This window comes from Intestinimonas butyriciproducens (assembly GCF_016901775.1).
Lineage (GTDB): Bacteria > Bacillota > Clostridia > Oscillospirales > Butyricicoccaceae > Pseudobutyricicoccus.
Genome location: NZ_JACJKW010000011.1, coordinates 57672 through 99266, shown reverse-complemented (window position 1 = coordinate 99266; position 41595 = coordinate 57672). Strand labels below are relative to the sequence as shown.

General features: G+C 54.8%; 39 protein-coding genes (1 of these 39 cut by a window edge). 3 read left to right on the top strand and 36 right to left on the bottom strand.

The annotated features are described in order from the left end of the window. The 15 genes from tnpA to H6A25_RS07440 all read right to left on the bottom strand — a co-directional run. A partial coding sequence (gene tnpA, locus H6A25_RS07510) for an IS200/IS605 family transposase (protein WP_204751349.1) occupies nucleotides 1-259 on the bottom strand: 259 nt, incomplete at its 3' end. A 395-nt stretch (nucleotides 260-654) separates the two neighbouring features. Continuing rightward, nucleotides 655-882: a hypothetical protein gene (locus H6A25_RS07505; RefSeq protein ID WP_204751348.1), complete on the bottom strand. Its 228-nt coding sequence runs from the start codon at nucleotides 880-882 to the stop codon at nucleotides 655-657. Between the two features lie 13 nt (nucleotides 883-895). Then, nucleotides 896-1285, bottom strand: a complete 390-nt coding sequence (locus H6A25_RS07500; protein WP_204751347.1) for a hypothetical protein — start codon at nucleotides 1283-1285, stop codon at nucleotides 896-898. A 114-nt stretch (nucleotides 1286-1399) separates the two neighbouring features. Continuing rightward, a complete protein-coding gene (locus tag H6A25_RS07495; protein WP_204751346.1) occupies nucleotides 1400-3124 on the bottom strand; it encodes an S-layer homology domain-containing protein in 1725 nt (574 codons plus the stop codon). A 242-nt stretch (nucleotides 3125-3366) separates the two neighbouring features. After that, nucleotides 3367-3798 carry a DUF2577 domain-containing protein gene (locus H6A25_RS07490; protein WP_204751345.1) on the bottom strand — a complete coding sequence of 144 codons (432 nt, stop codon included), beginning with the start codon at nucleotides 3796-3798 and terminating at the stop codon, nucleotides 3367-3369. Further along, nucleotides 3798-5942 (bottom strand): tape measure protein, encoded by a 2145-nt coding sequence (locus tag H6A25_RS07485; protein ID WP_204751344.1) that lies wholly within the window; start codon nucleotides 5940-5942, stop codon nucleotides 3798-3800. The genes H6A25_RS07490 and H6A25_RS07485 overlap by 1 nt, the downstream gene beginning before the upstream one ends. Next, nucleotides 5929-6297, bottom strand: coding sequence for a hypothetical protein (locus H6A25_RS07480; RefSeq protein WP_204751343.1), 369 nt, complete (start codon nucleotides 6295-6297; stop codon nucleotides 5929-5931). Before H6A25_RS07480 ends, H6A25_RS07485 begins: the two co-directional genes overlap by 14 nt. Before the next feature lie 5 nt (nucleotides 6298-6302). After that, a complete protein-coding gene (locus H6A25_RS07475) occupies nucleotides 6303-7346 on the bottom strand; it encodes a sigma-70 family RNA polymerase sigma factor (protein WP_204751342.1) in 1044 nt (347 codons plus the stop codon). Between the two features lie 81 nt (nucleotides 7347-7427). Beyond that, nucleotides 7428-8237, bottom strand: coding sequence for a hypothetical protein (locus H6A25_RS07470; protein ID WP_204751341.1), 810 nt, complete (start codon nucleotides 8235-8237; stop codon nucleotides 7428-7430). 141 nt (nucleotides 8238-8378) lie between these two features. Then, a complete protein-coding gene (locus H6A25_RS07465) occupies nucleotides 8379-8801 on the bottom strand; it encodes a terminase small subunit (protein ID WP_204751340.1) in 423 nt (140 codons plus the stop codon). Between the two features lie 177 nt (nucleotides 8802-8978). Continuing rightward, nucleotides 8979-9227 carry a hypothetical protein gene (locus H6A25_RS07460; protein WP_204751339.1) on the bottom strand — a complete coding sequence of 83 codons (249 nt, stop codon included), beginning with the start codon at nucleotides 9225-9227 and terminating at the stop codon, nucleotides 8979-8981. A 4-nt stretch (nucleotides 9228-9231) separates the two neighbouring features. Further along, entirely contained in the window at nucleotides 9232-9549 is a 318-nt protein-coding gene (locus H6A25_RS07455; RefSeq protein WP_204751338.1) for a hypothetical protein, read from the bottom strand. Between the two features lie 219 nt (nucleotides 9550-9768). Further along, nucleotides 9769-11679 (bottom strand): phage/plasmid primase, P4 family, encoded by a 1911-nt coding sequence (locus H6A25_RS07450; protein WP_345941592.1) that lies wholly within the window; start codon nucleotides 11677-11679, stop codon nucleotides 9769-9771. A gap of 49 nt (nucleotides 11680-11728) precedes the next feature. Beyond that, entirely contained in the window at nucleotides 11729-12055 is a 327-nt protein-coding gene (locus H6A25_RS07445; RefSeq protein WP_204751337.1) for a LexA family protein, read from the bottom strand. A gap of 16 nt (nucleotides 12056-12071) precedes the next feature. After that, entirely contained in the window at nucleotides 12072-12266 is a 195-nt protein-coding gene (locus H6A25_RS07440; RefSeq protein WP_204751336.1) for a helix-turn-helix domain-containing protein, read from the bottom strand. Between the two features lie 159 nt (nucleotides 12267-12425). Here H6A25_RS07440 and H6A25_RS07435 point away from each other — a divergent pair, with 159 nt between their 5' ends. Together H6A25_RS07435 and H6A25_RS07430 are read left to right on the top strand one after the other, a co-directional pair. Beyond that, nucleotides 12426-12935, top strand: a complete 510-nt coding sequence (locus H6A25_RS07435) for a helix-turn-helix domain-containing protein (RefSeq protein WP_204751335.1) — start codon at nucleotides 12426-12428, stop codon at nucleotides 12933-12935. A gap of 147 nt (nucleotides 12936-13082) precedes the next feature. Further along, entirely contained in the window at nucleotides 13083-14168 is a 1086-nt protein-coding gene (locus H6A25_RS07430) for a site-specific integrase (RefSeq protein WP_204751334.1), read from the top strand. 152 nt (nucleotides 14169-14320) lie between these two features. On the opposite strand, the gene guaA (H6A25_RS07425) is transcribed toward H6A25_RS07430, so the two are convergent. The 5 genes from guaA (H6A25_RS07425) to guaA (H6A25_RS07405) form a co-directional block, all read right to left on the bottom strand. Further along, nucleotides 14321-15352: a glutamine-hydrolyzing GMP synthase gene (gene guaA / locus H6A25_RS07425; RefSeq protein ID WP_275951890.1), complete on the bottom strand. Its 1032-nt coding sequence runs from the start codon at nucleotides 15350-15352 to the stop codon at nucleotides 14321-14323. 43 nt (nucleotides 15353-15395) lie between these two features. Then, nucleotides 15396-17870, bottom strand: coding sequence for an S-layer homology domain-containing protein (locus H6A25_RS07420; RefSeq protein WP_204751332.1), 2475 nt, complete (start codon nucleotides 17868-17870; stop codon nucleotides 15396-15398). 85 nt (nucleotides 17871-17955) lie between these two features. Next, on the bottom strand, nucleotides 17956-19533 hold the full coding sequence (locus tag H6A25_RS07415; RefSeq protein WP_204751331.1) for an RNA polymerase sigma factor: 1578 nt from the start codon (nucleotides 19531-19533) through the stop codon (nucleotides 17956-17958). Between the two features lie 210 nt (nucleotides 19534-19743). Next, entirely contained in the window at nucleotides 19744-21204 is a 1461-nt protein-coding gene (locus tag H6A25_RS07410; RefSeq protein WP_204751330.1) for a leucine-rich repeat protein, read from the bottom strand. A gap of 358 nt (nucleotides 21205-21562) precedes the next feature. Then, nucleotides 21563-23101, bottom strand: coding sequence for a glutamine-hydrolyzing GMP synthase (gene guaA / locus H6A25_RS07405; protein ID WP_204751329.1), 1539 nt, complete (start codon nucleotides 23099-23101; stop codon nucleotides 21563-21565). A 210-nt stretch (nucleotides 23102-23311) separates the two neighbouring features. Between guaA (H6A25_RS07405) and H6A25_RS07400 the strand changes: the two genes are divergently transcribed. Beyond that, a complete protein-coding gene (locus H6A25_RS07400) occupies nucleotides 23312-24634 on the top strand; it encodes an S-layer homology domain-containing protein (protein ID WP_204751328.1) in 1323 nt (440 codons plus the stop codon). Nucleotides 24635-25104: 470 nt separating this feature from the next. On the opposite strand, the gene H6A25_RS07395 is transcribed toward H6A25_RS07400, so the two are convergent. The 16 genes from H6A25_RS07395 to H6A25_RS07320 all read right to left on the bottom strand — a co-directional run. Further along, on the bottom strand, nucleotides 25105-26808 hold the full coding sequence (locus tag H6A25_RS07395) for an Rqc2 family fibronectin-binding protein (protein ID WP_204751327.1): 1704 nt from the start codon (nucleotides 26806-26808) through the stop codon (nucleotides 25105-25107). A gap of 30 nt (nucleotides 26809-26838) precedes the next feature. Continuing rightward, entirely contained in the window at nucleotides 26839-27498 is a 660-nt protein-coding gene (locus H6A25_RS07390) for a class I SAM-dependent methyltransferase (protein ID WP_204751326.1), read from the bottom strand. Between the two features lie 75 nt (nucleotides 27499-27573). After that, on the bottom strand, nucleotides 27574-27774 hold the full coding sequence (locus H6A25_RS07385) for a DUF1858 domain-containing protein (RefSeq protein ID WP_204751325.1): 201 nt from the start codon (nucleotides 27772-27774) through the stop codon (nucleotides 27574-27576). A 574-nt stretch (nucleotides 27775-28348) separates the two neighbouring features. Beyond that, on the bottom strand, nucleotides 28349-28633 hold the full coding sequence (locus H6A25_RS07380) for a zinc-ribbon domain containing protein (protein ID WP_118428809.1): 285 nt from the start codon (nucleotides 28631-28633) through the stop codon (nucleotides 28349-28351). Between the two features lie 63 nt (nucleotides 28634-28696). Further along, nucleotides 28697-29272 (bottom strand): sigma-70 family RNA polymerase sigma factor, encoded by a 576-nt coding sequence (locus H6A25_RS07375; protein ID WP_204751324.1) that lies wholly within the window; start codon nucleotides 29270-29272, stop codon nucleotides 28697-28699. A gap of 105 nt (nucleotides 29273-29377) precedes the next feature. Further along, nucleotides 29378-29836, bottom strand: coding sequence for an Lrp/AsnC family transcriptional regulator (locus H6A25_RS07370; RefSeq protein ID WP_204751323.1), 459 nt, complete (start codon nucleotides 29834-29836; stop codon nucleotides 29378-29380). Nucleotides 29837-30585: 749 nt separating this feature from the next. Further along, complete coding sequence (gene glmS, locus H6A25_RS07365) at nucleotides 30586-32412, bottom strand: glutamine--fructose-6-phosphate transaminase (isomerizing) (RefSeq protein ID WP_204751322.1); 1827 nt, start codon at nucleotides 32410-32412, stop codon at nucleotides 30586-30588. Nucleotides 32413-32719: 307 nt separating this feature from the next. Continuing rightward, on the bottom strand, nucleotides 32720-34066 hold the full coding sequence (gene glmM, locus H6A25_RS07360) for a phosphoglucosamine mutase (RefSeq protein ID WP_204751321.1): 1347 nt from the start codon (nucleotides 34064-34066) through the stop codon (nucleotides 32720-32722). 25 nt (nucleotides 34067-34091) lie between these two features. Beyond that, a complete protein-coding gene (gene ruvB, locus H6A25_RS07355; RefSeq protein ID WP_204751320.1) occupies nucleotides 34092-35132 on the bottom strand; it encodes a Holliday junction branch migration DNA helicase RuvB in 1041 nt (346 codons plus the stop codon). A 12-nt stretch (nucleotides 35133-35144) separates the two neighbouring features. After that, a complete protein-coding gene (gene ruvA / locus H6A25_RS07350; RefSeq protein ID WP_204751319.1) occupies nucleotides 35145-35744 on the bottom strand; it encodes a Holliday junction branch migration protein RuvA in 600 nt (199 codons plus the stop codon). A 2-nt stretch (nucleotides 35745-35746) separates the two neighbouring features. Beyond that, nucleotides 35747-36244, bottom strand: a complete 498-nt coding sequence (gene ruvC, locus H6A25_RS07345) for a crossover junction endodeoxyribonuclease RuvC (protein WP_204751318.1) — start codon at nucleotides 36242-36244, stop codon at nucleotides 35747-35749. A 485-nt stretch (nucleotides 36245-36729) separates the two neighbouring features. Beyond that, entirely contained in the window at nucleotides 36730-37986 is a 1257-nt protein-coding gene (locus H6A25_RS07340) for an aminotransferase class I/II-fold pyridoxal phosphate-dependent enzyme (RefSeq protein WP_204751317.1), read from the bottom strand. Continuing rightward, a complete protein-coding gene (locus H6A25_RS07335) occupies nucleotides 37983-38990 on the bottom strand; it encodes a M20/M25/M40 family metallo-hydrolase (RefSeq protein ID WP_204751316.1) in 1008 nt (335 codons plus the stop codon). The genes H6A25_RS07340 and H6A25_RS07335 overlap by 4 nt, the downstream gene beginning before the upstream one ends. Nucleotides 38991-39007: 17 nt before the next feature. Then, entirely contained in the window at nucleotides 39008-40015 is a 1008-nt protein-coding gene (locus tag H6A25_RS07330) for a M20/M25/M40 family metallo-hydrolase (protein WP_207750834.1), read from the bottom strand. Continuing rightward, entirely contained in the window at nucleotides 40008-41033 is a 1026-nt protein-coding gene (locus tag H6A25_RS07325) for a M42 family metallopeptidase (RefSeq protein WP_204751315.1), read from the bottom strand. The genes H6A25_RS07330 and H6A25_RS07325 overlap by 8 nt, the downstream gene beginning before the upstream one ends. A 14-nt stretch (nucleotides 41034-41047) precedes the next feature. Then, nucleotides 41048-41595, bottom strand: partial view of a M42 family peptidase gene (locus H6A25_RS07320; protein ID WP_204751314.1) — the 3' portion only. The gene runs 487 nt beyond the window's last position; the window shows 548 of its 1035 coding nt (coding positions 488-1035); its start codon lies beyond the right edge, outside the window; its stop codon occupies nucleotides 41048-41050.

Here is a 41595-nt window from a genome sequence, read left to right as displayed (position 1 = left end):
CGCTCTTGCTCTTGAGCGTTCCCACAAATTGTGCTACACTTTTGTAAGGCGGTATACTGACCAGCATATGAATGTGATCGACACATGCTTCTGCCTCTATGATTTCTACCTTCATCTCTTTGCAAAGTTTGCGGAATATCTCTCCTATATCCTTTCGCAGCTCTTTGTAAATGACTCGACGGCGATATTTGGGGGCAAATACTATGTGATACTCACACCGATAACTGGAATGTGCTGTATGTTTTATCTCGTTCTTCATTTTATTTAAAACCTCCATGTTCTTTCTGTGATGCGGTCGCCAAACCATTCACAGCGTAACATGGAGGTTTCATTTTACCAAGGTATTTTGTTTACCCCTGGTAGAACCAGGGGTTTTATTAAGCCTAAAAGCACCAAGAAAAACCCGGAAAGCCTTGGTGTCCAAGGCTTTCCGGGTTTTGTGCTGCTACTCCCACTCTGTTTCGGCTTACGCTGAACAAGGCTGAAAAGTGCTTCTTTTCTGCTGAATATGTGGCGAATTTGAACATTTTTTCAGCAATATTCAGTGTAAAATGAACTATTCAAGCGTACTCTGAACCGCTATTAGTACGATTTTAGTACGCCCGTTTTTTCAATCCCTTGAACTGCCTTTCTTTTGAAAATCAACTTTCAAAGTCAGTAATCACAGTTCGGATCAGGGTACAAGTCAACCACGGGGAAAGTTGTGATCAGAAGGTTTTTCCCACGCTCCAAACTATCCCGCATTATTGCTTCAGGATCGGCCATAGCACCTTCCAACAAATAATCCCGGCCCCTATATTCATAAACACAGCGGCCATCAGGCATGGCATAAAACACCTGTCCACCGAAACGGGCGGTGAAGGCTTCTTCAGTCTTGGTCATAGCACACCGCCTTTCAATCCCACCTGACAACGGCCACAACATCTGTTTTCTTCAGGGGTTCCCGGCAAGCTGGGCAAAGTATATCTTTCCCACTCCTGATCCGGTGCATGGTGGCCCCACAATCACACCGCTGAAGGATTGGAACTGGGACAGGGGCCTTCATAGTAACCGCCAGACGGCCTTCCAGCTTGCCGCAGGCCCCGCATTGGTACATAGCCCTTTCAACGCTCACATGGGCTTCAGGATGGGCTACAAGGGCCGCTTGTGCCTTGGGGCCATAGATACCAGCCAGAATGCTTTCCCGCTCCACATCGGCTTCCACAGGGGACATAAAGCCCACACCGGAAAGAAGTTCTTCTTCATGGCCGCATTTGTGGCATCTATACACAAACCCTTTACCCATACCGCTTCACCCCCTCTGAACTAAATTCAGTATAGCATACCCCACCAAAAGAAGAAACCCCGGATCACGAATGATCCGGGGTTCTGACTTATGCCTGCCCGTCAAACAGAGGCATCATGATTGAATTTCAGCCCATTGAAATACCCCTTGAACAAAGGTTATTATCTCTGAACAGGTCACAATTTCCCCCGGATCAAAATCTTCACTGTATTCCAGCCAATCGAGGGAAATCGCTATATTTATGGCATCTTTGGCCCAATGCCCACCTGTATAAACTTCAGGCGGTGTATCATCACCGGCAAACCTTGAAAAAACGGTTATCAATTCGCCCCATGTCAATTCCCGGTCAGGCTTAAAGGCCCCAGCCCCACAGCCAACCATAACACCGGCATTGTTGGCCGTTGCTATGGCCGGGGCGCTTCCTGATCCCGGTTGCACATCCCCGAAGGGGGCGGCGGTTGTGCTGAATTCCATTAGGCTTTCTTCATCCATCATGGACACCATCAGGGCGGCGAATTCCGCCCGTGTGACAGCTTCAGCGCCCCCATGACCAACTTCATACCCCATCCAAAACAGGGCTTCAGGGGCCGTCAGAATGGCTTTCCCATTCGTCAATGTAATCTCTTGGGATTTCTCCGGTTCCTGTTCAGCAGGGCGGGAAGAAGGGCGGGAACCGCTGTTTGAAGGGGTAGACGGTTGTACCGTGTCAGGGGTAGGATCAGGCGTGGGTTCCGGTGTAGGCTCCGGGGTAGGTTCGGGGGTAGGTTCTGGATCAGGTTCAGGCTCCGGGGAAGGCTCCGGTTCTGAATCTTCAACAAAGGTCATACTAAAAACCATATTGGGCTTTGCTTCAGGGTCGCTTAGATCATCAATAAATGTGTCAACTGCCCATTTATTGGGGGTCTGCCCGGAAGATTGATACATCCTAATTAAAGCATCATGATCATCCATTAAGGCCAACTGTCCATTATACTCATTCACAATATCATCGGGTTGATCACCAGCGGTATTATTGAAGATTCTGCTTTGGGAAACAATCAGTTCTCCACGATTCCATATTCCTCCGCCCCGCTGGGCCGCAGTATTATCATATATCCGGCAATTATAAAGGGTTACAGTCTGCGTGGTATAGCAAGCAATCGCACCCGCTTGAATGGTTGCTGTTCCACCGGTGAAGGTACAGGTATAAAAAGTTCCGGTTCCATTGTCAACTCGAATATGCGCCCCTTGTTGGGCTGAATTATTTTCAAAAGTGCATTGAAAAAACATGAAATCTTCGCCATCTGCTGTTATTGCACCGGCAGTGCAATTTGTAAAAACGCAATTTGAAAAAAAGCTTACAAGGCTTACACTTACAAAAGTTCTGGTTGATTCTATGCCTGATCCGTCAAAGGTAATGTTTTCTATGTTGACATTTCCTGTTCCATCAGAAGAAAAGAAGCTGATATGCCCTTCCGGTGCTGTTCTTTGAAGGGTGATGGGTTTGCCCGAATCCCCAAGGGTGGTTCCGGCTGGGCATACAATTTCACAGCCAATCCCGATGGTGGCCCCGGCTTCCGCCTGTTCGATTACCTGAATAAGTTCTTCAACGGTAGTGGCCGTGTAGTCTGTTTCCGGGCCTTCTGATGGGCTTTCTTCTACGGGGGTATCTATTCCTTCCCCGCCATCATCAGGGGGCGTGGGCGCAGGCTCTGAGTTGTCCTCTGGTAGTTCTGCCGGTTCGGTGGTTATCGTGGGTTCTGTCACACTTTCCAATGTTGCATCCACGGCAAGGGCCGGGACAGATTGCACGATCAGCGCAACCACAAGCATAATGACAGCAATCAGTTTTTTGTTCATCGTGTGAACCTCCTAAAATGAATTTTACGGCCAAAGCCGCAGAAATCATTATAAAAGGTCGAAGCAAATATCAAAACAGAGTAAGAAGCCATTTTGGTTTTTTGTAGAAAGTAGCACATTATATCTTCAGCCAATGAATAAGCGTGGGCGAAAAGCCTTGATACATGGGAAAAAGCCCCGGATCACATTCGATCCGGGGCCTTAAAGTGAATTTAATGGTGGCCTACTGGACTAAATCAGAATCATAGCCATTCCCCCTTCAAGGCCGGGTTCGCTTTGATACGATCCAGCACTACAAATTTTTTGCCCTTCTGCATCCGGGCCAGAAGCACCCAATCACCAACCACAAGGGCATTGTGAACTTTGAATTTCTTTCGCCCCTGAATGGGGTGGTTGTGGTCTATGGGGGTTGCTTCACCGCCCCCGGTATAGGTATCAACAACCGGGTGGCCGTGGCTGATCACCACAGTTTGGTGGGAAACCGTCATATCCACTTCATAATCAGTGACATTCCGGGTCAGTACCAACATTTTTTCTGTGTAGATTGCTTTCTGATCCACTTGGATTTTCAACGGTGAAGCGGAAATCACTTCACCAAACAACAGGTTCACTGGTTTTCCAGCTTCCACGGCTTCCACAGCCGCCTTTTTTACCACTTCCACGGCATTGGGCATTACTCATGCACCCCTTCTTCAGAAACATCCAGCTTTTCAGCAAAATCATTGGCCCAAGCATCCATGATCCCGTCAAGATCGGTGTCACTGGAAATGTGGTTTTCATTGTGCTGTTCAACATGAATTTCAGCCGTGGTGAACCGGTTGATTGCTTCACGCTCGGCAATATCCCGCAAATAGGCCAAATCTTCTTCCGCAATGTCAAGGGCATCACTCATAGCGGCGGTGTTCCCCGCCGTGTCCCCGGTGTTGCCATAGATACCATCAAGGGTGTTGCCAAGATTGAAGGCATCCAGCCCATCAGCGGCCCCCAAGCTGTCCATTGCGGAAAAGTCGAACAAGCCGCCCACGGTATCTTCCACACCTTGGCCGAACTCATAGCCCATATCAAAAGCGGCCCCATATTCAAACCGGCCCAACTTCATATCATCGGCATTCAGCTTTTCCATGACTTCTTCACCCTTGCCGAAGGTGGAATCCACCCAACCGCCCAAGCTGTCACGCCAGCCTTGGACGGAACCAGCAAGATTAGAACCGAAGATGGTATCAATGGCCGAAGCCAACGCTTGAAGCACGGAAAGAACAGTGTCCGCCAAATCGAAGAACAGGCGGCAAACTGCCCCAACCGGATCATTGAATACATTTCCGATGAAGTTTGCAACGGTTCCCACAAGGTTATAGATCATCACAAATACATCCACAACCAAGTTCCACAAGGCAATGAAGATGTTTCCGATGAATGCCAACGCCGCCATAAATGCGCCGCAAATCAGGCCGGTTGCGGAAACGCTTGTACCGGCAAACTTATTGACCGCCGCCACAGCCGCATAGAACAGGGCTACAAGGGCGATCACCAGAATGATGATCCATACCAAGGGGCAAGCATACAGGGCCGCATTCAGGCCGTATTGTGCCGCTGTTTGGGCAAAGGTGGCGGTGGTTTGCGCCCCGGTTGCAACGGTGGTCATAGCCAGTCTTGCGGCCTTTACGGTTTCCAGCGCATTCACAATGCCGGTCACTGTTTTATAGGCAAGCATGGCTCCATTCAAAACAAGGAAAGCCGTTGCAACACCGCCAACAATAGGGGCCAGCCACGACCAGTTATCCACCACCAATGCGGCCCCGCCAATCAGAAGATCAAGAACCCAAGTGGCAACAGAAGCGATCCCGGCAAGGCCATTGATAATCCCATCCGTTACTTGGGTGAACCTCTCACTGTTACCAATTTGATTGATTTTGGTCAGGATCGGAGCAAAGATGGAAAGGGCCTTGTTCTGCATGGAAGTCCAAATCTGTGCCCAAGTCTTGGGCATACTTTCAAACTTGGCATTGGTTTCGTCAGCCGCCGCAAACATAGCGTTCTTCACCACTTCAGCGGTGATCAAGCCTTGTTCCGCATAAGATTTGATGGAACCTTCCGCAATGCCCATATAGCTTTCAATGGCTCTTGCAATTCCGGGGGCATTTTCCAAAATGGAATTCAGTTCTTCACCACGCAAAGCGCCAGCGGCCATAGCTTGGGTAAGCTGAAGCATTGCGGCGGATTGACCTTGGGCAGAAGCGCCACCGATTACAAATTGCTTGTTGATTTGCTCCATGAAAGCAATGATTTCATCTGTACCATTAAAGGCTGCTTTTGCATTGCTTCCCATACTCGCAACGGCGGAAGCGGTATCAAAATATAGGGATCGGGAACGCTGGGCAGAAGCCATAATTTTCTTTTCCAGTTCTCCCACAGAACCGCCATCATCTACGATCAAATTCAACCGGGCCTTGGTGCTTGCCAAGGTGTCAGATAGGCCAAGGATTTTCTTTGTTGCCGCCAAACCGCCCACAGTGGCCGCAATTCCTTTCAGCTTGCCCCACAAGCCATCAGCGGCGGTGGTGCCGGATCGGATGTTTTGATTGAATCGGTCTTGTTGGTTTCCAGCTTCCCGGATATTTTCTTCAATTTCATCAAAGGCTGCCCCGGCTCTTGCCAATTCTTCACGGACAGTTTGAATGGAAGAAACATCAACCGAATTAGAAGAAGCCCTTTGCATAGATTCAAAACTGTTGATCAGAATGCTTGTGGCCCGGTGCATAGCCTGAAGTGGGCGGGTCATGCCGTCATAGATTTGAATTGCAGTTCTAATGGTTGCCATGGTTTTTCACCACCTTTCGCCGTTCTTGCTCAATCTTCAACACAGCATGATGAACAATGCTCTTAGACGATGTTTTCTTTAACGCCCCCACAGCATACAAGTTCAGTTCCTTTGTAATCTGTCTGGAATTCAGTTTCATTACAGCTTTGAATGCAGTTTTTAACAGCAAATAGATAGAATCATCTTTATTCAAAACTACAATTCCATTATCCAGCAAAAGAAACTTCTCCTGATTAAGATTGTCGGTATAATCCGAAGAAACATTGATCTGCGGAATGAAGGGGATCAGAGAAAACCGAACCGCCCACAAATATTTGTTGATAATTTCAATATTGGGATTTTCATGCTTCAGCATATTTTTCACCGCCTTTTTGTGATTTTGTCAACTTCCCTTAATAGGGCTTCTGCCTGTTCAATCGTTTTCGCCAGCTTTTTAAGGCCGATGGGAACAGTGCCGGTTTCCTGTTTCAATCGCCTTGAAGATACCCTTGTTAAAGTGGAAATATCACGGATTTCTTTTATGGACTGCTTTCGGGCCTGTTCCTGTTCAAGATGTTTCAGGGCCAAATACTCTGTTGATGAAACGCCAGTGTTCTTAAATTGTCCCAGTCCCCAATAATAGGCTTTGGCGCACCCATACCCATAAACATCAGCGGCTTCTTTCAATTTTCTGTTACGGCGTAGGCTGGAAATTGCTCGGTGCTTAATTTGCCGAACCCGTTCTATACTGACTTCCAGACGATCCGAAATGCTTTGGAGTGTTTCGCCGTTCTTGTAATAGCCATGAACAACTTCAGAAGCATTTCCACCAAGATCAGAAACAGCCTCCCAGATAACGGTTTTAGCCTGTTCATCTGCTAAAGTGTCACATACGGTTTCTTCAAGGTCGAAATCATCGGCAACAACATCAGCAAGGGTAAAATCTTCTGTTCCGGGAACAATGCTATCCAAGCTGACAGTTTCGGTGCTGATCATGTATTTCCGAAGTTCTTTCAGCCGTTGCTTTTTGATCCCAAGGTGGTAACAGTATTCTTCATCTGTTGGTTCATCCCCAACCACAGCTTGAAAATCAGACCGGAATTTTTGATACTGGGAAATCTGCTCTAAAACATGAATGGGCATCCGTTTCAGATTGCCGTTGTTTTGGCAATATCTTTGAAGTGATTGCCTGATCCAATTTTCAGCATAGGTGAGGAACTTATATCCCAAACTTGCATCGTATTTAGAAACGGCCCTTTCCAACCCAAAATAGGCTTCCTGCATCAAATCTTCCAAATCAGAAGAATTGGAAAACGGCAAAGCAATTCCGGCAATAAAGCGCCGGTTTTGCTGGTATAGCATCGTCATATTCTCCGAAACATGATCCCCAGCTTGGATCAGGGCCACAAGTTCTTCATTGGTCATGGTTCACCTTCTTCCCAAATGAAATAATCCCCTGAAGGCTTATAACCTTGATATTGGCCTTCAGGGGATAAATTTGACCAATTACTGAAGATTGGAACCAACAAACGCAACCAAAGATTGGTTGGGATCAATACCCATATCATACAAACGGCCCTTAATGCTGATCCGCTGGGCCATAACTTCATCCCAGTTGCGATAACCGAAATGCTGGAAGTTGTCCGGGTTCAACTCCATCAGGTGGTTCTGAATAGACAGCAAACCGAAAGCGCCATAGAATCTGCGGGCTTCAATCACAGTGTCAATGTGTTCTTGGGCCATCTGCATTGCCGGGGCCAACTGAATCATAAGCTGTTCCTGTTCCAGCTTTACGGATCGGGTAATGCTCTGTGTGGCCCGGTGAATGGCTTCCATGAACTGATCAGGGTGGGGAGTTCCGCTTTCTACCGTTCCAATCCCCATTTCCTTACCGGCGAAAACATACACCTTGGCCAGAACGGTTTCATTCTTCAGGTGAAAATCCCGCTCCGCAATGAAATTGCGTTCTTTCTGGGGATCATCGGAATCCTTATATTCCTGAATCATGGCGTTAACTTCAGCCCGTTCATCAGCGGTCAGGCGGGGCATGGCGGCTACATATTCCTGATTGGCTTCTTTCTGGGCCACATCCAATTTCTGCTGAATCTCGGCATGAACCGCTTCAATCAAGGCCCGATACTGATCCTGAATTTCCTTCTTCTTTGCGGCGTACACTTCAGCGCCGACATAAAGCCGATTTCCACCAATGGTGACATACTCGGCATCAGCAATGGCTTGAACCATTTCCTTTTCCAACTGGTCAATCTTCTGAAGCTGGGCTTTCACATAAGCCATAAGGGTATCAAAGTTGGTCATTGTCTATCTTCCTTTCTATTTCCCAATGAAGTTAAGTGCTTGATTTTCAAGGGGTTGAATGCTCTTTTGTTACTATTGCGCTACTTTCAGACATAACGGGTTTTCACAAGTTTTTGGGGCCGGGTGTATGGTATGAATTGTTTAATCTTCAAGTTGATCATCACCGGTGATCACAACCGGAAGCAGACCTTCAAAATTCACTTTATCTTTGAACAGGCCATAGCGTTTACCCAACAATTCCGCCGCTCTAATCCGATCTTTAGCGGAAACCTGTTTCGTTGTAATTTGCTGAACCCCGTTCCCAACAAGGATCAAAATTTCTTCCGTGGTTTCACCACGCATCACGGCTGTCAAATGTTCCATGATTTCCTGAACAGTAGCAATATTAGAAGCCGCCATATCATCCAAAAGCGATGTAATAGCATTCTTGATTTCAGGTTTCTTCAGGTTTTCTTCACCGATTGAACCCGCTGTATTGGGGGAATACCCTGCCCGAATTGCCGCTTGGGTCGCATTCAGGTCAACAAGGTATTCTTCAACAAACCTTTTTTGCTTTCTCGTCATGTACTCACCGCCTTTCCCGCTGTTATAATTATACCATTCCTACCCATGTAAATCACTATATATAGTATATTTTATGACATTTTTGGCCCAAATAAATACTATATATTGTGATTTTAGTTCAGGAATGTTCAACAAAACTGAAAGCCGCCCAACCATTGAAAGGTCAGGCGGCTTTACTTACTTTCCATTGATGATCCTGCTTAATTGTCGGCTGGTCAGATGTTCCTTTTCCTGCAAAATGATTTTGTTGATACCCCCTAAAAACTCATTTCTGATCCTCTGATTTCGGCGGGTTATCGTTTCAGCGCCTTCAATAGAAGGCAACCGGAACCGTTCTTCAGGGTATTTACTGATCAAAATGGTGTATTGTTCATCTCCCAGCATGAACCGAAGATCATCCAAAAATTCTGTGTTTCTGCTTGGCATCCGATCACCCCTGCAACTTTCTGATTGTCTGATTGACCACGCTACTTGGATCATCAGCAATGGTAAACGGGCCAAGATCGTCACACAAGCCCATCTGTTTCATCACACGGTTTCCGATCATAGCCATGCAGACTTTACAGAAATCGTCAGGCCGTTCTAACCACTTGGCACGGCCAAAGAAGAACACTTTCTCTTCTCCGTCAGCAGTTACACCAACGCTAATTTCATCAGCATCCCAGCAATCTTCACCCTGAATGATCCATTCAACTCGGTCAATATGCTTTACGCCATCCAGCCAATCCAAGAATTCTTCACCAGTCATTGCCAGCCATCCTTTCCGCCCTAAAGTGTCCCGGTTGTCCCGTGAAATAAGGGCTATATATTATATATTTTTTACTACCTATGAAAAATTTTTTGATGTTTTTTATTTGCAATAAGAAGTTAAAACTATCCGGGACAATCCGGGACATTTTTGGGGAAACCATTGAAATTCCTTATATTTTCTATGTCCCGGATATGTCCCGATACTGTCCCGGATGTATTAACCATCCGGGACTTTTTGCACAAAGATTTTCACCTTTTCGCCCTTGATCCGCTTATCTTTTGTTGTGAAGTTCAGAGATTTTGAAACTTGCCTTGAAAATTCAATCCTGTTAAGGGCTTCAAAATGGTTCCGGTTACAGAATTCGTTATATTTGAAGTAGATTTCTTTAACCGGCTCATTCTCCACGGCATCGGCCCCCATTTCTTCAAGGAATGCCAACAGAGGATTATTTTCTATGCGGTATTCCTCAATCGCCTGTTCAACCTCTTTGGATTTGGTAAAGGCTTTCTTATTCAGAAGCCGTTTCAGCCCCGTTAAACCAATCTGGATCATGTATTCCATGACTTCCTGATCCTGAAGATCATAGCGGATATTGGGGTTAAAATCTTCATCTTCAGAAGTGAACTTGGCATCAAAAGGAACGATCACCAACCGGCGCATTACGGAAAAGCTTTCCTTTGACCGCCCCAGCCGGGGAATGGCATTGGCGCTGAACAGCAACTTGGCGTAGCTGTCAAACTCAAAGGGGTCTTGGCCTTTTCTTTCCGCTGAAACCCTTTGGCCTGTTACCAGCTTCTTGAATACGGCTACATTGGCGATATAGTCAGAACCAATATCATCACCAATGTTCACCAGCTTCCCAAACAGTTCAGCGGTTTTGAACCTGTCCCCAAGTTCCTTCAGGTCAAGTGAAGCAATGTTCCCATCACCCATCAGGTTTTTCAAGGCATCCAACAGAGTTGATTTTCCATTGGCACCCTCACCAGTCAGAATGAAAGAACCACTTCCGCCAATCGTATTGGAGCGGTAGAAACAGGAACCAATCATTTCTTCCAGAAGTTCACGGATTTCCCGCTTCCCACAGGCGATTTTATCAAGGGTGCGATCCAGCAAATCGGAATAGGCGGCTGGGTTGTAAGGCCAAGGAATCTTATTGGTGATCACAATATCCGGTGTAAACTCGCTGAAAGAATCATCACGGATATTGTAAAGGCCGTTGCTGAAGGCAATTACTTCAGGCGAAGCCGGTTTCTTGGGATCACAAATTAGGTTCAGTTGCTTCAGGGTTTCTTTCCGCTGGGCGTCCTTCAGGGCGGGGATCAGGGTGATCATGGCCCGTTCAATAGCTTCCCATGAAGGGGTATAAATCCCGTCTTGGTAGATGTGCAATCGGCCATTGATTTTGATGATGTGGGAATCTCGCTTCAGGTATTCGGCAAACCGGTCATGCTGGAAACTCCGGCCTTTGAAGAAAGATTGCTTTTGAAATGCTTCATCCCGAAGGATAGTTTCAAGTTCTCTTTCACTCAACGGGGCTTTCAACACATACCGGTTGATCAGCCGAATGGTTTCACGGGCTTCCTCTTTTGTGAAATCGTGATCCTGAAGGGTCAGAATGTAATTGAACAGGGCTTGGTTTCGCCCGTCCCCTTCTCCAAGCGCCTTGAAGTCAATATCTGTTTTCACAGGGGTCAACCACTTGGGAAGGTCTTGAATTTCATCTTCCGGCGCATCGTACAGAATGGGGCGATCCTCATTTCTATACTTCAATATCTGGTAACTATTCCGGGAACCAATCTTCAAATCAGCTTCAAAGCCAATCGCTAATGTGGCCTTGGTTCGATTGCTTTTGACCAAATCAGGGATATTCTTGAATAAGAAGTGTTTCCCTCTGGATGTCGCATACACTCGGCATTTCAGACCCAAGGTTTCGATGATGGTCAACAACGCCATAGATTGATCCATATCGTCTATATCAACCAAAATGGTATCATCAGAGAGAATCCCGGCATATTCGGGAAGGCCCTTCACCTGTTCATAGGAAAGAAGTTCTTCAGAAGTGGCGTTTTTGAACGGCATCAGGCATTTCTTGTCCTTGGTTGGAACGAATCCTTTGTATAACTGCACCCTGCATCACCCCTTTCTTCTTGATATTCTGCTTCATGGGTTTGCCCCCTTATTCTTCAGCCGGGGCCAAGCTGTGGATCACGCTGACAGCTACACCCAAAACCTTCAGACGGCCATACTCGGCATGGCTGATAAAGATAGGTGCAACCCGGCTGGAACCGCCCTCAAGATAGCAGTCCAAGGAATCGCCATAGAAGGAAATCCGCTTCAGGGTGATGGGGCCATCATCAATGATCACCGCCACAATGGAGCCATTAACGGGGAAATCTTCAGACTTCTTAAACATGATGGTATCACCGGGGTGAATACCGTACTGGATGAAGCCATCATCAGAAGCGGTCATGCCAAAATCAGCGGTCAAAGTAAATTCGTTCATGGTTCTACTTCCTTTCTCAATCTTCAATCAGGGTTTCAACGGGGACATTCAGGGCTTTGGCGATCTTACCGATGGTGGCGGGTTTACAGTTGTTGCCGTTTGCTACCCGGTAAAATTGCTGGTACTTCATGTTGATTTCTTTGCAAAGTTCCTGCGTATTTAGGCAGGCATTTGCCATAGCCATTTCTAACTTCTTCTTACTTACAATCATGCTCTCACCTTCTTTGAAATTTTTGAACAGGGGTTGACAGCAAGTTTTGTTGCTGATATAATCCTATCAGAAAGTTAAGTTGCTGTCAAGTTGCTTTGAAAGAAATTTTTGTTGCTGTTCTGTGTTGCCTTATGATATAGTTGATATGAGGTGGTGCAAATGTCCATAGGCGAAAAAATTAAAGCAAAGCGGCTTGAAAGGGGCTTAACGCAAAAGGCACTTGGAGAATTAGCCGGAATCGCAGAACCAACCATCAGGCGATATGAGGCGGGAAAACTAAATCCCAAAATGGAAACTATCAGTAAAATTGCAAATGGTTTGGGGGTTACACCCGCTGAATTGATTGGCCCTGAATGGTTTGATCTTCAAATTGGCGCTGAAAATGTGAAATCCCTCCAAAGGGCGGTCAACCTTCACAGTGGCATCATTGCGGCGCTGGAAGAAATCTATGGTGCTGTTGAAGGAAAGGGCATCATGGGGGAATCCGGGTTAGAATGTCCCTATTGGATTATCGGAAAAGCGTCAAACAGTTTCATCCTGTATGAAAAGGACATAGAAACCCTTGTGCAATGTACTAAGGCTTTTATTCCGGCCTTGGTGGATCGACTGAAGGACACCCGGCCCGAAGCTGAAATTATCCAAGAAATAACAGCGGAACTCAACAAGTAAAAAAATGACCGCCCCCGGTGGTGGCACACCGGAAGCGGTCAGGCGAAACAAAACCCGTTTGAAGTTAATGTTTCAATCCCCATTGAACATTATATCACACTGGGTTTGGTTTTGCATACCCTTTTTCCTGAAAGGCTGGGTGATATAATGCCAGTATACAAAAATGAAAAAGCCGGTTCATGGTTCTGCAAGTTCTACTATACCGATTGGACAGGGAACCGAAAGCAAAAGAAGAAGGAAGGCTTCAGGACGAAGAAAGAAGCCCAAGATTTTGAACGGGAATTCTTATCCAAGGCCCATGCTTCCTGTGATATGTCCTTTGGTTCTCTGGTGGAACTTTACATGGAAGATTGCAAGCACCGTCTGAAACCCACCACTTATTCCAACAAGCAATTTCTGATTGACACCAAACTTCTTCCCTTCTTCCGGGATATGCCAATCAACACCATTACCCCGGCCACAATCAGAAAGTGGCAAAATGAACTTTTAGCTGATCCCAAGGGGTATTCCCCAACCTATCTAAAAACGGTAAATAATCAGGCCAGCGCCATTTTCAATTTTGCTGTGAAGTATTACCGGTTGGAAAGTAACCCTTGCCGCCTTGCCGGTAGCATGGGAAAAAAGCACGCTGATGAAATGGAGATTTGGACGGTAGAAGAATTTAACCGTTTCGTCCAAGCGGTGGCCGACAAGCCCCCTTCTGTTGTGATTTTCAATCTGCTGTTTTGGACTGGTATGCGCTCCGGTGAACTGTTGGCTTTAACTGCGGATGATTTTGATTTTGAAGCCCATACGGTGAGCATTTCTAAAAATTATGCCCGACACAAGAAGGAAGATTTGATCCTACCACCCAAAACACCCAAAAGCAAACGGATCATTACTTTGCCCCCGTTCCTGTCCGAAATGGTACAGCGGTATTCCACCTGTATTTATGTTACTGATCCATCGGGGCGGCTTTTCGGACAAACTAAAAGCTATCTTCTCCATGAAATGATCAGAGGGTGTAAGGCTTCCGGGGTAAAGCGAATTCGGGTTCACGATCTGCGGCATTCCCACGCTTCCTTTCTCATCGAAAAAGGCTTCTCCCCCTTGCTGATTGCTGACCGGCTGGGCCATGAAAACATAGAAACCACCCTTCAGACATACAGCCATCTTTACCCCAACAAACATTCAGAAGTTGCGGCCTTGATTGAAGAAGCCCATTCCGCTTCCAGCAAAGCCCAACAGGGCTAAAACTTCAAGGCTATTTTTTGCAAATAGTACGATTATAGTACGGCAACAAAAAAGAACCACGAAACACAGAACATTTTCTTCCGTGTTTCGTGGTTTTTCTCTTATTTTCTTCTGATTTCTAAACTAATTTTACGAGTTCAGAAAACCTATTGTTATTCCCACTCGATGGTGCCGGTGGGCTTGGGAGTCAGGTCATAGCAGACCCGGTTGACGCCCTTGACTTCGTTTACGATCCGGTTGGTGATGTGCTGCAAAAGGGCAAAAGGCACATCCTCCACAGTGGCGGTCATGGCGTCCTTGGTGTTGACGGCCCGGATGATTACCGGCCATTCATCGGCACGCTTATTGTCCCGCACACCCACGCTCTTGAAATCGGGGATCAGGGTGAAATACTGCCAGACCTTGCCCTCCAGACCGTTTTTGGCAAACTCTTCCCGCAAAATGGCATCCGATTCCCGCACCGCTTCCAGACGGTCCCGGGTGATGGCGCCCAGGCATCTCACGCCCAGACCAGGGCCGGGGAACGGCTGACGGTAGACCATGCCGGCCGGCAGGCCCAGAGCATCGCCCACAACCCGCACTTCGTCCTTATACAAAAGGCGCAGAGGCTCCACCAGCTCAAACTGCAGATCCTCCGGCAGACCGCCTACATTGTGATGGGCCTTCACCGGGCCGCTTTCCAGAATATCGGGATAGATGGTGCCCTGGGCCAGGAACCGGATGCCTTCCTGCTTGCGGGCTTCTTCCTCAAACACACGGATGAACTCGGCGCCGATGATCTTCCGCTTCTGCTCCGGCTCGGCCACTCCCTGGAGCTTATCCAGGAAACGATCCACTGCATCCACATAGATCAGGTTGGCCTTCATCTGGTTGCGGAACACTTCCACCACCTGCTCCGGCTCTCCTTTGCGCAGAAGGCCATGGTTCACATGCACGCACACCAGCTGCTGGCCGATGGCCCGGATGAGCAGCGCCGCTACCACCGAGGAATCCACACCGCCGGACAGGGCCAGAAGCACCTTCTTATCCCCTACCTGGGCTTTGATCTCCTTCACCTGCTCCTGGATGAACTGTTCCGCCAGGGCCGGTGTGGTAATGCGTTCCATATTCTCCGGACGCTTGTTGTTGTCCATCGTTTTTCCTCCTTCTGTGTTCCTGTTTTCGCCATGGTCTCTTGAATTCAGCTAATATACCACAGGGGACTTTGTTTGTCAATCCGCAAAAGGCTCAGTTTTCGCTGGGCGGCTTGATGGAGACGGTGCTTTCCTCGATGACATACTCCGAATCGGCGGCCACACGGGAAATGCCGGAGACATGGACAATGTAGCCGGTCTCTTCCTTCACCTGGGCGCAGGCGGTTTCCAGCACATCACGGTAGTTGTTTTCGGTCTTAAAATGGGTGGCCAGTTTCAGCTGGGTCTCCCCCCGCTGGATGGCATCCCGGATCTGCTGGGTGTAATAGGTCAGGGCTTCCTCCTCGGTCATATTGCCCTGGGCGGGATACTCGATGCGGGCTGTGGTGACCCGGGTGTTGGCATTGATTTTGGGCGCATACAGCACATAGTCCACTTTGGAAATGAGGCCGCCCACGGTGTAGCCCTCCACCGCCACCTGACGGACGGCCTTGGAGGCATAGTAGCTTTTTTCCTTGTCGGGATAATTCCCCGGCTGCAGCTCGATGTGCTGACGGCCATTGCGGATGGCTTCCTCGATCTGATCGATGTAGCGCTGGGTCTCGTTCCGGCCCCACTTGTAGTTGGTGATGGCAACAATGCCCCCTGTTTTGGCGGTGACATTGTAATCCGAAGTGGTGCTGGATGCTGCATAAGTATAGCCGCTGAAGGTATAGCCCGGGGTCTTCATGTTCTTGCAGGCCAGCTGGATGGCCCCATCGGTGTAACCGGTGAGGGTGATCTGATAGGTTTCGCAGGTGCCGCTTGCAATGGCCTGCTCCAGGAGCTTCTGAACCTCTGGGGCGTTGGCGGCATCCTGGGCCTCCTGCTGATCCTTCTCCTCTTCCTTGATATCCTGGCGGCGCTTCTTTTCGGTCGCAATATCCGAGCGGTAAAATTCAAGGTGCTTCTCACTGGAGCGGAAGGAGCCATAGGCAAACTGGGGATGCTGGGCCACGATGGTGTTGATCACTTCACGGCTGTATTTGCTCAGGGTATTGGAATCCCAGCCGGAGTCCGACAGGTCGATGATGAAATACAGCTCCTCATCCAGCTGCTGGTCGGAAAGGGCCTGGATCTCGGCCTGGGTCCAGGTGGGCACCTTCTCCAGGGCGGGAGCGCAAAGGGCCAGGATGGCATTCACCTGCTTCTGGCGCTCATCGGCCGTGGCCTGGTCCACAGAATCCAGCAGGTCTTCATCGTATTTGGTGCTGGTGCAGGAGTGAAGAACTTCCCAGTTCCGGTGACTCCGGTTGACCATCACCTTGTCGCTTTTGAGGAAATACTTATAGCGGATGTAGTCGCCGCCACGGGTGGTGGGATCGTCCCAGGTGGCATCCACATGATACCACTGACCGTCCACCTGCACCAGGTTCCAGGCGTGATAGCCCCCGGCAAAGCCGGTGATGGTCTCGCAGGGGATGCCGGCGGCATCCAGCAGAATCTCGTAGGCCTTGGCATAACCGGAGCACACAGCAGTTCCCTTGAGCAAGGCCCCTTCGGCCTGGTGGGAAATAAAGGGCATATTGCCAATGTCCACCCGGATGTCATAATCGCAATGGGTGATCAGGTAGTCGTGGAGGGTTTTGACCACATCGTAATCGCTCATGTTGCTGGTGATCAGGTTGCCCACCACCCGCTGGGCCTCGGCCTGGGCGGCGGCAGACACATAGCGCCAGTCGCTCTCCGCCACGGTGGCAGAGGACGCAGTGCTGCTGGTATAGGTCACCGACAGGTGCTTGGCAAGGTTTCCATCCTGCTCAAAGGCATGGATGCTTTTGATGCCATAGGGGTTCTTGCCGTCCAGATCGGCGATCTTCCGGGCCAGCTGCTCGGCCTGGGAAGCCTCCAGGTTGAACGGACTGATGTCGATGGTAGCTTTCCGGTCCAGGAAACCGGTGGTGATGGTCAGAGTGGCTCCGACTTCATCGCTGAGAACGGGCTGCTCCTCTGTTTCCCCGTTGTCCCCCAGCTGCTGGAACAGGCAATAGACCACATCCCGGCGGGGACAGCCTGCCTTGGCCGAGAAGCTCAGGCCATCGGTCAGGCCGGTTTCTTTTGCCCAGCTGAGAGCGGAAGCCGACCAGTTGCTTCCCAGGGCATCTTCCCCGGCAAAGCGGCACAGGAAGGCCAGGATCTCGTCGTAGGCCAGGGTGCCGTAGGGGTCGAACCGGCCGCCGCCCACGCCGTTGGTGATCCCCTTCTCCAGGGCCCACAGGACGGGCTTATAGTAATAGGCGTTTTTGTCGGTCACATCGCTGAAGGTGGAGACTCCAGCGGGAGCCGGAGACCCGGCGGCCCGCCACAGGAAGGTGACGGCCTCTGCACGGGTGACGGTGCTCTCCGGTGAAAAAGCGCCGTTTCCGGTGCCCAGGGTGATCCCCTCTTCCGATGCCCAGATAACGGCGTCGGCATAGTAGGCGCCCTCCGGCACATCGTGGAAGCCGGTATTGGCAGCCGCCACCGGCAGGATGCCCGCTGTCAGCACCAGGGCCAACAGCAGGGCAAAAACCTGTTTGATTTTCTTCATCGCAAATACCTCCTTTTATTTCTCCCAGGGAACCGGTTGAATCCAGATCTCTATGCAAAACAGGATCATATGAAAAAAGCGAAGATCAGGATGCGTGGTCGCTGATGCGGACAAACTCATAATGGGCCGGGTCGTCTACTGCCAGATCCCATGGAATCTGGATCGTCCGGTTCAGATCCGGTGGATCGACGATATTCACTCCCAGGAGCACCCCGTCATAGTCCTGGGGCACCCGGAGGGTATAGGTCACATCCTGCCAGGCGTCGATGGTGATCTCCCGGTTCAGGCCAGGCCGGCTGCTTTCCTGCCAGTCGCCGTAGTCCATGCCGCTCTGCCACACCTTCTCATAGGAGATGGAGAAGGTCTTTCCCTCGTGCTCCACCTGGGCCTCCCCTTTGGCCTGGACCTGTCCGCCGCCACCCGACCGCTGATCGGGAAAATAAAGCTGGCCGGTGTACCAGTCGTAAAGACTGTATTCCTGGGTGACGATGGTGAAGGCCAGGGAGGCATTACCTGCATTGCCCATGAGGACCTGGGCGGTGTTGCTGTAACGGATGGTATAGGTCACATACCCTTCCCCATCGGGCTCGCTCACCGTGATGGACGGCTGGCTCAGCCCGCCGGTGGAGGAAACGGTCTCCAGGGCTGCATCCCCGGTCTGGGTGGTCAACGGGATATCCTCATAGGCCCGGGGGTCTACCAGGGTGAAGCCATGGAGGGCGCCGAAAGAGGTGTCCTCCTGCTCCTCCTGTTCCGCCTGGGAGTTCTCTGGCGGAGTGGAGGCCTCCTCCTTCTGGCCGAAACGGGAAATCAGCTCCAGAGCTGCGCCGCCGATGACCACGGCCCCGGCCAATACGGCGGCCACCACCTTTACGGAGATGCCCGCAGCCGCCCCGGTTCCGGCGGAAGCACCGGCGGCCGTTTCTCCGGCGGCGGCCGCTGTGCCCGAAGCGGCGCTTCCGGCCTGGGAGAGCACCTGGCTGGCCATGGCGGCAGAAGCGGCGCTGTCCAAAGCGGTGCTTTCCGCCTCCCGCCGCAGGAAATACAGCAGAAGCAGCACGGGGCTGAGACCATAGAGCTTGACGCCCCGGCGTTCGTGCTCCTCCACCCCGGCCTTGATGGATTTTCTGGCATAGTTCAACCGGCTTTTCACCGTGCCTTCGCTGGTGCCCATGGCCTGGGCGATTTCTTTTACGCTCATTTCGTCGTAATAATAGAACAGCACGCACATCCGCTGTTCCGGCGGCAGGTTGTCCACCAGCTCCAGAATCATCCGGCTGGTTTCTTCGTTGTCCAGGGCCTGCTCCGGCACCAGCGTTTCGTCCAGATTCGGGGCCTTGTCCAATAGCGAGACGCCTTCCTCATCCTCCGGGATCTGCCACTCTCTGCGGGGCGCAGACAGCAGGTGGCGGCACCGGTTGGCCGTGATGCCGTTGACCCAGCCCCAGAAAGCGGCAGGATCCCGCAGCTTGGAAAGACTGCTCAGCATGACGATCAGCACATCCTGGGTGGCATCCTGGGCGTCCTCTTCTTTTTTCAGCATCTTTTTGCAGTGATAATACACTTTATTCTGCACCGCCTGCACCAGGGCTTCCTGGGCCTCTTCCTCCCCCTGGATGCTTCGGCGGATCAATTCCTCCAGCTTTTCCTCATCAATTTTCATAGGTTCCCTCTCTTATTGCATAAATGGCCTGGAGACCAGCACATTCCCTCCTATAATATAAATAGTGTACAGGATATGGAATCAAAAAGAAACCATCCGGCGGGGTTTTTTGAAAAAGTTTGGAAAGCACCCGGGCCATAGAACAGAAACCGGCCCACCTGTAAAGAGGTGGGCCGGCCTTCGGGCAAATCAAACCAGGTGGATGTCAGATCAGGCGGCGGCCCCCAGCTGCTTCCACAGGCAGTAGACCACATCGGAGCGGGGGCAGCTGGCCTTGGGAGTAAAGTTCAGGCCTTCGGTCAGGCCGCTGGCCTGGGCCCAGTTCACTGCGGCAGCAGACCAATCGGAACCGGAGGCCGTTTCTCCGGCGGCCCGGCAGAGGAAGGTGAAGATCTGGTCATAGGACAGGGCGCTGGACAGACCGAAAACGCCGCCGCCCATGCCATCGGTGATGCCCTTTTCGGCGGCCCACAGAACGGCATTGTAATAGTAGGCGTTTTTATCTGTCACATCGGAGAAGGGAGAAACAGAGGACGCAGGCGCCGGAGAACCGGCGGCACGCCACAGGAAAGTGACCGCTTCGGCCCGGGTGACAGTGCTGGCGGGAGAGAAGGTGTTATTGCCGGTGCCGGTGGTGATCTTCTCATCCACGGCCCACTGCACGGCCTGGGCGAAATAATCGCCGGTGTCCACATCGGTGAAGCCGGCCACCGGCTGGGCAAAGTGGATGGTGGCCTGGTCCAGGCCGTCGTTCAGACCGCCCATCTCGATCTGGCTCCACTGGAGGGCGGTGCCGCCATAGTACACATCGGTCAGGCTGTCACAGCCGTAAAAAGTACCGCTGACAATCTGGGTGACGCTGTCGGGGATGGTCACTGTTTTCAGGTTGGTACAGAAGCGAAAGGCGTCGTTCATCAAAGTCACGCCGTCGGGAATGACGCAGCTTTCCAGATTGATGCAGCCTTCAAACAGCCGCATGGGCAGAGTGGTGATGCCGGAGGGCAGGCGCACACTTGTGAGGCTGGTGCAGTTGCTGAGGGCCCATTCCCCCAGATAGGTGACGCTGTCCGGGATATACAGGCTTTGCAGTTTTTTGCAGTCAGCCAGAGAGGAGTCGGAGAGGGTGGTGACGCTATTGGGCAGGGTCAGGCTGGTGATGCCGGAGCCAGAGAAAGCGTCACGGCCGATGGTGGTGATCCCCTCCGGCAGAGTGACGCCGGTGAGAGAGGAACAAGCGGCAAAAGTGTCTCGGGGAATGGTGGTCAGGCTGCGGCTGAGGGTGACGCTTTTCAATGCGGTACAGCTAGAGAATACTCCTTGATCCAGGGTGGTGACACTGTCGGGCAGGACGATCTGCTCCAGGGAACGGCAAGCACCGAAGGCCTGGCGACCAATGGAGGTTACCGTGTCGGGAATGGTCACGCGGGTCAGATCTTGGTGCTGGTTGAATGCGTAGCTACCGATGGCGGTGACGGGAACGCCGTAGATTTCAGCAGGGATATCCGCTTCGGTGATGGTCATATCGCTGCGGGTGATGGTGCCGGTGGCGGCGTCGAAATAGAGCTTGCCGCCTGTGACTTCGTAGGTCAGTTCGGCTGCCTGGGTTGGCAGGAACAAAGTCAGAGCCAGTCCAAGAGCTAAGACAAAGGGCAGGAGTTTGCGTACTTTCATGGGATATCTTCCTTTCTGTTTTTTTGGTCCTATTGGATAGTGCCGGTTGGGCGCCGGTTGGTTTTATAAAAAAAGAAAAAATTTTTAGAAATTTATAAATACCGGAAACCAGCATCACCGGCTGGGCAAAAGAGCAGTTCCCTCTCCCCTGTTTGCCCCCCTACCTGCCGGAAGAACATGGCCTGTTTTCAGCGGGGCCCGTGACTGTTCTTTGGCATGACGGCCCGGTCATACCCGGCCGTCTGGAAATAGTAACCTGGAAATAGTATATCACAGACGGATTTATATTGCACCAGGTACTTGCATAAAAAAACACCGAAAACCCTGATGTATCAAGGCTTCCGGTGTTTTGTTTTTCTTATTCCCACTCCACCGTTGCGGGGGGTTTGCTGGTGATGTCATAGACGATGCGGTTGATATGGGGCACTTCGTTTACGATGCGGTTGGAGACTTTCTCCAGTACATCATAGGGAATGCGGGCCCAGTCGGCGGTCATGAAGTCGGAGGTGACCACCCCTCTCAAAGCCAGGGTATAATCATAGGTGCGCTCGTCGCCCATGACGCCCACCGAGCGCATATTGGTCAGAACGGCAAAATACTGGTTGATGTCCCGGTCCAGCTTGGCGTTAGCAATCTCTTCCCGGAAAATGGCATCGGCCTCCCGCAGGATGGCCAGCTTGTCCGCTGTGATCTCGCCGATGACCCGCACGGCCAGTCCCGGTCCCGGGAAGGGCTGACGCCATACCAGCTCTTCCGGCAGGCCCAGCTCCAGGCCCAGGGCCCGTACTTCGTCCTTGAACAAAAGCCGCAGCGGCTCGATGATCTCCTTGAAATCCACATGGTCAGGCAGACCGCCTACATTGTGATGGCTCTTGATGACGGCGCTTTTGCCCAGACCGCTTTCCACCACATCGGGATAAATGGTGCCCTGGGCCAAAAAGTCCACGGCGCCGATCTTTTTACTTTCTTCCTCAAAGACCCGGATAAATTCTTCGCCGATGATCTTCCGCTTCTTTTCCGGATCGGTGACGCCCTGGAGTTTTGCAAGGAAACGGTCCTGCACATTGGCCCTTATGATGTTCATGTCGAACTTTTCACCCATGACCTTTTCCACCATGTCCCCTTCGTCCTTGCGCAGAAGGCCATGGTCCACAAACACGCAGGTGAGCTGGCTGCCCACCGCCTGGCTGATCAGCGCGGCGGCTACCGAGGAATCCACGCCCCCGGAAAGGGCCAGAAGCACCCGGCCATTGCCTACCTTCTGGCGGATCTCCTCAATGGCCTGCTTGGAATAAGCTGCCATGGTCCACTCGCTGGAAAGGCCGCAGATCTTATAGAGGAAGTTCTCCAGGATCAGAGTGCCTTCCTCGGTGTGCATCACTTCGGGATGGAACTGGACGCCATAGAGCCTTTTTTCCGGGTTTTCGATGGCGGCGGTGGGACAATCCTTGGTCTTGGCGCTGGTGACAAAGCCCTCGGGCAGCTGATCCACCGAAATGGTGTGGCTCATCCAGCACACCGACTGCTGGCGAACGCCCTCAAAAAGCAGGCTGCTGGAATTGTGCAGAAGCTCGGCTTTGCCGTATTCCCGCACAGTACCGGCCTTGCAGGTGCCTCCCAGCATCAGGGTCATCAGCTGCTGGCCATAGCAGATGCCCAGAACGGGCACGCCCAGCTCAAAAACGGCGGGATCGCATTTGGGCGCTCCCTCTTCATAGACGGTACTGGGCCCGCCGGTGAAAATGATGCCCGAAGGGGCAAACTGACGGATCTCCTCCATGGAGATGTTATAGGGCTTGATCTCGCAATAAACGCCCCTTTCCCGCACCCGGCGGGCGATGAGCAGATTGTACTGCCCACCAAAATCCAGGATCAAAACGCGGCTGCGTTCACTCATTGTGCATCCTCCTGTTGGCTTAAATCGATTACTTTTATCTTCTCATAAATGGCCGATAATTTCAACCTTTTTCTGGTGTTCTGGCAACATTTATCATCCTTTTCAGGGGAATATTCCTCCTTTGCCCCGGGGACATTATCTCCAAAGGAACAGGAAGGCGGATTTTTGTCCCCTTCCTTCCATTTCTGCATGACTGGAGGAAAACACCTTATGGATCAACGCATATGGAAAATACGCTGTGCTGCTCTGTGCGGCAGCCTGGCGCTTTGCGCCCTCTTCCCCGCCGCTTTTGCCCTTTTGGACAAAGAGGAAACCGCTCCTGCAGCGGCCGCTTTCTCCAAATCCGAAACCGCCGGGGCCATCGTCACCTTTTCTCAGGAGGACTTTACCACCCGTCTGACAGGAGATGATGCGCTGGAGGGCATCACGGTTTCGGCTTTGCCCGATGCTGCCGCAGGCCGGCTGCTTCTGGCAGGCCAGCCCATTTCCCTGGGGGAAAGCATTTCCCTGGAGGGCCTGAGCGCCTTGTCTTTTGAGCCGGCGGGAGCAGAGGATACCCAGGCCACCTTTTCATTTCTGCCGGTGTTTGAGGACTATGGCGCCGGAGAAAAGAGCGTGGATGTGACCATCAGCCTGAGCGATACCCCCAACAGCGCCCCCATTGCCACTTCCCTTTCCTTTGAGACCTGTGTGGACCTGCCCCTTTCCGGCCAGCTGGAGGCCAGCGATGCCGAAGGGGATGAGCTGACTTTTTTCCTCATGGAAAAACCGGAAAAGGGCACGGCGGAAGTGGCCGGGAGCGGCGCATTCCGCTATACCCCCAAAGAGGGCAAAAGCTATGAAGAGTCCTTCACTTATTATGTCACCGATGCCCAGGGAAACGCATCCAATCCGGCTCAGGTAAAGGTGAGTGTCAAAAAACAGGAGAGCAAAGAGACCGTCCGCTATGCCGATCTGGAAAATGATCCGGCCCATTACGCTGCCATCCAGCTCACCGAAGCCGGGGTATTCTCCGGGGAGCAGATCGGGCAGGACTACTTCCTGAATCCGGAAGAAACGGTGACAAGAGCTCAATTCATTGCCATGGCCATGGCGGCCAGTGACATTCCCCTGCCCTCCATGGCGGTGCCCAGCGGCCTTTCTGACGACGCCCAGACTCCGGATTGGGCCAAAGCCGCCTCGGCAGCGGCCCTGGCATCCGGCGTGGTGCAGGGCAGCCCCGATGGCAGCGGCAGCAAGGTGCTGCGTCCCAACGATCCCATCACCCGGGCGGAAGCCGCAGTCATTCTGGACCGGGCGATGGATGTGCCCGCCGGAGTGAACCTGCCCATGGACCTGAAAGACGCGGCCCAGGTGCCTCAGTGGGCCGCTCAGGCCGTACAGGATGCCTTGCAGGCCGGTATTTTGCAGACCACCGGCGGGAATGTGCGTCCCAATGACAACCTGAAGCGTTCGGAAGCCGTGCAGATGGTCTACAAGGCCATGGATCTTGGTGACGAGGAAGAAAAGAGCTTCTGGGACTTCCTGAAATAACAGCGGAGTGCCTCCGCCGCCATACTCTCCCCGGCTGTATGGGTTGCGGGCCTCGATGCTCCGGCTCCGCCGGAAGGGGCTATTGTGCAATCCTGGCAGCGTGCAAAGAAAAAAAGCTCTCCTACTCAGGAGGGCTTTTTCTTTTGGGCTGGTCCGGCAATAGAACCAAGGGTCGTCCGCCCTACCCCAAAATAATACCTGGTCTTTTCTGTGGCACCTGGAACCGGTGGAGCCCCGCCTGGGGCGCGAAAAAGGTCGGGGAAGTCCCGTGTCGGGACGGCCAGACTTTCTTTGCCCAGGTGGACACAACCGGCAAAAGCAAAGACAGGAACGGGTCCAGCGTCACGCTGGTCCGGTGGCCGGACGGCCATATTATCTTTGCCTTTCTTGATACAACCTACCGGGTGCGGCAGCATAGTATGGCAGCGGCGCCACGCCGCCGCAGTATGGGTCCAGCGTCACGCTGGCCGCTAGTCTTCCAGCGGGCGGACGAACAGAGTTTTATAATCGGTGTAGATCACCATGCCCGGCTTGGCCCCGGCGGGCTTTTTCACATGACGCACCAGGGCGTAATCGATGGGGGCCAGGCTTTGCTTTGCCAGCTTGGAATGTCCCGCGGCGATCCGGGCGGCATATTCCAGATCCTCTCCTGTGGGCATCTGGCCCTGGGTGAAGAGGATCACATGGGAACCGGGGGCCTTCTGGGAATGGAACCACAGGTCGTTTTTCCCGGCGGTACGCAGGGTCAGCTGATCGTTTTCCCGGTTGTTCCGGCCGCAGAGGATGCGCTTTCCCGAAGGCGAAGTGTATTCTCTTGGCTGGAAGGCGGCGGGCTTTTTCTTTTTGGGGTGCTTCTCCTTGGAGCGGAGATAGCCGCTTTCCAGCAGCTCTTCCCGGATGGCGCTGACCTCTTTGATGTCCCGGGCCTGCTGCAAGGCCAGCTGGACGCTTTGCACATATTCCAGCTCCTGTTCCCCCTGGACGATCTGCTCTTCCAGGGCCTGCTGAGCGTTTTTCATCCGGGTGTATTCCTTGAATAGGGCCTGGGCGTTCTGCTGGGGGGTCTTGTCCCCACTGAGTTCCAGCTCCACCTGGGGCAGGTCGGGAGAAAAATAGTCGGTGACGGTGACTTTCTCCGCCCCCTGGGGGATCCTATGGATGTTGGCCATGATCAGATCGGCCCGGCGTTTCAGATCTTCCCGCTTCTCGGCCCGGAGCAGGTCATTGCGCTGGTTGGCCAGCTTGCGCTGTAGGCGGCTTTCCTGGTTGGCCATCAGCTTTTCCAGGGACGAGGACACCGATTTCCGCCGCTCTTCCGCGGCCCGCGCCCCATAAAACCTTTCGATCATCTGGGAAAAGCCCTCCTGGGGCAGGTTCCGGACATCCTCCCCCAGATGGCCCATGGGCATGAAGGAAAAGTCCACATATTCCTCCCCACGGCAAAACAGGGTGGGCTGGTAGTTTCCTTCCTGCACCCGGCGGGAAAGGTCCATGATCTCTGCGGCCAGGGCTTCTTCCCTTCCTCCGCCCCGGTGCCACAGCTCCCGGGCGATGAGGGGGGACACCAGATCCAGCTCCCCGGTGAGGGCTTTGGCCCCGTCCTCCTGGGAAAGGGCTTTTTTCGCCAGGGCCCCGGCTTCCTCCTCCGTCAGGGCCAGCAGGCTGCGGCGCGGGGGCCGGGGCGGCATCTGGTAGCGCAGCCCGGGCAGGATGGGCCGCTGGGGGGACATTTCGCTGTCCACCTTTTTCAGACAGCCCAGAATGGTGCCGTCCCCCGAAAGCAGAATCAGGTTGTTCCGCCGGCCGGTCAGCTCCACTACCAGGGATTTTTCCGACAGCTCTCCGAAATCGTCATAGGCCGAAAAGCGGAAGAGCAGCATCCGCTCATACTCCGGCTGGCTCACTTCCAGAAGCCGGGCGGCGGTGAGGTGCTTGCGCAGCAGCATGCAAAACATGGGGGGCGCATCGGGGTTTTCGGTCTTTTCCCCTGTGAGATACACCCGCCCCCCGGCGCCGGAGCAGGAAATCACCAGTTTCCATGCCCCCCGATGGCTACGCAGGGACAAAATGACCTCCTCCCTGCGGGGCATGAAGATCTTATCCACCCGGCTGTCCGAAAGCTCCCCTTGCAGCTGGCGGCACAGGCCGTTGATGGTGATGGCGTCCATGGACATATTCTTCTCATCCTTCCCCAAAAGATCAAATCAAAGGCTTTGGAGCAGCCGGAAAATCCGCTGCTCCGGCGTGTCCGAAAGCCCGGCCTGTTCCTGGCCCCGGGCGCTGGCGCCGTATTTCGTCAGCAGCTTTTCCTTGTAAAGAGGCCACAGCGGGTCGCGCAAAAGGGCCGTTCCGAATAAATATGCATAGTCCTGAGCGCCGCTTTGGTCGGCGCCTTTTTGAATATTCATGGCTGTATAAACTTTGCGTCCGTCCTTTATGACCCGCTCTTTTTTTACATTGTAGCCCTGTTCCGTCAGCCACCGGCGCAGCTTGGGGATGTTGGTCATGGGCTGCAGGATCACCTGGCCCCCGTCCCTTCCGGCCCAGGGGGCACGGGAGAGAATGGCGATCATTTCCTCCCCGCCCATGCCGGCGATGATCACCGTGTCCCCGTCCCCGGGGCCGAAGGCATCCAGCCCATCGGAGAGCACCGGGGTGATCTTGCCCATCAGCCCCAGCTCCCCGATGGTGCGCCGGGCATTTTCCAGCGGACCCGGACGGATGTCCGAGGCAAAGGCGTGTTCCACGCCGTATTCCGTCACCAGCAGAGCGCAAAGCTGGGCATGGTCGCACCCCACATCGATCACCCGCCGGGCTCCCTGGCACAAATCGGCCAATGCCTCCATTCGCTTGGAAAATACCATGGCCCTTTCTCCCCTTTCTCAAAGCAAAAGAAAACGGCAGGCCTTTTTCCCGACCTGCCGCCTTTGTCCTGTTTCTTATTTGGACTGGAAATACTCGTTCAGCTTGCTCACCAGCTCGTCCTCGTTGGTGCCATGCACCACGCAGGCCTCGGCAATGGATTCGCCGCTGGAAGAGGGGCAGCCCACACAGTGCATGCCGATCTCGAAGAAGAAACGGGCAGCGCCCATGTCCTCAGCCAGCACCTCACCGATGGTGGTATCTCTTGTTACGATCATTTCTTACACCTCCCATCCCACTGACATGGAATCTTTCCCTATTATACACCAATCTTCTCCCCATTTCAACCCCAGGCGGGCCAGAGCCTTCACTGCGGTGAAGGCTGCCGGAAATCCTTTTGGGGGATTTCCGGCATTGGCGGCGTGTTATTTCGGCGTAAAGCCGAAATAACCATCAGACCGGTAGGTGACGCCGCTTCTGGCCCTCGGGGAAAAACTAGGTTTTTCCCCGACCCTTTTCGCGCCCCAGGCGGGGCAGCGTGACGCTGCACCTCAATCCCTCAGTCGGCGCTGGCCGACAGCTCCCTTTGCACAAGGGAGCCTTCTTTGCCGGATTGCACCCAACCAGCCTGGGAAAAGATAGGAACGCCAGCGGACCAGCGTGACGCTGGACCCGTTCCTCTCTTTGCCTTTGCTGGTTGTATCTTCCTGGGGAAAGAGAGTATGGCCATGGGGAAAAGATAGGGAACGCCAGCGGAAAAATTCCGCTGGCGTCGATTGTTTGATTTAAACAGAAGCAGCCTTCGTCCTGTTGCCCAGTGCGGCAGCGCAGTGTGGCTGTCCGGACACCGGACTAGGCCTGCTGCTCCTCCTTCATCTTGGCGAAGCATTCGCTGCAATAGACGGGTCTGTCGCTCTTGGGCTCAAAGGGCACTCTGGCCTCTTTGCCGCAAGCGGCGCAAGTGGCGGTGAAATACTCTCTGGGGCCACGGGCGGCAGCCTTTCTGGCGTCGCGGCAGGCCTTGCAGCGCTGGGGCTCGTTCTGGAAGCCACGCTCGGCATAAAATTCCTGCTCACCGGCGGTGAAAACAAATTCATTGCCGCATTCTTTGCAAACGAGTGTTTTGTCCTGGAACATGATGCGTTACCTCTCTTTTTTCTCCCATTCTATGGGATTGGATGATTTTATTGCGAACAGGAGTCAATCCTGCTGTCGCCCTTGTTGCAGATATTTGGCCAGCTTGCGCCGGATGCGGCCGATGGCATTTTCCACCGCTTTGGGGGTGCGGTGAAGGCCCTCGGCAATCTCCGAAGAAGTATAGCCTTCCAGATAGGATCGCAGCACAGCCGTTTCAAAGGCAGACAACAGCCCGGATAACGCTTTCTGGATCTCCCATGCCGACTCTTTTGCCAGAAACTGTGCTTCCGGGTCCTGGGAAGAGGGCGCCTGAGCCATGTTCTCCCCATCCCCTTCCGCCTGCTCCACATACTCGATGCGAAGGTGGCCGTCCTTCCGCTTGCTGCGGCGGAGGGCATCATAGACCTGACGGCGGATGCACAAAGCGGCGAAGGCTTCAAAGCTCTGGGAGCGGCCGGGATCATATTCCCGGATGGCCTTGAGTAGACCGATCATCCCCTCCTGCACCAGGTCGTCATAATCGCCGCCGGTGAGAAAATAGGGACGCACACAGGACTGAACCAAACGGGCGTACCGCCGGGCCATTTCCTCTTCCCCATTGGGAGGGGCTTTGTGAAAAACAGAGTCTTCCTGTGGCATAAAAGGGGCCCTCGCTGTGCAAAAGTGTCTAACACGATGCAAGTATACTCCATCTTTTCGGCCTTTGTCAAGAAGAATTATCCAAATCCCCGGAGCCTGGCTCCCTTATTTCAATATTTCCTCCGGGTCCACCGAATATTCATTTTTCACCGTGGAAAGAATGACGATGGTTTTGGTCATCTTCACCCCGCTGACGCTTTTGATCTGGTTGAGAACACGCTCCAGGGTCTGGGTGGAGTTTGTGACCACCTTGAGCATAAAATCAAAGTCCCCGGTGATATAGTGGCACTCCAGAATCTCCCGGTTGTCCTTGACGAAATTGGTAAAGCATTCGATGTGCTTGGGGTGCTCCAGGCTGATGGAAATGAAGCTGGTCACATCTTTCCCGGCCTTGACCTGATCGATGATGGTGGTGTGCTGCCGGATCATCCCCGAATTTTCCAGCTTGCGGATCCGCTCGATGACGGCGGACACCGACATACTCACCTTCTCGCTGATCACCGAGGCATTTTCTCTGGCGTTGTTTTTCAGGCAGCGCAGTATTTTGACATCGATCTCATCCATGAACTGATTCCTCCTCCCGGAAGGCCCTAGGACTTCCGGTCAATAATGTTGTAGGTAGTGTTACAGAACTATTATACGGAATTTTGCCTGTGATGCAAGGTTTATTTCCTGCTTTTCTCTATTTTTTTCGGGAAATCCCCCTCACCCATGAAAATTTTTGCGGCAGCGGCAGCGTGACGCTGCACCCATACTGCGGCGGAGTGCCTCCGCTCCCATACTGCGCTCCCGCGCTAAGCAACAGAACGAAACCAAACAAAAAAGGCTCCCCCTGGCGGCGGCAGCGTGACGCTGCACCCATATTGTGCTGCCGCACGAAGCAACAGAAGGAGGCCAAACAAAAAAGGCTCCCCTCGGGGAGCCTTTTGGATTCATATGGTCAGGTGGGGTGAATTTGTTTGGTTTCACAATCCCCCCTGCATGGCTTTGCCATGCTGTCCCCCCTTTGCACAAAGGGGGCTTTTCTTTGCCAAAATGCATCCAACCATCCTCCGTCATATTGCCCAGCGCGGCAGCGCAGTATGACGGCCCAGGCACTGGGCCCAGGACTGCAAAACAGCCCCTTCCAGTGGCGGCACGCCGCCACTGGAGCACTCAGGCCCACAACGCATCTCAGCCTGGGAGAGTTTTGGGTGCAGCGTCACGCCGGTCCGGTGTCCGGACGGCCATAACTCTCTTTGCCAAAATGCATCCAACCATCCTCCGTCATATTGCCCAGCGCGGCAGCGCAGTATGACGGCCCAGGCACTGGGCTATTCGACGGTGACAGATTTGGCCAGGTTACGGGGTTTGTCGATGTCGCAGCCCCGGTACACGCCCATATAATAGGAGAACAGCTGCATGGGGATGATGGACAGGGACGCCGACAGAGCCGGGTCGCAATCGGGGATCTTCACCACAAAGTCGCAGATCTCCGGATCGGGCTCCACTTCCTCGTTGGTCACCATGATCACGCTGGCGCCACGGGCCTTCACCGACTTCACATTGGACAGAGTCTTTTCATACAGCGCCTTGTCGTTGGCCATGGCCACCACCAGGGTGCCGTCCTCGATGAGGGAAATGGTGCCGTGCTTCAGCTCACCGGCGGCATAGGCCTCGCTGTGGATGTAGGAAATCTCCTTCAGCTTCAGGGATGCCTCCTGGGCGGCGGCATAGTCCACCCCACGGCCGATGAAAAAGACGCTCTGCCGGTTGCTGTACAGAGAGGCCAGATACTGGATCTGGGGCCGGGTGCGCAGAGCTTCGGTGATCAGCTCAGGCAGCTCATTGATTTTCCGGCAATACTCCTTGCCCTCTTCCTCGGTGAGGGTACCCCGGGCCAGGCCGGCCTTGATGGCCACCAGATACAGCGCGGCCAGCTGGGCGGAATAGGCCTTGGTGGTGGCAACGGCGATCTCCGGGCCGGCCCAGGTGTACAGCACGCTGTCGGCTTCCCGGGCTGCCGAAGAGGACACCACATTGACGATGGCAATAGTGCGGGCGCCCCGCTTTTTGGCCTCACGCATGGCGGCCAGGGTGTCCGCCGTCTCGCCGGACTGGCTGATGACGATGCACAGATCCTCTTTGCCGATGATGGGGTTGCGGTACCGGAACTCCGAAGCCACCGATGCCGAAACCGGCACACGGGCAAATCGCTCAATGACCTCTCTTCCCACCAGGCCGGCATGGAGAGCCGAGCCGCAGGCTACAATGTGGATGTTCCGCAGATCGTGGAACAGCTCATCGGTGAGACCGCATTCCTCCAGCCGGGGCAGGTCGCCCTCGATCCGGGGAGAGATGGTATCCCGCAGGGCCTTGGGCTGCTCCATGATCTCCTTGATCATAAAGTGCTCATAGCCGCCCTTTTCCGCCGAGGAAATATCCCAGTTCACCGTCTGCACTTCAGGCTCCAGCTTCTGGCCGAAGGCGTTGAACACCTCCACCTGATCGGGAGTAATGCGGGCGATCTGGTTGTCTTCCAGCACGATATAATGCTTGGTTTTCTGAATGATGGCAGGGATGTCGGAGGCGATCAGGTTCTCCCCTTCGCCCACGCCGATGATCAGCGGGTTGTCCCGCTTGGTGCAGTAGATCTCGCCGGGGTCATCGGCGGAGAGGATGCCCAGAGCATAGCTGCCCCGCAGATCCTTCACGGTGTCCATCAGGGCCTGCATCATATCCCCTTTGAAATGGTGCTCAAACAGGTGGGCCACCACTTCGGTATCGGTCTGGGACTGCATCTCATAGCCCTCTTTGGTGAGCATTTCCCGCAGTTCCAGGTAGTTTTCGATGATGCCGTTGTGGACGATGGCGATCCGTCCATTGCGGCTGATGTGGGGATGGGCATTCACATCGGAAGGCTCACCATGGGTGGCCCACCGGGTGTGACCAATGCCGCAGGTGGCTTCCATGCCCCCTACCTGCTGCACCTTGTCCTCCAGGTTCTTGATGCGGCCCTTGGTTTTGACCACCTTCAGCCCTTCGGGGCGCAGCACCGCCACACCGGCAGAGTCATACCCACGGTATTCCAGTTTATACAATCCTTGCAGCAAAACGGGCACGGCCTCTTCCCGGCCCACATATCCTACGATTCCGCACATAAGAATTTTTCCTCCAAATTAAAATGAACGCCTGCGGGGATGTTGTCACGGCGGTCACCCGCCCTTTTTCTCTCCTCCGCTTTATGGCCAGGCGTCAATGCGCAGGGGGCATCCGCCGAATGGTTCGATCCTCCCCCACCTCGTCAACTGCCCGCAGGCAGTCCCGGCGCTTGTTTCTTTGTTTCTGCTCTTGCGCGGCCTCACCACCTTTCCATTTTTCGGCCTTTGCCCTCTCCATCCCCGGTTTCCCGGGGATAAAGAGGGGTAAAGGTTGATCCCTTGCCTGCCCTTGAAAAAACAGGCTTTTTTATTTGGAATACAGGTCCTCGATGACCTTGGCGGCCTTCTGGGCCATTTCATTTACCAGTTTTTCATCCTGGCCTTCCACCATCACCCGCACCAGGGCCTCGGTGCCCGAAGGCCGGATGAGGATGCGGCCATTTTCCCCAAAGACCTCCCCGATCTCCCGGCTGATGGCCTGCACTTCCGGCTGGTCGGCCACCGTTTTCTTTTTGTCGTTGGGCACCGGCACATTGATCATCTTCTGGGGGTAATGGGCGATCTCACCGGCCAAAACAGAAGCCTTCTTGCCGCTTTCCTTCAGCACCCGAAGGAAGGTGACGGCGGTCAGCTCGCCGTCGCCGGTGGTGGCGTGGTCGGTGAGAATCACATGGCCCGACTGCTCGCCGCCCAGGTTCCAGCCGTCCTTCTGCATCTGTTCCAGCACGAACCGGTCCCCCACCTTGGTGGCGGCCATGGGAATGCCCTTATCCTTGAGGAAGTTTTTCAGCCCCAGGTTGGACATAATTGTGGCCACAACGCCGCCTTTCAGCTTGTTCTGCTTTTTCAGCGCCGCGGCCAGCACGCCCATGATCTGGTCGCCGTCGATGACTTCGCCCTTTTCGTCCACCAGCAGGCAGCGGTCGGCGTCGCCGTCAAAGGCCACACCCAGGTGGTAAGACCCTTCCCGCACCTTTTTGCACAGAGCTTCCATGTGGGTGGAGCCGCAGCCGGTGTTGATGTTGATGCCGTCAGGCTGGCAGAAAATCAGATCGGTTTCGCACTCCAGCCGCTGGAACAGGTTGGGGGCGGTGCGGGAGGCGGCGCCGTTGGCGCAGTCCACGGCGATGCGCAGACCCTTGAGGCTCCCGGCGGCTTCGGCCACATGGGCCACATATTCATCGCAGGCGGCGTGGGCCATGGGCAGTACCCGGCCGATCTTGCCCCCGGTGACAGGAGATGCCCCGGAAGGATCGTCGATCAGCTCTTCCACCGCCGCTTCCAGCTCATCAGACAGCTTGCAGCCGTTTGCGCCGAAGATCTTGATGCCGTTATGCTCAAAGGGATTGTGGGACGCCGAAATGACGATGCCTGCATCGGCCTTGTGCTCCACGGTGAGGTAGGCCACGGCCGGCGTGGGGATGACTCCCAGCAGCACAGCGTCGGCTCCGGCACAGCAGATGCCTGCGGCCAGAGCACATTCCAGGGCGTCCCCGGAGATCCGGGTGTCCCGGCCGATATAGATTTTGGCCTTGTGGGAAAGCTCCTTTGTCAGCACACTGGCGGCGGCAAACCCGGCCTTAAAGGCCAGAGTGCAGGTCAGTTCCTCATTGGCCACCCCACGGATGCCGTCTGTTCCAAAATATTTACCCATTTTCCTTTTACCCCTTTTTGCCCCTTTACAGCGTCAGCTCCTGCTGGCCGAGAAAGGGAATATTCAAATGATCGTAAGCTTTTTTGGTGACGCAGCGCCCCCGGGGCGTGCGGGTGAGGAAGCCGATCTGCATGAGATAGGGCTCCTGCACATCTTCCAATGTCACGGCCTCTTCCCCGATGGTGGCCGCCAGGGTCTCCAGACCCACCGGGCCGCCCCGGAAATTATAGATGATGCTTTCCAGCATCCGCCGGTCGGTCATGTCCAGCCCCAGCTTGTCGATCTCCAGGGCGCTGAGGGCCAGGTCGGCCATCTCCCGTGTGATGGCGCCGCCCCCCTTCACCTGGGCAAAGTCCCGCACCCGCTTTAAAATCCGGTTTGCAATACGGGGGGTGCCCCGGCTGCGCATGGCCACTTCCAAAGCTCCTTCCGGCTCGATGTCGATGCCCAATATTCCGGCGCTGCGGGTGACGATCTTCTGCAGTTCCCCGGCGGAGTACATTTCCAGCCGGAGCATCACTCCGAACCGGTCCCGCAAGGGCGAGGTCAGCTGTCCTGCCCGGGTGGTGGCCCCGATGAGGGTGAACTTGGGCAGATCCAGCCGGATGGACCGGGCCGCCGGGCCTTTGCCGATGATGATATCCAGGGCATAGTCCTCCATGGCGGGATAGAGCACCTCTTCCACGCTGCGGTTCAGGCGATGGATTTCATCGATAAAAAGCACATCGTTTTCATTCAGGTTGGTCAAAAGGGCCGCCAGGTCCCCCGCCTTTTCGATGGCCGGGCCCGAGGTGATGCGGATATTGACCCCCATTTCGTTTGCAATGATGCCGGCCAGGGTGGTTTTGCCGAGGCCCGGCGGGCCATAGAGCAGCACATGGTCCAAAGGTTCCCCCCGCTGCCGGGCGGCTTCGATGAACACCGACAGATTGTCCTTGGCCTTGCTCTGGCCGATGTATTCTGTGAGCTTCCGGGGGCGCAGGGAGTTTTCCCCTTCGTCCTCCTTTGTCAAGCTGCTGGTGACGATCCGTTCTTCTTCCAGATCCTTTTCAAATTCGATTGCCACTGTGATCCCCCATTACCGCATGAGCTTTTTCAGGCACTGGCGCACCAGCTCCTCCACCGGCAGGCTTTCGTCCAGGCCTTTGAGGGCCTCGGCGGCTTCGGCCCGGCCATAGCCCAGCACCGTCAGGGCGGCCAGAGCTTCCCCGGCAGAGCCCATATTGACTTCCGGCTGGGGCAGTTCCACTCCGGCACCTCCAGAGACCGACAGCTGGCTTTTGGCCAGTTTGTCCTTCAGCTCCAGGATGATCCGCTGGGCCAGCTTCTTCCCCACGCCGGGGGCTTTGGTCAGGGCCTTTTCGTCCTCGGAAATGACGCACAGGGCCAGTTTTTCCGGGGTGACCACCGACAAAATAGCCAAGGCCGCCTTGGGCCCCACCCCGGAGATGGAAGTGAGCATCTTATAGCAGGAAAGCTCCTCCTCGGTGGCAAAGCCATAGAGCTCCATGGCGTCCTCCCGCACATGGAGATAGGTGTAAAACAGGGCTTCTTCCCCCTTCTTCACCGCCGAAGCCGAGAAAAAGGAGGTGTTGATGCTATACCCCACCCCGCCGTTGTCCAGCACCACCCGGTTTGGGTCCACATGAAAAACCGTTCCTTTGATATGATGAAACATCCTTATGTACTCCTGTTTTGAAACATTCGGGAGGAGGCGCTGTGGGCATGACACACCGCCAGAGCCAGGGCATCGGCGGCGTCATCGGGCCGGGGGATTTTCTTGAGGCCCAGGATGTTCCGGGTCAGCTCCATCACCTGGCGTTTTTCCGCCTTGCCATAGCCCACCACCGCCTGCTTCACCTGGCCGGGGGTATACTCATAAAAGGGCAGCCCCTTCTGGGCGATTGCCAGCAGAATCACCCCTCTGGCATGGCCCACGGCAATGCCGGTGGTCACATTGGTGTTGAAAAACAGCTCCTCCACGCTCACCGCATCGGGTTTGAAATGATCCAGCAGGGTGAGCATATCCTGATAAATCTCCAGCAGCCGGTTTTGCAGGGGCACCCCGGCCGGGGTGGTGATGGCCCCATAGCCCAGGGCGCGCATCCGGCCTTTGCCTGTTTCCACGGCGCCATAGCCCACAATGGCATACCCCGGGTCGATCCCCAGTATCACCATGCACTTTGCCGCCTTTCCATTTGCAGATATACAAATCTATTATACTACGGTTTCACGCCCAGCACAACGGCAAATTTGCAGCGGCAGCGTGACGCTGCACCCAAAACTCTCCCAGGCTGTATGGGCTGCTGTTCCTCGGTGCTCCGGGTCCCGTGTCGGGACGGCCATACTCTCCCCGGCTGGATGCGCTGCTGTTCCTCGGTGCTCCGGCGCTGGCGAGCCAGCACCGGAAGGTGCCATAGTGCAGTCCTGGCAAAGTGGAATAGATAACACCCTCTCGGATGCAATCAGCTTCGCAATCCCCCCTGCATGACTGCGCCATGCTGTCCCCCCTTTGCACAAGGGGGGCTTTTCTTTGCCTTTCTGCATTGGGCCGGCCTGGTTCTGTTGCCGGGCGCGGGAGCGCAATATGACAGCCCAGGCACTGGGCCGGGAGCGTCAAAAAAGCGGCAAAAGCCGCTTTTTTTGATGCTTTTTGATTCTTTTTATTTTTCCATTTCCAGAATGCACTTGGCGCCGGCCATAACCCCCAGCCGTCCGGCTTCGTAGGTCAGACCGCCCTGCATAAAGGCGGTATAAGGCTCACGCATGGGCGCATCACAGGAAAGCTCGATGGAGGAACCCTGGATAAAGGCCCCCGCCGCCATGACCACCGGGCAATCATAGCCCGGCATATCCCAGGGCTCCGGCGTGGCGAAGGAATCCACCGGCGCTCCCGCCTGGATGCCCCGGCAGAAGGCCAGCAGCGGTTCCGGCTTGCCGAAGTCCACCGTCTGGATGATGTCGTGGCGCTCCTCCCCGCTTCCGGGAGACACCGAAAAGCCCATCTCCTCCAGCAGGGCCGCGGCAAACACCGCCGTTTTCACCGCCTGGCACACGGTGTGGGGCGCCATGAACAGCCCCTGATAAAGAGAACGATTGACCCCCAGAGTGGCGCCGCACTCGCCGCCGATGCCCGGTACCGTCAGGCGGAAAGCCGCCCGCTCTACAAGGTCAGCTCTACCTGCGATATAGCCGCCGGTGGGGGCCAGGCCGCCGCCGGGGTTTTTGATGAGGGACCCGGCCGTGAGATCGGCTCCGTGCTGGGTGGGTTCGGTTTCCTCCACAAACTCGCCATAGCAGTTGTCCACCACAATGGCGGCATCCGGGTTGACCTTCCGCACCACCTTGCAAATCTCCCCGATCTCCTCACAGGACAGGGTCTGCCGCTGGGCATAGCCCCGGCTGCGCTGGATGAATACCCCCTTTACCTGAGGGTCGGCGGCGGCCCGCTCGATGGCGGGCAGATCGGGCTTCCCCTCTTTCAGAGGCACTTCCCGGTAGCCGATGCCGTAATCGGCAAAGGTGCCTCCCACCTTGCCCCGCAGGCCTACCACCGTCTGCAAGGTGTCATAGACGCTGCCGGTGACTGACAAAAACACATCCCCGGCGCTGACGCAGGAGAACATGGCGGCGGCAATGGTGTGGGTGCCGTTGACAAAGCCGGTGCGCACCAGGGCCTTCTCCGCCCCGAACACCTGGGCATAGATCTCGTCCAGCTTGTCCCGGCCCAGATCGTCATAGCCATAGCCGGTGGTGCCGCCGAAACAGGCGTCGCTCACCCGATGCTCCGAAAAGGCCGACAGGATTTTGGCGGTGTTCCGGCTGGCCCGCTCCTCCAGAAGTGCAAACTGGCCCCGGGCCTTGGCCTCTGCCCGATGGCAGAGGTCCCAAAGGGCCGGTGAAAAATCAAATGTGCTCATAGCTCCCTCTCGCAGGCCCGGGCCAGAAGGGCGGCGGCCTGTTCTCCGTCTTTAATAGAAATGGTTTCAGCAGTGGAATGGATATACCGGCCGGGGATGCTCACGCAGCCCGAGGGCACCCCATCCCGGCTCACCAGAATGGAGGCGGTATCGGTGCCGCCCCGCAGCAGCACTTCGTCCTGATAGGAAATGCCGTTTTCCTCAGCGGATTTCCGCAGATGCTCCACCGCTTCCGGGGTGCAGATCAAGGAGGCGTCCTTGATCTTGATGGCAGGGCCGCCTCCCAGCTTCACTTCCCCATCGGCGGCCCCCGGGCAGTCCCCGGCGTGGGTCAGGTCGATGGCGATACCCAGGTCGGGCTCGATGGCGTGGGCCGAGGTCTTGGAGCCTTTCAACCCCTGCTCTTCCTGGACGGTAAAGACGAAATACAGGTCATTTTCCGTCTTTTTTACCTGGCTCATGGCGCAGAGCATGGCGGCGCAGGAGGCCAGGTTGTCGCAATAGGGGGACATGAGTAGCCCGTCGCCAATCTCCTTGGCTTCGTAGTCGAAGACAGCCACATCCCCTACCCGCACCATCTTGCGGGCTTCTTCTTCGGAAGTGGCCCCGATGTCCAGGAACAGGTCGGTCATGGCGGCTTTGTCTCCGGTTTTGGTTTTCAGCTCGGCATCGCTCCGCTCAAAGAGCACGCCGGATGCGCCATTCAGAAACCGCACTTTCTTGCCCGACAGACGGCTGGCCCGATGGCCGCCGATGTTGGTCACCTGCAAAAAGCCGTCCTTTTCAAAGCGGCTGACCATAAAACCGATCACATCCATGTGAGCGGCCACCATGATGCGCTTGCCCGAGCCCTTCTTCCGGCAGATCACATTGCCCAAAGCGTCGATCTTCACCTTGTCGCAATAGGGGGCGGCCAGGTCGGCAATGGCCTTTGCCCCATGGGCTTCAAAGCCCGAGGGGGAGGCATTTTCCAGAAGAGTGCGGAAAGTTTTCACAAAATTCATCTTGTTCTCCCCTCCTTTTACAGTGTGCGCTGGGCGCAAAGGGCCATGAGACGGGCGCTTTGCTCCACATCCTTCAGGCTGACCATTTCGTTCTGGGAATGGATATACCGGCAGGGAATGGAAATGCAGCCGGACAGCACCCCGCCCCGGGTTTTCTGGATGGCGGCGCTGTCGGTGCCACCGGCGGTGAGCACTTCGTCCTGATAGGGCACATCCCCCTCTTTGGCCGCCTCACGAAGGTGGGCGATCATCTGGGGATTGCACAGAAGGGAGACATCCTTGATCTTGATGGTGGGACCGGCTCCCAGCTTGACCACCATTTTGGCCTTTTCCGAGGGGTTGTCTCCGGTGCGGGTCACATCCATGCACACGCCGAAATCCGGGTCGATGGCATAGGCCGCCGTGGCGGCGCCCCGCAGGCCCACTTCTTCCTGGACGGTAAAGACGAAATACAGGTCATTTTCGCTCTTTTCCACCTGGCTCATGGCAGAGAGCAAGGCGGCACAGGCGATCAGGTCGTCGCAATACGGGGACAGAAGCATCTGGCCCAGCTGCTGCACTTCCCCTTCGTACATGGCCACATCCCCTACCTGCACCATTTTTCTGGCGCTTTCTTCGCTTTCGGCGCCGATGTCCAGATACAGGTCATTCAGAGAAATTTCCTCCAGCTTCTTTTCCTCCATGGCCTTTTCGTCACACCAGACGCTGCCGCCCATGCCGTTTTCCAGCTTCATCCGGGCGCCGATGAGACGGTAGGGCACAAAGCCGCCCAGGGCCCCGAAACGGAGGAAGCCCTTTTTGTCGATGTGGGTGATGATCAGGCCGATCACATCCATGTGGGCCGCCATCATCAGGCGCTTCCCCGGCCCTTTCTTGTGGCAGATCACATTGCCCAGGGTGTCGATCTTCACTTCGTCACAATAGGGCCCTGCAAGCGCTGCAATGGCCTGGGCGCAGGGGGACTCAAAGCCCGAGGGCCGGGCCACGCTTTGCAGATGGGTAAATGTTTTCAAAATATCAATCATCGCACTCTGCCTCCTTTACCACCAGCCGGGCCATTTTCAGCACTTCCTCTGCATCGGGCCAATGGAGCACATTGCTGGCCGAATGGATATACCGCACGGGAGCGGCCAGGCCGAACACCTGAGCGCCCTCTCCGGCCTGGTGCATGACCCCGGCATCGGTGGAGCCGTTCATGCTGGCCCGGTACTGCCAGCGGATGCCCGCTTCGTCGGCCTTGCCCGTCAGGCGGCGGACAAATTCCCGGTTGTACACCGAGCCACGGTCGGCCAGGGACACAACGGCCCCGCCCCCCTGGAAGCAGGATCTTTCATGCTCCCGCACTCCGGGGATGTCGGCGGCGGTGGTGCCTTCGATCACCAGGCCCCAGCGGGGTTTTAAGCGGCTGGCGGCGGCCTGAGCGCCACGGCTGCCGATTTCCTCGCCCACCACAAAGGCAAACCAGGTGTCCTTCTCCACGCCTTCGCGGATCAGCTGCACCATCACGGCGCAGCCGATCCGGTCGTCAATGGCCTTGGAGCGGATACGCTCATCGCCGAACTCCACCCAGCGGCTCTGGAAGGTGGCATAATCCCCCACCCGGGCGTATTGTTCCGCTTCCTTCTGGGAGGATGCGCCGATGTCAATATAAAGGGTGTCAATGCCCGGGGCCACCTTCCGCTCTTCGGGAGTGGTCAGGTGGATGGCCTTGAGGGAAATGACGCCGGGAACCTTCCGGGGGCCCACTTCCATCCGCCGGCCCACCAGAACCCGGGGGTCAATGCCGCCGGAGGGGACGATCTTGAACATACCGTCCGAGGTGATGCGGCTGATGAGGAAGCCCACTTCGTCCATATGGGCGCACACCATCATGGGCGCTTTCCGGGGCTTTGCCCCCTTTTTCAGCACCAGGAGATTGCCCAGGTGGTCTTCGATGATCTCATCGGCGTAAGGCTCCACCATTTCCCGGATACACTCCCGCACTTCATCTTCATAGCCGGGTACGCCGTTTGCGGCGCACAGCTGTTTCAGTATTTCTTTCATCTTGCTCCCCCCTTTTACAGATTGCCGTCAAAGCCCAGGGTGAACTCTGCCAGGAGATGCCCCACATGCTTCATGTCCTTCAGCTTCAGCACTTCCACCGGGGAGTGCATATACCGCAGGGGCAGGGAGACCACCGCTGTGCACACGCCGCCCTCGATGGGCTGGATGGACCAGGCGTTGGTGCCGGAATGAGCGGGCACCGCTTCCGGCTGATAGGGGATCTCCTTGGCCCGGGCCACCTCGCACAACCGGCGGGCAAACTTGGGCATGCTGTTGGAGCCGAAGCCGATGACAGGGCCGCCGCCCAGGTCAAAGACCCGGTCTTCGGGCTTATTGTCCCCGGTGCGGGCATGGCACACATCGATGGCGATGGCGTAATCGGGCGCGTCCAGATAGGCTCTGGCCCGAGCGCCATGGCCGCCCACTTCTTCCTTGGTGCTGCCCAGGACGATGAGATCCACATCCAGCTCCTTGCCTTGCAGCTCTTCCAGAGCCAGCAGAATGCACACAAAGCAGGCACGGTCGTCCATGGACTTGCCGCACAGCAGGTCATTTTTCAGCT

Coding starts and splice junctions, on each gene's coding strand:
- H6A25_RS07505 (WP_204751348.1), bottom strand. CDS start 882: ATGACCAAGACTGAAGAAGCCTTCACCGCCCGTTTCGGTGGACAGGTG.
- H6A25_RS07500 (WP_204751347.1), bottom strand. CDS start 1,285: ATGGGTAAAGGGTTTGTGTATAGATGCCACAAATGCGGCCATGAAGAA.
- H6A25_RS07495 (WP_204751346.1), bottom strand. CDS start 3,124: ATGAACAAAAAACTGATTGCTGTCATTATGCTTGTGGTTGCGCTGATC.
- H6A25_RS07490 (WP_204751345.1), bottom strand. CDS start 3,798: ATGCCCAATGCCGTGGAAGTGGTAAAAAAGGCGGCTGTGGAAGCCGTG.
- H6A25_RS07485 (WP_204751344.1), bottom strand. CDS start 5,942: ATGGCAACCATTAGAACTGCAATTCAAATCTATGACGGCATGACCCGC.
- H6A25_RS07480 (WP_204751343.1), bottom strand. CDS start 6,297: ATGCTGAAGCATGAAAATCCCAATATTGAAATTATCAACAAATATTTG.
- H6A25_RS07475 (WP_204751342.1), bottom strand. CDS start 7,346: ATGACCAATGAAGAACTTGTGGCCCTGATCCAAGCTGGGGATCATGTT.
- H6A25_RS07470 (WP_204751341.1), bottom strand. CDS start 8,237: ATGACCAACTTTGATACCCTTATGGCTTATGTGAAAGCCCAGCTTCAG.
- H6A25_RS07465 (WP_204751340.1), bottom strand. CDS start 8,801: ATGACGAGAAAGCAAAAAAGGTTTGTTGAAGAATACCTTGTTGACCTG.
- H6A25_RS07460 (WP_204751339.1), bottom strand. CDS start 9,227: ATGCCAAGCAGAAACACAGAATTTTTGGATGATCTTCGGTTCATGCTG.
- H6A25_RS07455 (WP_204751338.1), bottom strand. CDS start 9,549: ATGACTGGTGAAGAATTCTTGGATTGGCTGGATGGCGTAAAGCATATT.
- H6A25_RS07445 (WP_204751337.1), bottom strand. CDS start 12,055: ATGAACGAATTTACTTTGACCGCTGATTTTGGCATGACCGCTTCTGAT.
- H6A25_RS07440 (WP_204751336.1), bottom strand. CDS start 12,266: ATGATTGTAAGTAAGAAGAAGTTAGAAATGGCTATGGCAAATGCCTGC.
- H6A25_RS07435 (WP_204751335.1), top strand. CDS start 12,426: ATGTCCATAGGCGAAAAAATTAAAGCAAAGCGGCTTGAAAGGGGCTTA.
- H6A25_RS07430 (WP_204751334.1), top strand. CDS start 13,083: ATGCCAGTATACAAAAATGAAAAAGCCGGTTCATGGTTCTGCAAGTTC.
- H6A25_RS07420 (WP_204751332.1), bottom strand. CDS start 17,870: ATGAAGAAAATCAAACAGGTTTTTGCCCTGCTGTTGGCCCTGGTGCTG.
- H6A25_RS07415 (WP_204751331.1), bottom strand. CDS start 19,533: ATGAAAATTGATGAGGAAAAGCTGGAGGAATTGATCCGCCGAAGCATC.
- H6A25_RS07410 (WP_204751330.1), bottom strand. CDS start 21,204: ATGAAAGTACGCAAACTCCTGCCCTTTGTCTTAGCTCTTGGACTGGCT.
- guaA (WP_204751329.1), bottom strand. CDS start 23,101: ATGAGTGAACGCAGCCGCGTTTTGATCCTGGATTTTGGTGGGCAGTAC.
- H6A25_RS07400 (WP_204751328.1), top strand. CDS start 23,312: ATGGATCAACGCATATGGAAAATACGCTGTGCTGCTCTGTGCGGCAGC.
- H6A25_RS07395 (WP_204751327.1), bottom strand. CDS start 26,808: ATGTCCATGGACGCCATCACCATCAACGGCCTGTGCCGCCAGCTGCAA.
- H6A25_RS07390 (WP_204751326.1), bottom strand. CDS start 27,498: ATGGTATTTTCCAAGCGAATGGAGGCATTGGCCGATTTGTGCCAGGGA.
- H6A25_RS07385 (WP_204751325.1), bottom strand. CDS start 27,774: ATGATCGTAACAAGAGATACCACCATCGGTGAGGTGCTGGCTGAGGAC.
- H6A25_RS07380 (WP_118428809.1), bottom strand. CDS start 28,633: ATGTTCCAGGACAAAACACTCGTTTGCAAAGAATGCGGCAATGAATTT.
- H6A25_RS07375 (WP_204751324.1), bottom strand. CDS start 29,272: ATGCCACAGGAAGACTCTGTTTTTCACAAAGCCCCTCCCAATGGGGAA.
- H6A25_RS07370 (WP_204751323.1), bottom strand. CDS start 29,836: ATGGATGAGATCGATGTCAAAATACTGCGCTGCCTGAAAAACAACGCC.
- glmS (WP_204751322.1), bottom strand. CDS start 32,412: ATGTGCGGAATCGTAGGATATGTGGGCCGGGAAGAGGCCGTGCCCGTT.
- glmM (WP_204751321.1), bottom strand. CDS start 34,066: ATGGGTAAATATTTTGGAACAGACGGCATCCGTGGGGTGGCCAATGAG.
- ruvA (WP_204751319.1), bottom strand. CDS start 35,744: ATGTTTCATCATATCAAAGGAACGGTTTTTCATGTGGACCCAAACCGG.
- ruvC (WP_204751318.1), bottom strand. CDS start 36,244: ATGGTGATACTGGGGATCGACCCGGGGTATGCCATTGTGGGCTATGGC.
- H6A25_RS07340 (WP_204751317.1), bottom strand. CDS start 37,986: ATGAGCACATTTGATTTTTCACCGGCCCTTTGGGACCTCTGCCATCGG.
- H6A25_RS07335 (WP_204751316.1), bottom strand. CDS start 38,990: ATGAATTTTGTGAAAACTTTCCGCACTCTTCTGGAAAATGCCTCCCCC.
- H6A25_RS07330 (WP_207750834.1), bottom strand. CDS start 40,015: ATGATTGATATTTTGAAAACATTTACCCATCTGCAAAGCGTGGCCCGG.
- H6A25_RS07325 (WP_204751315.1), bottom strand. CDS start 41,033: ATGAAAGAAATACTGAAACAGCTGTGCGCCGCAAACGGCGTACCCGGC.